Source organism: Yoonia sp. SDW83-1 (assembly GCF_046762885.1).
Lineage (GTDB): Bacteria > Pseudomonadota > Alphaproteobacteria > Rhodobacterales > Rhodobacteraceae > Yoonia.
Map to the genome: position 1 here is coordinate 391,726 of NZ_JBKQXO010000001.1, position 54,896 is coordinate 446,621.

Here is a 54,896-nt window from a genome sequence, read left to right on the forward strand (position 1 = left end):
GGATCAGCCGTTCCGCCTTGCGTGACAGATTGCCAGCCACATACATGCGGCTGGTATCGCCGAACCAGCCGTCAACGATGACTGTCACGTCAATGTTCAGGATATCCCCATCCTTCAGCTTCTTGTCACCCGGAATGCCGTGGCAGACGACATGGTTGACCGAAATGCAGCTGGCATGCTGATAGCCTTTGTAGCCGATTGTGGCCGAGGTTGCCCCGGCATCCTCGACCATCTGGGTGATCAGGCGGTCAATCTCTGCCGTGGTCTGGCCCGGAAACACATGGTCGGCGATGTCATCGAGAATCTGTGCGGCCAGCGCTCCGGCGGCATGCATCCCCGCAAAATCGCCAGCCTCGTAAATACGGATGCCATCCTTGGTAATCCGGCCGTTATTGGTCTGCACGTGTGTCTTCCTTTGTCGGTGTTGCAAACGCACATAGGCCAATTAATGCCCAAGTTCTAGGGTTGCATCGGGATCGGTTTGCCCAGCGCGATCTCCGCCGGGCTGATGGTGCAGGTCTGGGCGAGACATTGCACCCCCGTGGCCTTTGCTTCAGCGAAGGCTGCCGCATAGGCAGGATCGATATCCCCGGCCAGCGTCATGGCGGTGCAATCGGTGCGCTGCACCAGATAGAACATGATTGCCCGGTGGCCTTGCCGCACCATATCGGTCAATTCCGCCAGATGTTTGGCCCCGCGCGCGGTCACGCTGTCGGGGAACTCTGCCACCCCCTGCTTGCGGGACAGGGTGACACTTTTGACTTCGACATAGGTATCAGGCCCCTCACCGCTGAGCAGGAAATCGATGCGGCTGTTCTGGCCGTACTTCACCTCTGACCGCACCATATCATAGGGCGGCAGTCCGGGCACCTGATGCGCAATCAAGGCCACCTTCAGCGCCTTGTTCGGGATGGAGGTGTCGACACCGGTGAAATGTCCGTTTTCATGATCAACCAGCCGCCAGCCATATTTCAGCTTCTTCTTGGGATCGTCATTCGGTTCCAACCATATTTTCGTGCCCGGCTCCGCCAGACCCATCATGGAGCCGGGATTGGCGCAGTGGGCTGTTACCTCGCGCCCATCCTCCAGCCTGACATCGGCCAGAAACCGTTTATAGCGGCGGATCAGACGGGCGGGCACAAGGGGCGTGGAAAATTGCATGGGGCCACCCTATAACCAGTTCGGACCTGCAGGAGAACCAGAATGCCAAACCCCACCGCCGCCATGCTTGTTATCGGGGATGAGATCCTGTCAGGACGGACCCGTGACGCCAATATGCATTATCTGGCCGGGCAACTGACCGAAGCTGGCATTGATCTGAAAGAGGTGCGCGTGGTCAGCGACGACGCCCCGGCGATCATCGCCGCTGTCCGCGCATTGGCAGAAACCCATGACACCGTATTCACAAGCGGCGGGATTGGCCCGACCCATGATGATATCACCGCCGATTGTATCGCTGCGGCCTTCGATACGCCGATTGATGTGCGCGATGACGCCCGCGCCATTCTGCAGGCGCATTACGATCGTGCCGGGACAGAACTGAACGCCGCCCGGCTGCGCATGGCCCGCATTCCGGACGGCGCGGCCCTGATCGAAAATCCGGTCAGCGCGGCCCCCGGTTTTACCATTCGCAATGTGCATGTGATGGCGGGGGTTCCGGCGGTATTTCAGGCCATGGTCGCCAGTATCCTGCCGACCCTGACAGGGGGGGCACCACTGATTTCAAGAACCTTGCGCGTGTTGCGGGGTGAGGGTGACATCGCAGGCCCGTTGGGAGATTTCGCGCAGCAATTCTCTGATCTATCTGTCGGCTCTTATCCCTTTCAAAAAGACGGTATATACGGGTCAAACATTGTCGTGCGCGGCACTGACGCGGCGCAACTGGATACGGCGATGACAACATTGGAAAGCATTATTAACGCGTGACATTACCGAGTGCCCAGAAGTTATATGCCATCATAGATGGCACATGGCCGTCCTCTGCCAAACAGGCGCTGGGGCCTTGGACCGTGCGTCTGGATGACAGCGGCAGCAGCAGGGTCAGCGCGGCCACCGCCGAAGGGCCTGCCACCGATCACGAGATTGATCTGGCCGCAGCCGCGATGATGGAGGCCGGTCAAAACCCTCTTTTCATGATTCGTGAAGGCGACGAATGGCTGGATGCCAAGCTGGAAGAACAGGGATATGTGATCAAGGACCCGGTCAATATGTATGCCGCCCCGATTGACCTCTTCGCCACCGATCCGGTTCCGCCGGTCACAGCTTTCCGGGTTTGGCCCCCCCTGACCATCCAGACCGAGATTTGGGAGGCAGGCGGCATTGGCGCGGGCCGCATCGCCATTATGGATCGCGCCCGCCCGCCCAAGACCACATTGCTGGGCCGGATGAATGACAAGCCTGCTGGCACCGTCTATATCGGGATGGCTGCCGATTGCGTAATGATCCACGCGCTTGAGGTGGGCGAGGGTCACCGCAGGCAAGGGCTGGCCAAACATCTGACCCGCGCGGCGGCCTTTTGGGGCAAGGAACAGGGCGCCGCATTCCTCACACTTGTGGCCGCGCAGAACAATGAGCCCGCGAACACGCTCTACGCTTCCCTCGGGATGACGGTTGTGGGACAGTATCATTATCGCAGCCTGCCGGAGTGATCTTTTGACCAAACAGCCCACCGCCCTTGATTTGCCGATGGTTGATCCGCTGCCGGAAGCGACGCAAAAATACTTTGATATCTGCCAGGATAAGCTGGGGATGGTCCCCAATGTGCTGCAGGCCTACGCCTTTGATATCGACAAGCTCAATGCCTTCACCGCGCTTTATAACGATGTGATGCTGGCTGATTCCGGGCTGACAAAGCTGGAACGCGAGATGATCGCGGTCACCGTGTCGTCGATCAACAAATGCTATTATTGCCTTACCGCCCATGGTGCTGCCGTCCGGCAATTGTCGGGCGATCCGCAACTGGGTGAAATGCTGGTGATGAACTGGCGCGCCGCCCGGCTGGATGCCAGGCAGACCGCCATGCTGGAATTCGCCGAACTGGTGACGGTATCCAGCGCAAAGGTGACCGAGGCCGACCGCGATGCACTACGCCAGGTCGGATTTTCGGACCGCGACATCTGGGACATCGCCGCCGTCACCGGGTTTTATAACATGAGCAACCGGATGGCATCGGCCACCGATATGCGCCCCAATGATGCCTATCACGCCCAGGCACGATGATCGTCCGGCTGGTTGCTTTAGTCCTGTTGTCGGCCACCGCCGCTGCGGCACAAACCCTTGATTTTCCAAGTAATGCCAGCCTGCAGACTGAGGTTGTCAGCGATCTGGACAGTTATGCCATGCCGGTTGGCATCTGGGAAAACGGCACCTTGCCGACAGAGGTTGTGGAGGGGCAAAAAACGCAGCAAGCCTGGCGCGTCTCTGCCCAGTCGCTCACAACCTTGCAACTGCTGCGCCCGCTGCGCGAACAGCTACGCAACGCGCGTTTCCGCGTGATTTTCGAATGCCAGACCGAGGCTTGCGGCGGTTTCGATTTCCGCTTTGGCACCGAAACCCTGCCCCCGCCGGAGATGCAGATCAACATCGGCGATTTCCGTTTCCTGGCAGCGCGGCGTCGCGTCTCAGATGGAACCGAATATGTCAGCCTATTCGTCAGCCGGACCGCGCAGGCGGGGTTTATTCAAGTGACCCGCGTCGGTCCGGCGCCGGAAGAAGAAGATGAACCGCTCGTCACATCAAGCGCCCCCCCTGCCCGTGCCGCGACCCCACCCACCACCGGCAACCTGAACGAACAGTTGAGTACACTTGGCCATGTGGTGCTGGACGATCTGGCCTTCGCCACCGGTTCTTCTCAGCTTGGGGAAGGCCCATTTACGTCGTTGCAGACGCTGGCGGATTTTCTGTTGGCCGCACCAGAGATGACAGTGGCGCTGGTCGGGCACACCGATACCTCTGGTTCGCTGGATGCCAATATCGCCCTGTCCAAACGACGCGCGGCATCGGTCCTGGAACGGTTGGTCAGCGATTACGGCGTTAATCGCCGACAACTGGCTGCGGAGGGGATGGGATACCTGTCCCCCATTGCCACCAACGCGACCGAAGATGGGCGCGAGGCGAACCGCAGGGTCGAGGTCATCATCACCTCTATCCCGGAACGGTGATCACCCCGCCATCTTGATGTCTGATCGCTCCGTCATTTCGTTCCATACGACGACTCTCGCGCGCCCCTCCTCCTTAGCACGATAGAGGGCGCGATCGGCCAGATTGAACAGCTCATCCAGTTCATGGGTCTCATCCGCGATCACCACACCGACGGATAGCGTGACGGTCAGATGGGGATTGTCCGGTGGACCCTGAAACGCAATCGGCTTGGTCATCCGTTCCCCGATGGCGCGCGCCTGCACCAGTGTTGCATCGCATAGAAAGATCGCGAATTCTTCACCCCCGATGCGCCCCACAACGTCGTTTTCGCGCAGATTGCGGCGCAGGGCGTAGGCAATGGTTTCCAGACATGTATCGCCCGTCTGATGACCATAGGTATCGTTGATCTTCTTGAAATGGTCAGCATCAAGCAGAAACAGCGCCCCGATCGGCGACGTCTGGCGACGCCGATTTGTCATCTCGATAAAGGTGCGGCGATTGTTGATGCCGGTCAGCCCGTCCTTGCGCGACAGCGCTGACAGTTTTCTTTGCAGCCGGACCTGTTGCATCAGCATGAAGAAGAAAAATGCGGTGAACGGCCCGCCCACGATAACGGCGTGCGCGATGGCAAAGCGAGGCTCTGGCGCGACCTGTCCTGCGTAAAAGGCCATGAACGCCGCGTTCGCAAGACCGATCAATGATACGAATACCGCAAAACGGACGAAAACGCCCATGCCACTTCGCGGTTCGAGCATACGCAAAATTCTGTTCATCTTGACCCCTCAGAGGGATCAGAATGACAGCCAAAGCTTTTCAATCATTTAATCAGCAATAAAAGAGCGCGGCCAAACAACACGGGCCGCGCCAGTAGGGTGACATGCACCTTGGGAAAACTCCGTTCGGCCCTACCAGGTATCAGGGCCTTTCTCGGCAAATGCATGCACGAGGAAATCGATAAATGCCCGCACCTTGGGCTGTGTGAAGCGGCCTGGCGGATAGACGGCGTAGATGCCTTGCGTTTCCTGCGGGAGGTCAGGAATGGCTTCTTCCACCAGCCCGCTGCGCATTGCATCCGCGTAGAGAAAGCTGGGCAGGTAGGCGATGCCAAGACCGCCCACACAGGCATTCAGCAGGGACTGGCCATCATTGACGGTCAGCCAGCCTGCGGTCCGCACTTGTCGTTTTTCGCCCGAGGGTGCTGTCAGTTTCCAGACGGCGGAATTTGCCTGGTTGGAATAATGCAGCAGCTTATGTTCGTTGAGATCGTCGATCTTCTCGGGCCGTCCGTACTGCTCAAAATAGGCCGGGCTTGCGATCATGCGTTTTGTTGTTTCGGTCAGTTTGCGGGCGCGCAGGGTGCTGTCTTCCAACTCACCAATGCGCACGGCCATGTCGAAGCCTTCGGAGATCAATTCAACATAGCGGTTGTTCAGAACCATATTGACGGTGATGTCGGGAAACTCGCTCAGGAAATCGCCCAGCACGGGAGACAGATGATTAACCCCAAAATCAGTGGCAACACTGATGCGCAGCAGGCCCGAAGGGGCCGATTGCATGGATGTCACCAGCGCATCCGCTTCACCTGCGTCATTCAGCACGCGGCGGGCGCGGTCATAATAGGCCAGACCGATCTCGGTCGGGCTGACGCGGCGTGTTGTCCGGTTCAGAAGGCGTGCACCAAGCCGCGCCTCAAGCGAAGAAACATGCTTGGACACAGCGGATTTCGAGATCCCCATTTTCTTTGCAGCGTCTGTGAACCCGCCCTGGTCAACTACCGTGGCAAAGGCTTCCATTTCCGTCAGACGATCCATGCGCGCTTCCTAAAACTCTATCAACTTGAGTCCATTCTTGGGCGCGAAATCAGGCAGGAATGGGACCAATGCCTGACAATACCGGGGTAAATGCGGATTTGGTTCACCTGTGGAAACAGCTGATTCCCTTGACGAAATCGGCCTCAATGCTGCCAAGGTGCCTTATTTCATGGGGTTTGATTGACCTTAGGACAAGCTCGTCGGCCCATGATCGAAAGGCAAAAAGTTGCCTATAAACTGGCAGCTAACCGCGTACCCTGATCAATGGCCCGCTTGGCGTCCAACTCTGCCGCGACATCGGCACCGCCGATGACATGAACCTCGCGCCCTGCGGCGATCAATGCATCGGCCAGCGACCGTTCCGGCACCTGCCCTGCGCATAAGACAATCGTATCAGCCGCGATGACCTGCGGGTTTTCAAGGGCCTCTCCGCTGCTGACATGCAGGCCATCGGCTTCTATCTTTTCGTAGTTCACGCCGCCAATCATCTGCACATTTTTCATCTGCAAACCCGCGCGGTGGATCCAGCCGGTTGTCTTACCGAGCCGTTTGCCGAGCTTTTCAGACTTGCGTTGAAGAAGTGTGACTTGCCGGACCGGCGCCTCTGGCTGTGGGCCTTCGGGGCGCAGGCCGCCGCGCACATTTTCAGGATCGCCGACGCCCCATTCTTCCAGCCACTCATCCAGATTTTCTGTGGGACTGTCATCGGTTACCAGATATTCGGCCACGTCGAAGCCGATGCCCCCCGCCCCGACAATCGCAACGTTCTGGCCGACCTCGGCCTTGCCCCGCAGCACGTCGATATAGGAGAGCACGTTTGGCCCGTCCTGCCCGGGGATCGCCGGGTCGCGTGGGGCGACGCCGGTGGCGATAATGATTTCGTCATAGGGTGCAAGCATGTCAACATCCGCCGTCGTACCCAGTTGCAGGGTGATACCGGCCTTGGCGACCATGGTGCGGTAATATTCGACAAGACCCCAGAATTCCTCTTTCCCCGGGACCTGTTTGGCCATGTTCAGCTGGCCGCCGATCTCTTCCGATTTATCGAAGATGGTCACGTCATGGCCACGTTCGGCGGCGGTCAGGGCGGCGGACAGGCCTGCTGGCCCCGCACCCACAACGGCAATTTTCTTTTTGCTTTCAGCCGGTTCTATTGTCAGTTCGGTTTCGTGGCAGGCTCTTGGGTTCACAAGGCAGGACGACAGTTTGCCACTGAAGGTATGATCCAGACAGGCCTGGTTGCAGGCGATGCAGGGCGCGATTTCCGCAGCCTTTCCGGCTGCCGCCTTCGCCACAAAATCCGCATCGGCAAGGAACGGGCGCGCCATGCTGACCATGTCGGCACAGCCATCGGCCAGCACGTTTTCGGCCACGTCCGGCATGTTAATCCGGTTGGAGGTGATGATGGGGATCTGGACCTCACCCATCAGCTTTTTGGTGACCCATGTGAACGCCCGGCGAGGGACGGATGTGGCGATGGTGGGGATGCGTGCCTCGTGCCAGCCGATGCCGGTGTTGAGGATTGTCGCACCGGCTTTTTCGATGGCTTTGGCGAGTTGCACGACCTCTTCCCAGGTCGATCCGTTAGGCACCAGATCGATCATGGAAAGTCGATAAATCACAATGAAATCAGTGCCTACGGCCTCGCGGACTCGGCGGACGATCTCGATAGGCAGGCGCATCCGGTTCTCATACGATCCGCCCCAGCGATCCTCGCGTTTGTTGGTGTGGGTGACAAGGAACTGGTTGATGAAATACCCTTCGGACCCCATCACCTCGACCCCGTCATAGCCTGCTTCTTTGGCGCGGGTCGCTGCGGTCACGATGTCGCCGATCTGCTTTTCGATCCCGTCCTCGTCCAACTCTTGCGGCGGGAAGGGTGAGATGGGGGATTTGATGGCGGACGGGGCAACGCATTTGGGGCTGTAGGCATAGCGTCCTGCATGCAGGATCTGCATCGCGATCTTGCCATCGGCGTCGTGGACGCGGTCAGTGACGACCTTGTGGTTCGCAATGTCGTCATCGGTGTAAAGCCCTGCAGCACCGGGGAAAACCCCGCCCTCGGGGTTGGGAGCCATACCGCCGGTGACCATCAGGGCGACCCCGCCACGGGCGCGGGTGGCATAGAATTCGGCAACGCGGTTCCAGTCCTTAGTCTCTTCCAGACCGGTATGCATGGAGCCCATGAGCACGCGGTTTTTCAGCGTGGTAAAGCCAAGGTCCAGCGGAGCCAGAAGATGTGGATATTCGGTCATTGATGCGCCTCCCGTTTCGGGGCGAGTTTGGCCGAGCGTAACGCGCGCGTCACCCCCAAACGCGGCGTCATGATGCAACGTTCGGTGGGGTGCGCAACGGGCCGCGTGCGATGGTCCGGTGATTCGCCAGTTAACAAAGGGCTTTTGGTGATTTTGAGCTGTCGGCATCGCGTCGGATTTGCGTCGGCAAAGCGTCGGACCCTTTGGCGGATTTTGCCCGGTTTAATGCAGCGCACGGTCGAAATGTGAATGTCGCGTTAAGGATTGACGCATGGTGGGTTTGCACCCACCCTGCGGATCATGGAGCAGAGTTTTTCACGGCGGAAACTGCTGACACCGGCGGAGCTGCGCGCCCTGTCGGAACGGTCTGATCTGCGTGGTGCGTTGCAGATGACGAGCCATGTTGGCGCCATTGGCGTCGTGGCTATCCTGCATGCGCAAGTCATGGGGACGTGGTGGGTGCTGCTGACCGGGCTGGCGTTGGGCGTGTTGCTGAATTTCCTTTATGCCGCCCAGCATGAATTGTCCCATGCGACGGTGTTCAAGACCCGCAGGCTGAACGAGCATTTTGGCCGGATCATCGGGTTCATCCAGCTTTTCCCCCGCGATTTCGACCAGATCATGCATTTCGCCCATCACCAGTATACGCAGGACTGGGAGCGCGATGGTGAGCTGGTCCGTGAGCCTTATACGCTGACCACATACCTTATGTGGCTCAGCGGGATCACCTATTGGCGTAACCGCGTGGTGGGCATCATCCGCCGGGCAAGGGGCATCATCATTGAGCCTTACATCCGCGCCGAGGAAGAGGCCAAGGTGATCCGCGAAAGCCGGTTGCATCTGGCGGGGTATGCGGTGATTGCCCTGATTTCGGTCTGGCTGGGAAGCTGGGCGGCCCTGACATTCTGGCTGATCCCCATGGTGCTGACCAAGCCGATCCATCAGTTGCAGAACACGATTGAGCATCTGGGGCTGTCCCATGAAAACGACATCATGGAAAATACCCGCTCCACCCGTGCCAATGTCCTGCAGCGCTGGCTGTGCTGGCAGATGCCATACCATACCGCCCATCATACCTTTCCCGCCGTGCCGTTCTGGAAATTGCGTGACCTCAATGACCGGATCGAGACGAAGGCGGGCGCGGTGCATCGCATGGGCTGGATCGAGTTCCAGATCGAGGTGATCCGTAAACTGATGGCAAAGGATGAAAGCCAGTATCCCATGGATGAGGTCTGGGTTGTGCCGCGCGCTGGTGGTCGGGTCAGCCGGATCCCGGCGGAGTAAACAGGGAACCATTCGGCCCACATGCCGTTGATGACTGGCATTGCCACGATGGATTGATCTATGCCCGCATCAACCGAAGACGCGCTGTCCGCCCCCAGAATCGAGCCCCTGCTGCTGGCTTTTTGCGGGATCTTGGGCCTGATCGGCAGCGTTGCCCCGACCGGCGCGCTGATCTGGGCCAGCCTTGTGGCCGAGCATGATTTCCTTGCCGATACCGTTAGCGATCTGGGGCGCGGCCCGCACCGCTGGATCATGGATAGCGGATTTTTCATCAACGCCGCATCCCTGTTGGCGCTGTCGATTGGCGCGGCACATATCCATGCGGGGACCAAGCGCTGGACTGCCAGTATCCTGTGTTTTGCCTTGCTGGCCTTGGTGATTGTCGCGATTGGCTTGTGGGATGCATTTGGACGCACTGCTGAAACCGATGGGATGAGCGTACACACGCGGCTGACATTCCTGCTTGGTCCACTTTACCTGATCGGGCCGATTCTGATGTGGTATTCCTTTCGCGACACGGCCCCGTCGATGGCCCGTCTGTTTCTGGTCTCAGCGGTGTTATGGGCGGTTTTTGCCACCGCCTTTAAGCTTGCCCCCGACTGGATTGATGGCGGGCTGGAGAAGCTGGCCATCGCCGCCACATTGTTGTGGACCGTACCGTTTTCCAACTGGATGACCCGTCGGGCTTTGCAGGCGAGATCAGAGGTGAATTAGTTTTGCATTGCGTGCCTTGCGGCCCTGCGTGACAGTGCCTGTGGCACAATTGGGGGCAGCGCATGCGGCGATTACAGGTCTATACCTCGCTTTGGGCGATGCAGCCGCATGACCAGACGGGGGTGAAGCTGCCGCTGGATCAGGTCTGCGCAATGGTCGCCGAGGCCGGTTTTGACGGGATGGCCATTGATCTGGGTGCATCGGATGTGGCGGTGGCCCATGCGGCGCGTCCGCATATGGAGGCGCAGGGGCTGACGCCGCTGATCGTGGCCTTTCCCAAGACGATAGAAAGCCTTGAAGACACGCTGCACATGGCCGCCGATTTCGGCGCGCCGTTTGTGGATGTGATTGGGCAGGTGATGCCGATTGCGCTGGATGATATGGTGCCGGTGATCGAAACTTGGATCGCGATGGCGGAGCGAATTGGTGTGCCGGTGCAGTTTGAGACGCATCGCAACTGCATCACCAATGATCTGTATATGACCCTGCAATTGCTACATCGCATTCCGCAGATGCGGATGTGTGCGGACCTGTCGCATTATGTGGTGGATCGGGAGTTCTGGTTTCCCCTGTCTGACCACGACATGGGGCTGATCAGCCGGATATTGCAGCGATCCGACAGTTTTCAGGGGCGAGTGGCATCCCGTCAGCAGATTCAGTTGCAGTTGGACTTCCCGCAGCACCAGAAATGGGTGGACCTGTTCAAGGGCTGGTGGCGCGAGGGGCTGGCCGATTGGCGGGCGCGCAATGCGTCGGGCGACTGCATCTTTGTCTGCGAATTGGGTCCACCGGAATATGCCATCACTGATGCGCAGGGCCGCGAGATGTCGAACCGCTGGGAAGAGGCGCAGGTGATCATGCGGTGGGTGCGCGAGATCTGGGATGATCTGGGGGGCGACGGCTAACACGTCAGCAACTGTCGGGAGACCGAATTTCCGGGCTTGTATGACATCCGTTTCGCGTGTCGTGTGGCGCCATGAAACTCAACGGTCCTTTTCTGTTCATCCTTGCCACCCTGATGATCGACGCCATCGGGATCGGGATTGTGTTTCCGATCATGCCGGACCTGATGGATCGCGTGGGTGCTTCCAGTACGGCCGAGGGCGCGTTCTGGGGTGGCGTGATGATGTCGGCCTATGCCGCGGCAATGTTTCTGTTCGGGCCGATTGTGGGCAGCCTGTCGGATGCTTATGGGCGCAAACCCGTCTTGATCGCGGCGCTTGTCACGCTGACGATTGATTATGTGATCATGGCGATGGCGCAGACCTATTGGGTGCTGCTGGTGGGCCGGGTTGTGGCGGGGATGGCGGGGGCCACCTATATCACCGCGACCGCCTATATTGCGGACATCGCCAAGCCGGAAGAGCGCGGAGCGGCCTTTGGCATGATCGGGGCCGCGTTCGGGATCGGCTTTGTGCTGGGGCCTGCGATGGGCGGGATGGCGTCGGGCTGGCATGTCACGGCACCGTTCTGGATCGCGGCGGGCCTGTCGGCGCTGAACGTGGCGTTTGGGCTTTTCGTGTTGCCGGAATCGCTGAAGCCGGAAAACCGGCGCCCTTTCGGGCGGCGTGACCTGAACCCGTTTGGCACGATTATCCGGGCATTCGTGATCCCCGGCCTTGCCATTCCGTTGATCTGCATCTTTGTCTTTGAGTTCGCCAATATGGTCTATCCGACGCTTTGGGCGTTCTGGGGACGTGAGGTCTTTGGCTGGGACGGGTTCACCATTGGCCTGACATTGTCGGGCTATGGGGTGCTGATTGCTGGCGTGCAGGCCGGTATATTGCCGCAACTGACCAGGCGGTTGGACGATTTCAAGACGTTGAAAATCGCGACTGTTGCCGCAGTGATCGCAATGGTTGGCTTTGGTGGGACAAGCGCGGTGTGGGCCGTGGTCGTCTTTCTGCCTATCGCGGCTTTGTCCGACATGGCGCCGCCTTTGATGACGGCCTTTGCCGCCAATCGTGTGGGCGAAGATCAGCAGGGATTGGTGCAGGGGGTGATCGCGTCGCTGTCATCGGTGGCGGCTGTCGCGGCCCCGCTTGCGATGACCGGCGTGTTCGAGCGGTTTGTGAACGGTGAGGGGCTGTATCTGCCCGGCGCACCGTTTTTGTTCGGTGCCATCCTGATCGTGGCAATTGTTCCGTTGATCTGGCGGATGAATAGACACTGACACTAGGTGGCATTCGTGAAAAAAGACCCTGCCGCGCAGAAGCTGCTGTGCGGCAGGGTCAGTAGGATCAGGTATTGCGATACGAGCACCGACCGGGACAAGGGCCTGCCCGCATCGCTCACATTTTCGCCCTGATCCTTATTCCCCCGAGACCGCATTGATGGCGGCGCCAGTGCCGCGCACGGCCAGTTTGGTGGCCCCGACGGCGCCTTTCACGGCGGTGTTTGCGATGAAAAGGCCACCATCGACGCTGCGGTCAACAACCTTTTCGGCGGAACAGGCGCTCAGGAAGACGATACCGGTCAGGATCATGACGGCGCGTGCGAGTGTCGTTTTAATTGTCTTGTCCTTTCAGGGTTCGGACGATGCGTTTGGCGGGGTGCCTTTGCTTGAGGCCTAGATAGGGGCTGTCCATGCAGAAGAAAAACGAATAAGAAATATATATAAAACGATATTTGCTTATGGATCTGTTGTGATGGACATCACACTGCTGAAGACATTCCTCGAGGTGGCTGCGACCGGATCATTTGTGTCGGCCTCTGAACGGCTTTATGTGACCCAATCTGCCGTATCCCTGCGCATCCAAAGGCTGGAGGATGTTCTGGGCAAGCCAATGTTCACCCGGTCCAAGGCGGGGGCGGAACTGACCAATGCGGGCCGCGAGTTTGAACGCTATGCCTTGTCGATGATCCGGGTGTGGGAAGAAGCGCGTCAGCAGGTGGCGATCCCAGAGGGGTTTACCCGGTCCCTGACCATCGGCGCGCAATATTCGCTGTGGCCCCGGCTGGGGTTTCGCTGGATCGACGGGTTGCGCGCGGACATGCCTGATCTGAATATCCGGGCCGAACTGGGGATGCCGGATCGTCTGACCCGGTTCCTGATCGAAGGGATCATGCATGTCGGCTTGCTTTATATGCCGCAGCTGCGCCCCGGGTTGGTGGCAGAGGAGGTGTTGGAGGAGGAACTGGTGCTTGTCGCCTCTTGGCCTGACCCGACGATGGATCTGGATGATCGCTATGTCTTCGTGGACTGGGGCCCGGAATTTGTGAGCGCCCATGCGCTGGCCCTGCCGGACCTGACCAATCCCGGGCTAACCTTTGCACTGGGAGCGTTGGCCGCCGAATTCATCGTGAACCGGCAGGCGGCAGGATATTTGCCCGCCCGCTATGTGAAACGGTATCTGGATGCGGGGCAATTGCATCTGGTGCCGGACGCCCCACGCTTTCCCTATCCGGTCTGGGCGGTGTGGCGCGAGGACCTTGACCCCGCTATCCGCAGTGTGGCCGCGCAAGTATTGGCGCAGGTGGCCGGAGCCGCTGAAGCGGATGGAGAGGCGGTAATCGCGCAGCTACGTGATATCAGTGAGGATCACGCGGTAGACGTTATGGGCAAGACAATTGATCCATAATAAATAATCGCTTTAAGCATGATTATTTTGAATTTCCCTTGATGATGATCTGTCCCTAGATAGCGGGTCAGCAGAGATGCTCCCGTTCCCCTTAAAGGGCGGGTCACTTTCTTGGGAAAGGATAGACCCATGACAAAGAACGTCTTTATTATCGCCGCTATCAGCGGTTTCATCGCGACAGCCGGTGCTGCGCAAACCACAACATTCAGCAACGAAGATGCATCTGCCGATGCGGTCGAAGACCTGGAAGAGCAGATCGAGGAAGATCGCGAGCGTGACATCGGCCGCTTTGGCAATGAAGGCCGCGAAATCGGCTCTTACGGCTCGCTGGCTGTGCGCGGTACGTCCGTCAGCAGCGACGGTGACAACACGACCGATGTCGGCCTTGGCCTGCGTTATGGCACATTTGACGGCATCAACGGCCTCGATATCACCGCAAGCCTCGCTTACGGCGAATTTGATGGCGAAAAGACAAAGGACACGTTGCTGGCTGGCGTTGATTATCGCCGCGATCTGACCGCGACCTTCTTTGCTTATGGCAAACTGGAAGCCGCCTATGACAATCTGGCCGACAGTGAAGGTGAGTTCACGCAGGACATCTTTGCCGGTGCTGGTCTGGGTTACCGGATCTACAACACTGCCGACACGCAGTGGTCGGTTCAGGCTGGCCCCGGCTACCGTGCCGCAAAGCGTGTGACATCGATGGAAGGCGACCCGCGGGAGACCGAGGATATCTCTGAAGCCGCTGCTTCGGTATCGTCCAACGTGTTCCGCAGCCTGACCGAGACGACCTATGTCACCAACGACACCGACGTGATTTATTCGGAAACTGCGACCACCGTCACCAATGAGTTGGCGCTGAACGTGGCAATGACAGATACCCTGTCGCTGCGCACCAGCTACACCACCAACTTCAACAGTGAATCCGATGACGACCTGTCGGACGCTGTGAACACGCTGGGTGTGTCGGTGATCTATAACTTCAACTGATCATACGATCAGCGTTCCCAAGCACCTGAGAGCATGATCAGGGAAGAAGGGGGTGGCCGTGAAAACGGCCACCTTTTTTGTTTGCTTGGGGGAATGAATGGGGATCACACCCGAACGAAGCTGTTGCTTTCAGCCCGGTTGCAGCGTTGATACTGGATGCGTTGGATTGCGCGCGTTGTGTCAGCAGCAATCATGATTCTTTGAGCTGCAAACCGTCGGCTTAGCGAGACGGAACTGCCGTTAGATCTGAGCGCACGAATGACCGTTCTTTAGCCCTAAGATTTCATGGTATCTCAGCATATGAGGCTGTTTTCAGCATCTGAATTTTGCGCAATATAATACTGGATCGCGGTCAGCATTCTTGAGAGCCAACAATACTTGGAAATAGCTGGCCTGCTGACAACAGTTGTGCGCATAGTCCGTCCGTATTCAAAAGCGTCTTCGATACCAAGGCAGTGTTTTGTCTGCGAATGTGCTTGGGAACTGGTCCCGTTTCTCTTCCAAAACCGACCAGATGTGATCGGGGACGGAGAACGGAAATTCATAGGCCCCGTAAGAATGCCCGTTCTGCGCGTCAGTTTGAATAAATCCGCGCTTGTACAGCGAAGCCGCATGGCCGCCGTCCATCTCAGCTGTGAAGCTCTTCCGGTTATCCTTAAGCAAATAACCGTAAATCGCTAATTCGTTATCTGTCATATAAGGTATGTGTTCGGCGAATTTGCGCTGGTGCTTCGCGATTTTCTGGTCCTGTTCTTTTGCTTCTCGGCGTTTGGTCACCGCAGCCGTTGCCCATTTCGCGACCTGTTCGACTAACGATGCAAGACCAAGTCCGGCTGTAATTAGGATCGCTAGAGGCAGGCCGTAGACCACAAACGGCGAGTCCGAGGGAGGAAGGATCTCAGCCCTCAGCAAAAGCCAAAACACGCTTAAAGCAAGACTAAGTCCGAGCAGCTGCCATGCACTTGCTTTAAGAATCGCCAACCAACCTGAGTCCAATATCTTTACCTCCTGCTGCCTGAGAAATTTCGAAAGTGGTTTGTCATGTTGTCCATCGTATGCAGCGACGTGGGCGATGTCGATTACCGTGGACTTTGCATTGCAGGTGTTGGTCTGCTGCGCAGCATAAAGCTGTTTGGGCTCATTTCGAACAAAAAACCCCGCCGCGCCAAGTGAGTTTGCGCGGCAGGGCCGTTTGTCACTGCTCTTTCGCAGGACGCCGTGTTACGGCAGCAGGACGCTGTCGATTACGTGGATCACGCCGTTGGAGGCGATGATGTCCGCGGTGGTCACGTTGGCGTTTTCGACTTTTACGCCATTGCGACCATCGATATGTACGTCCGCCCCGTTCACGGTCGCGACGCTGAGCCGCTGACCGGCGAGTTGGTCGGATGTCACCGCACCCGGCACGACGTGATAGGTCAGGATCGCGACCAGCTGATCCTTGTTTTCAGGCAGCAGCAGGGTGTCGACGGTGCCGGCTGGCAATGCGGCAAAGGCAGCATCTGTAGGCGCGAAGACGGTGAAGGGGCCATCGCCCTTGAGTGTCTCAACCAGACCAGCGGCGGAAACGGCGGCGACCAGCGTGTTGAAGTTACCGTTGGAGGAGGCGATGTCGACGATGTCAGGTTCTTTTTCCATCATAGGCGTACAGGCGGCGACAACGGCGACACCTGCGGCAAGGATGGCTGACTTCAATGCAAAACGACGATTCATGGGGAAAATCCTTTCAAGTCCCTGTTAACGAGTTTGTTACGGGGCGCATGGCAGGATGGTTGTGCTTCTGACAATCTATTGATCTGGCGGAATATTTTGATCCGAAGCGGGCCGGGCGACGTAATGGCGCACCCGTCAGCCTTCGTTGCAGTGCCGCCGGAATGACTGTTTCAACATGTCCAGTTCATTGCGCAGCAACGCGACCTCGGCCCTGATATCTTCGGCCAGCGCCTCGCCCGAGAGCAGCATGAAACTGTCGAGCACATTGCCCTGCTTGTCGCTGATGATGAAAGTCTGCACCCCGTCACTGATCAGCCGCGCCGGGATCGGAATGCTGACATGCCAAATGTCCTGATCCGCATCATGGGTGAGCGTGACCCCGTCGATGGTTTCACCAAGATGGGTGACCTGCAGGTCGGGTTGATCCGCCCCTGCCCCGGTCAGTTCCCCTTCCCAAACCCCAGCGAAAAGGCGCGTTTTGGTCAGCGTCATTTTGGTCATCGGCGGGCCCTTTTTTGCTGCTTACATCTCGGCGCGGGGATATCTGCAGACGTTCAGGTCGCGCAGGGTGATCTTGTTCATCTGCGGATCTTCGAACATCAGGTCGATCCACATCCGCTCTGCCCGTTTTTCATTGAGCTGGCTATAGGCGAGGTCGAATTCGACGGCTGTTTCAGCGTCGTCATCGGGCAGTGTGAGCAGGATTTGTTCGGTGTTTGGTCCATTTTTTACGTTCAAGCGGGCCAGTATCCTGATGGGTTTTTCCCGGTCTATCGTGGCGGCCAGCTGGATCAGGTGCTGCTTTTTCAGACCGGCGCAAACCCCGGTAGGCAGGTCCAGAACAAGCGACAGGAAAGTCCCGTCAAAGCGAAACACCTCAAGCGTGACCCCAAAGGCTGCAAGATCGTGATCCCGCGCATTACGCACCTGCCGGAGCGAGATTTCACTGGTTCCGCAATCGTGGAAGATCGTCAGATCCGGCCCGAGGCGGGACTTGCTCAGGGCTGGTGCGATCCCTCGTTTGGGTAACGCACCCCGCCACAATTGCGGCCGCCAGGACCAGTCGGTGCCTGCAGGGCGCGCAAATGTATTCGATCCGATCCGGGGCAGCGCCAGCCGAGTATCAGCGATATAGGTCAGTTCCTGCAGTGGCGTCCGCAACTGCCGCGCCTGCTGGCGATGGGTCCGCAGTATCGCGATGTCAGCGGTAGGGGCAGACCGTGCCGCAGCCGTCCACCGCGCCAAGGCGCGCTGATGCAGGAACTTGCCGATAATCCCATTGGGGTTGAACGCCATGAATATCCTTTGTCCCGTCCCGATCTGGTGCCGATTGTGTCAAACACCTGTAAAGAATGAAACAATCTATAGCGTCGATGTTTCATCCGGCGCGCTACCACCGGTTGCAAGTAGCCCGTTGACTACAAGGTTAAGGAGCCAGTTCCCAGTCCCGTCCCGCAGCGGTGCCGTGGCCAGCCCACGCACAGCGACTGTCACCAGCCGCCCGTCAATATCGGTGAAGGCGCGCCATTCTTCGCCCTGCAAACCGGTCATTGGCGGTTCACCATTGTCACTGAAATGCACGGTCACGGTGTTTTCGCCTGTCACCGCTTCCAGTACCCTTACTCTGTCCTTATTCCCATCTGCGCTGAGAAGAACAGCCCCCGCGTCTGACTGTAGAAGAGCCAGCAACGCCTCTTCCGATCCGATGACGGTGCCGCTGTCCGGTGGGCCGACCTGAACCGTCGCCACCCCAAGCACGTCCGGCACCCTGTCCCCCGCCCCGAGCGATGCGCATGATGACATCACGGCGAACCCATCAGCGGGTTTGCTGGCTGACGGGTCCACGCAATAGCCTGCGGGTGCGTTTGCCGTGATCCCGCCTTCGACAAGCGCAAGCGACTTTACCGGTGTCACTGTTGGCGTGCAGGCGGTGATCGCCAGACCGCCTAGCGCGCCCAAAACAATAATCCGCAAGATCAGAGATCCATATAGATGTGTTTTTCGTGCTTGGCGCCGGGATGGGTCACCGCCCCCAGACGCGCACCGCCCACAAGCTGCGCATATTTCCAGAGCGCGCCGGAGGCATAGATCGTCTCGCGCGGCCCTTTCCAGTTGTCCTTGCGGGTGTTCAGTTCTTCGTCGGTCAGATCGACGGTCAGTTCCCCTGTGATGGCGTTGATGGTGATTACATCGCCATCTTGCAAAAGCCCGATGGGCCCGGCATGCGCCGCCTCTGGCCCGACATGGCCCACGCAGAAGCCGCGGGTCGCGCCGGAGAACCGGCCGTCAGTGATCAGCGCGACCTTCTTACCCATCCCCTGACCGGACAGGGCCGCTGTGGTTGCCAGCATTTCCCGCATCCCTGGTCCACCGGATGGCCCTTCGTTGCGGATGACCAGCACTTCGCCTTCCTTGTAGCCGCGCGCCTTGACCGCCTCGAACGCGTCTTCTTCGCATTCGAACACACGGGCGGGGCCGGTGAAGACCTGTTCACCCTCGGACATGCCCGCCACTTTCACGATGGCACCTTCGGGGGCGAGGTTGCCCTTGAGGCCCACAACGCCGCCGGTTTTGGTGATCGGGTTGGCGGCTGGGTAGATCACCTTGCCATCCGCCTCGCCTTCGATCAGGTCAAGCTCTTCGCCCATGGTCCGGCCAGAGGCTGTCATGCAATCCTCGTGAATAAGCCCTGCCTTGCGCAGTTCCTTCATCACGACAGGCACGCCGCCGACCTCATACAGGTCCTTGGCCACAAATTGTCCGCCCGGTTTCAGATCGACGAAATAGGGCGTGTCATGGAAGATGTCGCAGACGTCAAAGAGGTCGAAATCAATTCCAGCTTCATGCGCGATGGCAGGCAGGTGCAGGCCCGCATTGGTGGACCCGCCGGTGCAGGCCACGATGCGGGCGGCGTTTTCCAGCGATTTGCGGGTGACGATATCGCGAGCGCGGATGTTTTTCTCAAGCAGGTTCATGACCGCTTCACCGCTGGCCTGCGCGTACTGGTCGCGGCTTTCGTAGGGGGCCGGTGCACCGGCTGAGTTCATAAGTGCAAGGCCGATCGCCTCGGAAACGCAGGCCATGGTGTTGGCGGTAAACTGGCCACCGCAGGCCCCGGCAGAAGGGCAGGCCACTTTTTCCAAGGCGCGCAATTCTTCGTCAGAATTAGCGCCCGCCTGATGGCGGCCCACGGCCTCGAACACGTCCTGCACGGTCACGTCGCGCCCTTCAAACCGGCCCGGCATGATCGACCCGCCATACATGAACACCGATGGTGTGTTCAGACGGACCATGGCCATCATCATGCCCGGCAGGGATTTGTCGCAGCCCGCAAGGCCCACGATAGCGTCGTAGCAATGGCCGCGCATGGTCAGTTCAACGGTGTCCGCAATCGCGTCGCGCGAGGCGAGCGAGGAGCGCATCCCCTCGTGCCCCATGGCGATGCCATCGGTGACGGTGATGGTGGTGAATTCGCGCGGCGTGCCGCTGGCGGCCTTGACCCCCAGTTTGACCGCCTGCGCCTGACGGTTGAGCGAGATGTTACAGGGTGCGGCCTCATTCCAGCAGGTGGCGACGCCGATAAATGGCTGGGCGATGTCCTCTTCATCCAGACCCATGGCGTAGTAATAGGACCGGTGCGGTGCCCGCGCGGGCCCCTGGGTCACGTGGCGGCTGGGTAGATTTGTTTTGTCGGCCTTGCCTTTGAGCATCTGATCTTCTCCCGGAAACTGTTGGAAACGGGTCTAAATAGTGGCCCCTCGTGACGCAAGGCGGAACTGTGGTTGCCTGCGGCGCATCGGGGCCCCATGTTGGCCGTCATGTCTGACCCTTACGGCCCCTTGACCCAATTTGCCCGCCCCGCAGCCGGCGTGACCGATCTGCGATATGTCATTCTGGTCAGTGCCGTCTTTGTCGGCGCCTTTCTGGTCACGCCAGCCCTGATCATGACTGTCCTGCCGCTGTCCGGGCAGATCGCGTTTGAAGAAGGGCGCACTGCGTTTGGCACATGGTTACAGTTCGCCATGTTCGCCATCCCGGCGTTCGCCTTTCTGTGGACGCTGCGGCGGATGCATGGGCGCGGGTTCTGGTCCCTGATCGGTCCGACCGATGCCGCGTGGTTTGACCTGCGCCGCGTCGCGGTCGCCCTGATCGCCATCCTGTTTGTGATACAGATCGTGGTGCCATGGGGCGGCGCAGGTATGATTGTGGAAATACGGCCCCTGATCAGCTGGTTTCTTTTGCTGCCATTCGCCCTGATCGCATTGCTGATCCAGGTCACCACGGAAGAAATGGTGTTTCGGGGTTATCTGCAGCAGCAATTGGCCTGCCTGTCACTGAACCGCTGGGTATGGATGGGCATTCCGTCGCTTTTGTTTGGTATCTGGCATTACTGGAACGGCAATACCCCATTGGAAGGGTTTGTCTATGTCGTCTGGGCGACATTGCTGGGCGTCGTCTGCGCAGACCTGACCGCTCGCACCGGCACACTGGGCGCTGCGATTGGTCTGCATCTGACAACGAACTTCTTTGCGATCATGTTCTTCGGGATTGAGAACCGGCCGCATTCGGGCTTTGCCTTGGTCTTGTTCGAATATCGTGATCCTGAGGAAGTCAGCGCGTTTATTGCCGAATTTGCGGTGATCTGGGTTGTCTGCACCCTCATCATGATATTTTTGACGGTGCTGATCATGTGGCTTGCCGCCCGGATCGCGTTGCGTCGCTGAAGCGAAAGGGAAGAGCATGCGCCAGACGGTCTTTGCAGAGCCTTTCGAGCGGTTTATCGCCCCTGCGCGGCGTAAGCCTGCGGTGTGGCGTATTATCTTGGGTTTCGTGCTGATCGCGGCGGTTTACATAGGCGTTGTGGCGGCCGCGCTTGGAACGCTGAGCTTTCTGGACGAGTTTGACCCTGAAAGCGGGGCAGCGTCGCTGGGGTTTCTGCTGGCCACGTTCAGTGGTGCCACGCTGGGTGTCTGGGCCGCTGTCAAATGGCTGCATGGCCGCAGTTTCGGCACGGTTATTGGCCCCCTGCGCCCAGCCTTTCGCCATTTTGGCGTGGCGGTGGTTGTTGTTTTCGCCGTGCAGGCGGTTCTATTGGTGATCTGGTCCGTGCCGTTTGATGCCGTGTTTCAGCGCAGCCTTGGCAATGTGTTGATCCTGCTGCCTTTGGTGATCGTGCTGACCTTGATCCAGACAAGTGCCGAAGAATTCGTGTTTCGCGGCTATCTGATGCAGCAGATGGCCGCCCGTTTTCAGTCGCCCTGGGTCTGGCTGCTGGTTCCGCAGGCGGCATTTGCGCTGCTGCACTATGATCCCGCCACGATGGGTGCGCTGACATGGCCGGTGATTGCGATCATCTTTGTCTATGCGCTGATGTGGGCCGATCTGGTGCGGGTGACCGGTAATCTGGGCGCTGCCTGTGGCTGGCATTTTGCCAATAACCTGATCCTGTTTGCTTTCGTCAGCCCGCAGGATGCGATGTCGGATTTTGCCTGGGCCGTGGCCCCTTATGCGGCGGCGGATACGCCGGTTTTCCTGTTTGTTCTGGATTTTCTGGCCTCGGTTGTCTGTTGGCGGATACTGCGCCACCGCTTGCGTCCCTGATTGCAATTGCGCCCGTCGCGGCATATCTCAAACCCGTTAACGCAAAAGGCCGCCCCATGAACTGGATCACCAACTACGTTCGCCCCACGATCAACTCCCTGTTTTCGCGCCGCGAAGTGCCCGAGAACCTGTGGACCAAGTGTGACGCCTGCGGCACAATGCTGTTTCACCGCGAACTGGCCGACAATCTGAACGTCTGCACCAATTGCGATCACCATATGGCCATTGGCGCCCGCGACCGGCTGCGGTCAATCTTTGATGGCGGCGTTTTTGTTGAGGTCGAGGTGCCTGAGCCGGTAGTTGATCCGCTGCATTTCCGGGATCAGAAACGCTATACCGACCGGATCAAGGAGGCGCGCCGCAAGACGGGCGAAAAGGATGCTATGTTGGTCGCCGAAGGCGAGATGGGCCGCACACCTGTGGTCGTCGCCGTGCAGGACTTTTCCTTTATGGGCGGGTCGATGTCGATGTATGTCGGCAACGCCATTGTGGCCGCAGCCGAGCGGGCGATTAAGCTGAAGCGTCCGTTGATCCTGTTTTCCGCCGCCGGTGGCGCCCGCATGCAGGAGGGCATTCTGGGCCTGATGCAGATGCCGCGCACGACCATTGCCGTGCAAATGCTGAAAGAGGCAGGTCTGCCTTATGTGGTGGTGCTGACCCATCCAACGACGGGCGGTGTGACCGCATCCTATGCCATGCTGGGTGACGTGCAGATTGCCGAACCCAATGCCCTGATCGGTTTTGCCGGTGCCCGCGTCATCGAACAGACCATCGGTGAAAAGCTGCCTGAAGGGTTCCAGCGCGCTGAATACCTGCTGGATCACGGGATGCTGGACCGGGTGACCAAGCGCACCAACCTCAAGGACGAGTTGGTGACGATCGTCCGTTTGCTGATGAAGCAGGATGCCCCTGTGAAAGGTGATTTACCGCCGCCCGAGATTACATCGGAAGCGACCTTGCAACTGGAAGACCCGCTGCCGCCGGAAAAGGCCAAGTGACCGCACAATCGGACGTTATTCTTGAACGGATGATGGCCTTGCATCCCAAGGTCATGGATCTGGTGCTGGATCGGGTGTGGCGGCTGTTGGCAGCTGTTGGCAATCCGCAGGACCGCCTCCCCCCCGTCATCCATGTCGCGGGGACCAATGGCAAGGGATCGACACAGGCGATGATCCGCGCCGGGCTGGAACAGTCCGGCGCCAGGGTGCATGCATATACCTCCCCCCATCTGGCGCGGTTTCACGAGCGTATCCGACTGGCGGGTGAATTGATTTCCGAAGACGCCCTGACCGAGGTGCTGGACCGCTGTTATGCGGCCAATGGCGGGGAGCCGATCACCTATTTCGAGATCACCACGGTGGCAGGCTTGCTGGCCTTTGCCGAGGCACCGGCGGATTATACCCTGCTTGAGGTCGGATTGGGGGGCCGGTTGGACGCAACCAATGTGGTGGCCAAGCCAGCCCTGACGGTGATCACACCTGTTGATCTGGACCACCAGCAATATCTGGGCGAGACCTTGCCGGAGATTGCCGGTGAAAAGGCCGGGATCATCAAGCGCGGGGTGCCTTGCGTTGTTGGTCCGCAGCATGATGCAGCGCTTGACGTGATCGAACAGCAGGCGACGCGATTGGGTGCGCCGCTGCTGGCCTATGGGCAGCATTGGCATGTCACGACCGAGCGCGGGCGATTGGTTTATCAGGACGAGCGTGGATTGTTGGACCTTCCTTTGCCGAACCTGCCCGGCCCCCATCAGATCCTGAATGCAGGTGCTGCGATTGCCGCCTTACGCATCTTGGGCCAGGACGAGGTGGCATGCGAGGCCGCCGTCACCGGTGCCTATTGGCCCGCCCGGATGGAGCGGCTGACCAAGGGTCCGCTGGTCGATCTGGCCGCCCCGGCAGAGCTCTGGCTGGATGGTGGCCATAACCCGGCGGCGGGCCATGCGCTGGCCGCGACCCTGAAGGAGCAACCCAAACGCCCGATCCATCTGATCTGCGGTATGCTGAACACCAAGGATATCGCAGGCTATATGGCCCCGCTGGCCGCGATGGCCGACAGCCTGCACGCGGTATCCATCCCCGGTGAGGCAAATACGATCCCGGCGGAGAAGACGGCAGAGGTCGCGGCAAGCGTTGGCTTGGCGGCGACCACGGCCTCATCTGTGCAGGATGCCATCACGGCGATCACCAAAAAGTCGCCAAATGCCCGTATTCTGATCTGCGGATCGCTGTATCTTGCGGGGCATGTGATGCGAGAGAACACGACATGATACGCGGATTGACGACGGCACTGGCCCTTTTTGCCACCAACGCGCAGGCGGCGGATTTCTATTTCTGCTGGAAGGGGGCCAATGACTACACCATGACCGGTCAAATGACGATCGAGCCCAGCGCGCTGAACAAGCCTGTCGTGACAGAGGCTGATGTCACCCGGTTCAAGATCGCGGGCTATCAAGAGGGCACATTGCTCGGCAAATGGGATATGGCCACGCGGGATGCGACTGACAGCTGGACCTTGTTTTTCAACCCGGCCCGCAATGCGTTCATGACCCCCGGCGAAATTGGCCTGGGCGTCAGTCAGGCGTGGAATGCTAACGGCAATGCCGATGATTGTGGCAATCCCGGCTTTGGTTTCAATCTGGGGAACTTTGCGCAGGATTTCTGCCTGAACGGCGTCTGGATCGAGGAAAGCGGGATGCCCCCCGAAACCCCGTTTCTGGTCAGCCCGATCCCCGTTGATCCGCTGTGCCGGGTCTATGCCCCCGTCAGTTAGGAACATCTGATGCCAGACAGTAACCGCAAACTATCGCTGCATACCCGCATCGCGCAGGCGCTGCATTTTGTCGAAGATGGCACAGGTGCGGTGACCCCGGCGATCCAGCCTGCGGCCACCTATGCGCGGGATGAAGACTATCAAGTGCGCCGACCCTATTGGTATCGCCGCGATGGCAGCCAGACGACCGCACAGGCAGAAGCTGTGATTGCGGAACTGGAAGGGGCGAAAGAGTCCCTGCTGTTTTCATCGGGCATGTCGGCCTGTACGGCGGTGATCGACCATCTGCTGACCGGGGCCCATGTGGTGGCGCCCAAGGTGATGTATCACGGGGTGCTGGCCCAGCTGCAAAGTGCCGCCGCCAAAGGGCGCATCAGCCTGAGCGACTATACCGCCGGCAATCTGGATGAAATGGCCGCCGCTGTCCGCCCGGGTGAGACCGCGTTGGTTTGGGTCGAGACCCCAAACAACCCCAATTGGGAAGTGACGGATATTGCCGCCGCCGCCGAGATTGCCCATGCCGCTGGCGCCAAGCTGATGACAGATTGTACGGGCACACCCCCCTGCATGACCCGCGCCTTGGATTTCGGGGCGGACTTTTCGTTTCATTCCGCCACCAAATATCTGGGCGGGCATTCCGATGTCACCGCCGGTGTGCTGTCGGTGCGCCAGACAGGTAATTTCTGGGATGATATCGCGCTGATCCGCAAGCTGCAGGGCACGGTGCTGCAATCCTTTGATGCCTGGTTGCTGATCCGGGGGATGCGGACACTGTTTCTGCGGGTCGAGAAGGCCTGCAAAAACGCGATGGCTGTCGCGACCCATTTCGACGGGCATCCACAGATCGAGGCGGTGCTGTATCCGGGCCTGCCATCAGACCCTGGTCATGCGGTGGCCAAGAAACAGACCGATGGACAGTTCGGCGGCATGATGTCGATCATCGTGAAAGGGTCGGAACAGACCGCCATCGATGTCTGCCGGTATTGCGAAGTGTTTTACCCCGCCACATCGCTGGGCGGGGTGGAAAGCCTGATCGAACATCGCAAGACGGTATCAGGTGAGGGATTCCCCGTGCATCCGCGCCTATTGCGTCTGTCCATCGGGATCGAGGATGCGGATGATCTGATCTATGATCTGGAACAGGCGCTCAGCCGGACGAATGCGAGCTGATTACAACCTCGCCCTCGTGCAGAAAGCAGGCTTTTGTGAATAGCCCCATATCAATCGGATTGGGGAGGCGCACGTCACTGATATCCGGAACGGTTTTTGTCGATAAATCATAGGACCGGTCGATCTGCGAAATCATGATAATCATCAAACTCCGCGTCTGCGCATGATCGCGCAGGGTGGTGATCTGATCGGCCAATGGTGGGTTTTCGCGTCGCTGGTCCAGAAGTTGCAGGTAATCAACCACGATACAGGACCCGGTTGGTGCTCTTCGGGTCTGAGCGACAATGTGGGCCGCGCTGATGCCATCAGACGTGTCCAGAATAAACTGCGGCCCGACTTGCGTCGGGTTTGCACCGATCTGTCTGATACGTTCTAGGACCTGCGCTGATGTATATTCCAAGGTGAAGAAATAGCCGCGCTGCCCTGTTGCGATAGCGTCAAGCAATGTGCGCAGACCCAGCAGGGTTTTACCCTGCCCCGGTCGGGCGCCAAGCAGAACAAAATCGCCCGCCACCAATTGACCGAACAGACCGGCACAGAACTGGCCAGCGCGGGCGGAAAGCAGGCTCCAGCTTTGGAAACCTTCCTGGCGGGCGATCTGATCAAGCGCCTGATTGTGGGAAATGCCGATATCGCGAGCAAGTGCCTTAGCGCGGCGTTTGAGAACGGGGATCGGGGCAGAGAGCTTCATGTCAGAACCTTCCATCACGGGCGTTCGATCACAATCCCTTCTTATGTGCGATGCCCGAAAGGCTGATGCGATGAAACTGATCCTGCAGGTTGCGTGCTGCCCCGTGATGAAGGGGGTAGGCCGGGATCGGCGACCTGAGATTTAGTTTAAGCCAATGCGACGGCTAAGCAAGTCACGGCGGGGACGTCAGACTTTCGCGGAAAGTCTGTTTGCAAATCCTCATCGAGGATTTGGCTGGGGCCGATGGCCAGCCTTCTTTTTGCCGATTCGCGAATCATGGGATTGACGCCGAATCACTTACCGGGATAGATTCGCCGATAACGAAGCGCCGCGGGCAAAAAGGCGTAACAGAGCAGTCTTGGCAGGGCGAGTGGGCAGGCGTTACGCCTGTCTTCTTGTTTCTGGGGTATCGGTACACGCATATGGTGGACGGCCTTTAAATATATCTTCGTTGGCGCGCTGTTCCTGCTTGTCGGTTGGTTTCTGACCGCCTCGTCTTCCCGGTTTCTGGAAAATTCACAACCTGCGATGCTGATTGTTCTTCAGGTGGACGAACGCCGCGACACGGACGGCAAACGGTCCTATCGCCCCGTTTTCGGTCTGCAGACCACCGACCGTCCGCGCCCGGAATATACCGGATCGACCTGGTTCAGCCCCAAGCCGCATCAGCCCGGTGATATTGTGTCCGGTCGTTATGACCCCAAAAGCGGCGAAATGCGCAGCGATCAGATGATGGGCCGGTCCCGCTGGATGTGGCGCGTGCTGCAGGTTGTGGGCGCGTTGGCAGTGTTGCAGGGCATCCTGATGCTTTTCGGTGTTCCGGAGCTGCTTTTGCCGCTTCGGGTGCGGGGCGGTCGTTAGGTTGTTGCTGCCCGGTCTGCCGGCACAACCGCTTGCCGATACAGGTGCCATGTCGCGTGGCCCAGCACTGGCAAGGCGATGATCATGCCGACAAACAGTGTCAGAACACCCAATCCGAGCAGCGCCACAACGATCAGGCCCCAGACGGCCACGACAACGGGGTTTTTGCGGGTGATCTTGACCGATGTCACCACAGCCTTTGGAATACCCACCTGCCGATCGATCAGCATGGGAAACGACACCAAACTGATCGCCAGGACCACCAGTGCAAAAACTGCCCCGATCGCCACGCCTGCCACCAACATGGTCCAGCCGGGACCTGTGGTCAGCACATCGTTGAAGAACCCAAGCGCCGATTGCGGCGGCTCCGGCCCGAGCGTAACGCCGTAGAGCGTGAAGGCAACGATCATCCAGGTGATGAAAAGTGCAGCCAGATAAAAACCGAGCACCAGAATGGGCACGAATGATGGCGACTGCATCACGCTGAATGCATCGCGCCAGCTTGCCTGGCCGTCGCGTTCGCGTTTCCGGCTCATTTCATAAAGGCCGATGGCGGCGACCGGCCCGATCAGGGCGAAACCTGCGATGAGGGGGAACAAGAGCGGCAACATCTCGCGGTTGACGGCAAAAAGGGTCAGGACAAGACCCACAATCGGGTAGATGAGGACGATGAACATCACATCGGTCCGCAGGGCGACAAAATCCTCATAACCCTTGCGCAGGGCGATCTTCAGATCAGCGATTTGCAGATCCCTGAGTTCAATAGGTGCTGCGGCTTCGCCGCCAAGCTCTGCCGCGCCTTCCTTGAGATAGAGAGACCGCCGCCTGATCGCCTGCACAAACCATGATGCCGGATTTCCGATGGTATCAACCATGACGCTTACTCCTTTTCGACCAATACAAAGGTCCGTGAGTGGGAACAGCCGTATAGGTGTAGCGTATCAGAAAAACCGGTTTCTGTCGTCTCAGGTCAAGCTGATGTGAAGACGTGTGTCGGGACCGGCGTTATTTGCCCCAGCCATCAGACTGCATTTCGCGCAACCGGCTGGCGGTGCGTTCGAATTCAAACGTGCCTTCACCTTCGACGTAGAGCATCTCGGGCTTGGCGGCGGCACTGCAGATCAGTTGCACCTTGGCCTCGTAAAGCGCGTCGATCAAGGTGACAAAGCGTTTGGCTTCGTTGAAGTTATTGCGCGAGAGCGCGGGGATGTCTTCGAGGATCAGCACCCGCACCGCATCGGCCAGCGCAAGGTAATCCGCCGCCCCCAGCGGTTTGCCGCAAAGATCAAAGAACTTCGCCCGTGCCACCCCGTTATGGAATTGGGGCAGTTCGACCTGCCGCCCTTTGACATGCAGCACCAGTGGTTCGCATTGTCCGCCGCTAAGATCATGCCAGATTTGCGCGATGGCGGTGGCAGCCTCGCCGTCTATGGGCGTGAAATAGGTGGGCGTTCCTGCCAGCCGGTCCTGCCGGTAATCCGTATCGCTGGTCAGTTCATGCACGACCATATGGTGTTTCAGAAGGTCGATGAAAGGCAGGAACAGTTGCCGGTTCAGCCCGTCCTTGTAAAGGTCATCCGGGGGCCGGTTTGACGTTGTCACCACTGTCACACCTGCGTCGAACAGCGCCTCGAACAGGCGCCCGACGAGCATGGCGTCGGTGATATCGCTGATCTGCATTTCGTCGAAAGCCAGAAACCGGACCTCACCCGCCAGTTTGGCGGCAACAGGGGCGATGGCGTCATCGACCCCGCGCTTGCGCGCTTCGGTCATTTCGCTGTGGACCCATTGCATGAAGGCGTGGAAATGTCGGCGCTGTTTGGGGGCCGTGACGTGATCGTAAAGCAGGTCCATCAGCATGGATTTGCCGCGCCCCACCCCGCCCCACATGTAAAGGCCGGGCACCGGCGGCGGGGCCTTGCGGAACAGCCCCTTTTTGACCGGTTCTGCCAGACCGGACCGGACCCGCTCAAGCTCCGGCAGGACCGCGATCTGGGCGGGGTCACTGTTTAACGTGCCGTCTTTGACGGCGGCTTCATATGCCTCTTGCACTGTCATCACGCTTGGATAGCGTGGGGGAACTGCGTTGGAAAGTCAGGATGAATTGATGACACCGCGACCTGCAACCATCGACGACGTCAGTATGCTGGCGCGTGTCCATGTGCAGGCCTGGCAAGAGGCCTATCCCGATCTGCTGCCCGCAGCCGAGATTGCCGTGCGCACGTTTGAAAAACGTCAGTTCCTTTGGGCGCGTGTTTTGTCGAAAGAGCATGGCCGGGTCTGGCTGATTGAGGATAAGGGCTTTGCCCACATCGGGCCGCAGCGCGAGGATATGTGGCGTGAACGAGGATACCCCGAAGAGTTGTATGCGATGTATCTGATCCGCGACGGCTATGGTCTGGGCCGCCCATTGTTAGAAGCAGCGTTTGGCCCTGATGGACGCCCTTTCACCGCCTGTGTACTGGAGGGAAATGACCGCGCCTGCGCGTTTTATGAAAAGTCCGGCGGGCAGCTGCTGATGACCCGGGATGAGATGGTTGGCGCCTCACAGGTGGTCGAGCGGGTCTATGGCTGGACCGCGGCGCCATTCGCGGGCTGAGGCCGTTTCATCACACTTGGTGAAGAGGCGCATCACAACGGGCCAATTGACAATGTGCCTGCAGCGTTCCCAATTGTGCCCATGGAACATCGCGCCCCTTTGATCACCCCGGTTCTGATCGCCGGTTGTATTATCATCATGACCGGTTTTGCCATCCGGGCGTCGTTCGGGGTGTTCCAGATTCCGATTGCCGAGGAATTTGACTGGCTGCGCAGTGATTTCAGCCTGGCGATTGCGATCCAGAACCTGGCCTGGGGGATCGGCCAGCCGATATTCGGGGCGATTGCGGAAAAGATCGGGGACAGGAAGGCGATTATCATCGGGGCCGTCATGTATGCCGCCGGGCTGTTGTTGTCGGCCGGAGCCACAACGCCTCTGGCGCATCAGCTATACGAGGTTCTGGTCGGGTTCGGGATTGCGGGAACCGGGTTTGGCGTGATTTTGGCTGTTGTGGGCCGGGCCGCATCCGATGAAAACCGGTCGATGGCATTGGCCGTGGCTACCGCAGCCGGGTCTGCCGGGCAGGTGTTTGGTGCGCCCCTGGCGGAATATCTGCTGACCTTCATGACTTGGCAGATGACCTTTGTCGCCTTTGCCGGGCTGATCATGTCCACGCTGCTGGTCCTGCCAATGATGCGCAGCCCGGCGCAGGCCAGCAAGGCCGAGCTTGAGGAAAGCATGGGCACGATCCTGATCCGGGCCTTCAAGGATCCATCCTATACGCTGATTTTCCTTGGTTTCTTTTCCTGCGGCTATCAACTGGCGTTCATCACGGCCCATTTCCCGGCGCTGGTGACCGAGATGTGCGGGCCGATTGACCAGGGTGGCATTCTGGCAGGCATGGGTATTTCAACGACAAGTGCCTTGGGGGCCGTGGCGATTTCGCTGATCGGATTGGCCAATATCGGGGGCACGCTGGCTGCAGGTTGGGCGGGCAAACGATATTCTAAGAAGTATCTACTGGCCGGTATTTACACCGCGCGGACAATTGTTGCGGCGGCGTTTATTCTGACGCCGATCACGCCCGGCACGGTGATCCTGTTTTCGGTTGCGATGGGCAGCCTCTGGCTGGCGACCGTCCCACTGACATCCGGTCTGGTCGCACATCTTTACGGGTTGCGCTATATGGGCACGCTTTACGGCATCATCTTCTTTTCGCATCAGCTGGGGTCGTTTCTGGGTGTGTGGCTGGGCGGCGCACTCTACGATATCTATGGCACCTATACCCATGTCTGGTGGGTCGGTGTGGGTGTCGGCGCGTTCAGCGCAATCGTGCATTTGCCGATCCGGGAGCGGCGGGTGACGCCACAGGTAGCCTGACGTCACGGCTCCGGTTTCTGTAAAATTTTCGGCAAAGTTTTGGAACATCGGATGGAACAATTAAGGCGGTCGCTGGCGTTATAAACAATCCATTTACCGTGATGGTTTCTATTGGCACGCACAGGTTGTAGAGGATCCGACGCGATGCCATTTCTTGAAAAGATCATGCTGTTTGTTGAACCTTTGGGTCTGGCGTTGCTGATGGTCTATGCCTACAGCTTTTTCAGCCGGTCGGCGCGATCTGAAAGAACTGTCAATATCGTGATGGGCGGCATTTTTGGCATCTGCGCCATCGCCGCCATGTCCGCCCCGATTGAGATTGCGGATGGTGTCATTGTGGATATGCGCAATCTGTTTGTCGGGCTGGCTGCAGCTTATTTCGGCCTGATCGGCGGTGCGATTGCCTTGCTCGCCGCCGGAGTGACCCGGGTCATGATTGGTGGCGACGGGATGTATCTGGGGTTGCTCGCCCTGATGATCGCTGCTGGCATGGGGCTGATCTGGGCGCGCTGGATACGTATTCGCATCAAGAACGACATGGTGGCCTATGTCGCGCTTGGCCTTGCGATTTCAGCACATCTGGTCGCCGGATTACTCCTGCCGGCATCCGTTCGGGACGTGTTTTTTGGTGCCGTCGCACCAACACTGTTTATCGCTGATGTGCTCGGGGCATTCCTGCTCAGCACATTGATCGGCAGAGAGCGCGCCTTCATCACCGAACGGGACACGCTGCGGTCTGCTGCATCCACCGACTCGCTGACCGGGCTGATGAACCGCGACGCTGCGGTGAGCAACTATGGCAAGGTGCCGCGGGTGAAGGACCCGTCGCAAGGGGCGGCCATGTTGTGCATCGATGTCGATCATTTCAAGACGATCAACGACACCCACGGTCATTTGCGCGGCGACAAGGTGCTGGTGGAGATTTCGGCACGCATGTCGGCCTGCCTGCGCCCCGATGACATCTTTGCCCGGATGAGCGGTGATGAGTTCGTGATTGTCCTGAACCATCTGAGCGCGGAGCAGGCCCATGCGGTGGCCAGCCGTTGCCAGGAATCAGTAGCCGCCGAACCTGTGATGGCCGATGGTGTGGATATCGACGTGTCCGTCAGTGTGGGCTGCACCTGGGTGCCAGGTAAACCGGGGTTCAACGAATTGCGCTTTTCTGCGGACGAGGCGCTGTACCGCGCCAAGGAACACGGCCGCAACTGTCTGGCCTTTGAAAAGAAACAGGGTCCGCTGACCAAACCGCGGATCCGCACACAGGTCGCCGCGTGAGATGGCGGCGGTGGCAGCCAACACAGCGTACGCCCACCTATGGGCGACGCCCCCGTTTCGCGGGGAAGCCTGTATCAGGGCGTTCCATGAAAGGACGAACGACACTGAAGCGATGTGAGCGGTCAACCAATTTCTGATATATGACAGGTAAACCGCCCTAGTCACGCAATGCGGTTTTCAGTGCGGTGATCAACTGTTCATCATGGCTGTAAGGCAGTGCGTGTTCGGCCTCGTCCACGACTTCCTGTCGTGCTGCCCGGTTCCATTGCGCCAGCACCCCAAGGGCCGAGATCGGGATCACCTGATCCCGCTCTGCCCAGATCGCCACAACCGGCACGTCCTCACGCCCCAGCTTGCGGTGTTCGGCCTCGTGATTTTCGGCCAGCATGCCCCGCCGGCTTGACAGGATCGCGGGCAGATAACCGCGCCTGTGCAATTCCTGCCGCTGGGCCATCAGCACCTTTTGTACTGACGGGCGGCGGGTATTTTTGGGAATGGCATTCATGATCCGTCGTTTGGCGAACATCGCATGCACCCAGTCACCGAGGATCGGGGTGGTGCGGCAAAACCGGGCAAACCCGCTTTCCTTGGTCTGGACCCCGGCACTGGCCAGCAGGATCAGCCGCTTGACCTGATGCGTGTTTTCGGCGGCAAAGGCCGTGGCGATAGAGCCGCCCATGGAATAGCCGACCAAGGTCAGTTCCTCATCCGCGTTCTGATGCACCAGAAGGTCGGTCAACTGCCGCAGGAAAAACGCCCGATCCTGCGCGCCGGGCACCGCATCGGACAAACCGCGCCCATAAAGATCATACATCAGGACACGATAGCCCATCGTAGCCAAGCCTTCGGCCACCTCTTCCATCGCGACAGAGGGCGAGGCGAGCCCGTGGATCAACACAGCCACGGGGCCGCGGACGGGACCCACCCAGCGATAATGGGTCACCCCCTGCGATAGCTGGGCAAAATCACCATCTGCCCCATGCCGTGCGGTTGCCCCCACAGCAGGCCGTAACCTTTCGATTACAAAGGGCAACGCTGCGACAACGACAATTGCTGCAATGATAACCACATACCAGATCAACTGTTTTTCCTTCCCGGGTCGCTCCCCTGCCCTTGCCAGGCGTCGAGTATGTACCGGCTGGTCATCAAATCAAGATGCGCGCCGCCACCGTTCTTGAACAGTGTGATGTCTGTGTCATTTTTCCGACGGAACCGATCGGGCTGATAGTAGTCAGCGATCACATCATTTGCGGCAAACGCCCCTGATGCAATGGGGATTTTCAGCTCTCCGATATGATCGATGGTCGTCCCGCGGCTATCGACAAAAACCTGTGCCTTTTGCAGGGCGGCATCGTCGACTTCGCGCATATCAGGGCGATAGGCGCCGATCAGGTCAATATGCTGGCCTGGCTGCAGCCACGCCCCCTTGATCAGCGGTTCGGTCGACATGGTAGCGGCCGTCACAATATCCGCCCCGCGCACGGCTGTTTCCAGATTATCGGCTGCAGTTACATCCGGATGGGTGTCGCAAAATGCCCTGGCCCCTTCGACGGACCGGTTCCAGATGGTGAAACGCGACTCCGGGAAAGCCGCGCTGTAAGCCGCGTGGAGCGAATGGCCGACGGTGCCGGCACCCACGATCAGGATGTTGCGACTGTCAGGCCGGGCCAGACGGCGGGCAGCCAGCAGGCTGTCACCCGCAGTTTTCCACTTGGTCACCAGATGAAAATCAAGGATCGCCTCGAGCGTGCCATCAACACCCGAAAACAGGTTCACCGCGCCCCCGATCGCCGGTTTGCCCTGCGCCTTGTTGCCGGGAAAGATTGTCGCGCATTTCACCAAAAGCCCCATGCCCGCGATCCAGGCAGAGCGGTTGAGCAGAGTATTGTCGCCCTCATAAAGGAACACGTCCGCTACATCCGCTTTTGGTCCGTCATGCCCGACGGCCAGCGCATCGGTCAGGGCGATCCAGTCCAGATTGGCCTCGCCCTCAGCAAAGGGGATCATCACGGTCATTGTGCTGCCTCTTTCGTCAAAAGACCGGCATCGACAAGCCGGTTCGCCCAACCTTGCGGGCCATCGAAGAGATGGGTTTGCCAACCGCGATCAGCGGCAACATTGATGTTGTTGATCCGGTCATCGGTGAAAAGAAGCGTTTGGGGGTCAAGCCCGCAATCGTCCTCAAGCATCTGGTAGATTGCAACTTCCGGTTTCATCACCTTCAAATGACCCGAGATGTAGCGGCGGTCGAATTCAGTGAAGAACGGATAGTGGCGCGCCGCGATCTCAAATGTCTCAACCCCGAAATTCGACAGGGCAAAGACAGGCACACCTGCCTGACGTAGTGTCCGCAACAGCCGAACCGAATGATCAATGGCCGGGCTGGCAATTTCGATCCAGCGGTCATGCCACATCAGGATTTCGGCGCGCCAGTCCGGGTGCTGATCGGCAAGCGCATGGAAGACGGTGTGAAAATCATCGCCCCGGTCCACACCATCATTCACGCCCAGCAGGTCAACGGCGTCAAACAGCGCCTTACGGCGGTCAGACCCGATGACACGGTCATAAAACCCTTCGGGCTGCCATTTGATCAGCACATTGCCGATATCGAAAACGACGGCATTGACTTGCTGCATGGGTGTCTCCTGCTCGGCCATCAGCTTAGCGGCGCAAAGGCCGCTGTAAACCGGGGGATTTTGTCTGCGCCCCGCGCCAGATGGTGAACAGGCCAGCCCCGAGGATCAGCGCCATGCCGATATAGTCGAGCGCCACGGGATATTCGTCAAAGAACAACATCCCCCAGATCACCGACATGGGCAGGGCGAGATATTCAAACGGCGCGACAAAGGACGCCTCGGTCACCCGATAAGCCTGGCTGATCAGGTAGCCCCCGATGGCGATCCCGGTGCCGATGATCAGAAAGACGGGGTAGTCGGCGGGCAGCGGCCAGTCCCACGCCCGCAAAAGAAACGCCAGCGACGGGTCAGACTGATCCCCAAACCGACCGTCACCGACGGCCAGCCCCATGGCAAGACAGACGATGATGAACATGATCTGGATGTAGAACGCCATCGTCGCCGCACTTTCCGTGCCGCCGATCCGGCGGGTGATGACGTGGATGCCAGCATAACAGAAGGCCGCCGCCAATGGCAGCAGCGACGCCAGTTGAAACGCGTCTGTGCCGGGACGCATCATGATCAGAACGCCAATAAATCCGACGGCGATCGCTGCCCAGCGCCGGGAACCGACCGTTTCGCCGAGAAAGATCACAGAAAAGACGGTGATGACCAGCGGGCTGATGAAAAAGATCGCGACCGCATCGGCCAGTTCCATCGCCGCCAGCCCCAGAAAGAAAGTCATATTGGCGAAAACCACGCAGAGCCCGCGCAGCATATGCATTTTCAGCCGCTTCGTGCGGGCGATGGCCCAGCCGTCGGTCAGCGGGGCGATCAACACCATGATCAGGATCAGTCCGATAACCGACCGGATCAGCACGACCTGATGCAGGGCATAGCCGCCGCTGAGAAACTTGATCGCCACATCGTTGATGGAAAAGAAAATGACCGAGATCGCCGCGCATAACGCGCCGAGTTTCGCCGGGGATATGTTGGCCGTGCGGATCATATCGCCAGTGGTCGCAGCAAGGGCGACCGGTGTCCATGCTGTTTCGCACAGATCGCGGCAGATCAGGCGGGTCGCGCGGCCTGCCGCACCATCCGTTCCAGCGCATCAAGGAACCGCGCCCGGTCGGCCTTGCTGAACGGCTTGCCCCCACCTTGCCGGAACGGGTCGGCGGCGCGCATATCGGTCATCAGATCACGGGTGGCCAGCACGTTGCCGATATTTTTCTCGGTCAGTGCCTCACCATTATGTTTCAGCACCAGCGCTCCGTTTTCGATACAGCGCGCGGCGAGGGGGATATCGCCGGTAATTACCACGTCACCCTTGGTGGCCCGGTCGGCGATCCACATATCGGCCACGTCCGGGCCGTCGGGGACAACAACCGTTTCGACAAACGGGTTTTGCGATGGGCGGATGCCCCCATTTGAGACGACAAACATCTTGAGTTTATGCCGGGTGCCGACCCGTTCGACCTCGGCCTTGACCGGGCAGGCATCGGCATCGACATAGATCATGTGCGCTCCTTCGGTGCGACGATCACTGATAAAGCGCCTCTGCATGGAAGGCGACGTGATCTTCCATGAAGGTCGAGATGAAGAAATAAGAATGGTCATACCCGTCCTGCAGCCGGATATGAGCGTATTGGCGGCGGGTGGCGATGGCGGTGGCCAGATGTTCCGTGCCCAGCAGATCGCCAAACTGATCATCCGTGCCGGTGTCGATCAGCATCGGCCCGGCGAACCCTTTGTCGCGCATCAGCAGGGTGGCGTCATGGGGTTTCCAGGCCTCTTCGTCCGCCCCCAGATAGGCGGTGAACTGTTTGCGGCCCCAATCGCTGGCTGTCGGATGGCAGATGGGCGCCAAAGCAGACACAGACCGGAAACGTCCGGGCAGTGACATGGCCATGGTCAGCGCCCCATGTCCGCCCATGGAATGCCCCATGATCGACTGGCTTTCCATATCGAGTGCGAAGTTCTCTCCCAGCACCTTGGGCAATTCGGCGGTGATATAGTCCCACATCTGGAAATGCGGCGCCCAGGGGTCCTGCGTCGCGTTGACATAGAACCCCGCCCCTTGGCCCAGATCATAAGCGTCATCATCGGCCACGCCATCACCGCGCGGCGAGGTGTCAGGAAAGACCAATGCGATCCCCTGTTCGGCGGCCCAGTTCTGCGCACCGGCCTTGGTCATCGCGTTTTCATGCGTACAGGTCAGCCCGGACAGAAACCACAGGACCGGCACCGGGCCATGCGCCGCCTCGGCGGGTAGGAACACAGCAAAGGTCATGTCGCATTTGCAGGTGGTCGAGGCGTGTTTGTAAACGCCCTGCGTGCCGCCAAAGCACCGGTTTTCAGAAATCGTTTCCATCTCAAATCCTACTCGTTTGCTGTCAGGCCTATCGCAGCTTCAGAAACTTGTCACCCAGGCAATGACCGCCGAAACCGTCAGCACGCTGGCCATGGTCGAAAACAGGATGGCGGCGGAGACGCGGGCGGGGGCGACCCCGTAATGCTGGGCGATGATATAGACGTTGCCTGCCACTGGCAGAGCCGCGGCGGCAATCATCACGCCCGCTGCATAGGGATCAATGTCAAAGACAAAAAGCGCCGCGATGGCGACCGCAGCCGGGTGCAGGACCAGTTTGCAGACCGAAAGCCAGCCTGCAACGATCACCCGTTCGGCCGATTTGCTGGCAAGTGATGCGCCAATGGCGAAGAGCGCGCCGGGTGTCGCCGCCCCGCCAAGGATGGTCAGGAATTCGTTGATAGGAACCGGGATCGGGATGGCATTGGCCGATACGATCAGCCCCAGCACGATGGATACGATCATCGGGTTCTTGATCAGCCCGAGGGCAACAGTCACCAGAATTTTCGGTGACATCCGCCCGTCACGCGACCCGGTGATCAGGATCACGATCAGGCTGCCAAAGACGATCAGGTCCACCGCCAGCACCAGCATGATCGGCCCGACGGCCCGTTCGCCAAGAAGCAGCGCCAGCATCGGGATACCCAGAAAACCCACATTGCCGATGACAGCGCATTGCGCCTCGACCGCGGCTTCGGCCACACGCGCACCACGCCGCATCGCGACGATGGTGGCAACGATATAGACCGCGCCGGTCCCCGCCAGATAGGCGAAGACAAAGGGCCAGTTCAGTATGTCCGCCAGCGACAGGTTGGCCGAAAACCGGAACAGCATCGCCGACAGGGCAAAGTAAAAGACGAATTTGGTCAGATAGGCCGTAGCCTCTGGCGTAAAGAACCGGGTGCGCCCGGCCCCGTAACCAACCCCGATCAGCATGAAGAATGGCAGTGTCTTAAGAAAGATGTCCCACATCTAGTCGAACGTGCCCGTCGCCCGCCCGAGCAGCATGAAGGCGCGCGCGGTTCGCGTTTCGGCCAGTTCGAGCATGTCGGTATCAGTGGCGCGGTCTTCGAAGGTGACCAGCATCTGATCGAATTTGCGCAGGAAATGGTGAACTGTATCCCGGAAAATCGCGTCTTCGCGCATCCGGCCGGTGGTCAGCGCGATGGCCGCCCGATCCCGGATTGCGCCCAGCGTTTCCATTGTCGGCCCGCGCTCACCCTTGGCAAAGCGGCGCCAAAGGCTGGCGCTGGCCGGATCGGGGCGCATGTCATCCATATAGATGCCGTCCTGCGACAAGAGCGTCAGCACGTCCTGGCTGGCCTGCACCAGTTTGCGCGCGTTGCGGTCGCGCAAGGCCCGGCGCAGGGCGGCAAACCCGTCACGGTCGTTTTCGTCGTCGGGAAAGTTCAACGCGCGGATCAGGTCGGGCCGTTCCAGCGGCGGGTCCATATCCTCGGCCGAAGTGCCAAGCGGCAGGTTTTGCTGGTCCGCAGGTTGTGGTGCAGGTTGCGGCACGATCATCCGCGACACCTCGCGCCGCGATGCGAAACGCGACATGGCGCTTTCGGTCTTTTTGGTCGCTTCGGCGATTTCGTCCAGCTTCTTTTCCATCACCGGTTCTGGTGTGGCCTTGGCCCGTTCCGCAAGATAGGTCTGGCGCATCCCATCGATGGCAGACTGCACGCGAAACGATTCCTCGCGCATGATCCGGGCAGAGCGGGCGGCGGCGGCAGCCACCCAGATCATCGCCACAGGCATGAAAATCGCGATGAGTATCAGCACGAAACGCAGGCTGTCAAAGCTTGCACCGGGTTGCCGTGCCGGTGGCAGGAGCCAGAAAAACAAGCCCACAGCAATAATCCAGCCCAACGCCAGCCCCGCCGCAATCCGTTCCGTGCGGGTGATCCCGTCAGCAGGGTCTCTGGTGGGCGGTTGCGTCATGACACGCGCGCTTTCTAGATATAGCTGATCTTGAGGATCTCGTAACTGCGCGTGCCGCCGGGTGTCGTCACCTCGACGCTATCGCCTTCATCCTTGCCGATCAGGGCCCGGGACAGCGGCGATTTCATGTTCAGCTTGCCGTTTTCGATGTCGGCCTCGTATTCGCCGACGATCTGATAGGTCTTTTCCTCATCCGTGTCTTCATCGACCAATGCGACGGTCGCGCCGAATTTGATGGTGCCGGACAGTTTGGACACGTCGATGACATCGGCCAGCGAAATCACGCCTTCCAGTTCCTTCACACGCCCTTCGATAAAGGACTGCTTTTCCTTGGCGGAATGATATTCCGCATTTTCAGACAGATCGCCGTGTTCGCGCGCCTCGGAAATCGCACGGATAATGGCCGGGCGCTCCACCGATTTCAGGTGCTTGAGTTCTGCATCCAGTTTGTCAAACCCGGCACGGGTCAGTGGTATCTTTTCCATATTGCCCCCAAGGCAAAACCTATCAATCGGACGTTCATAGCCTATTTGGGCGTATCAAAGTCAAGGCCCGGCCCGCGATTTGGTGTCGCGCCGGGGCATTTTGACGTTGTGTCTTGATTGCCCCTTAATCTGTCATCAGGTAACGCTTGCTGCGACTGAATAAAAGGGGTTCTACCCCCGCTTTGTAAAGGATGTGTCGATGGCCGAGATTGAACGCGAAGCAATGGAATATGATGTGGTCATCGTGGGCGCAGGCCCCGCTGGCCTGTCAGCGGCGATCCGCCTGAAACAGCTGGATGCCGATCTGAATGTCGTGGTTCTTGAAAAAGGGTCCGAAGTTGGCGCGCATATCCTGTCGGGCGCGGTGCTGGACCCCGTTGGCCTGAACAAGCTGATCCCGGAGTGGAAGGCAAAAGGCGCGCCGCTGAACGTGCCGGTCAAGGAAGACAATTTCTACATGCTGGGCGAGGCTGGCAAGCTGCGCATCCCGAATTTCGTGATGCCGCCCCTGATGAACAATCACGGTAACTATATCGTTTCTATGGGAAATGTCTGCCGCTGGATGGCAGAACAGGCCGAGGAAATGGGTGTTGAGATTTTCCCCGGCATGTCCTGTTCCGAGCTGGTCTATGGCGACAATGGTGAGGTCAAAGGCGTGGTCGCCGGTGAGTTCGGCAAGAACGCCGATGGTACCCCCGGCCCGTCCTATGAGCCGGGCATGGAACTGCACGGCAAGTATGTGTTCCTGGGTGAAGGTGTCCGCGGATCGCTGTCAAAGCAGGTGATTGCAAAGTACGAACTGGACGCGAAATCCGATGTTCAGAAATACGGCCTGGGCATGAAGGAAATCTGGGAAATCGACCCCGAGAAGCACAAAGAAGGCACCGTGACCCACACGATGGGCTGGCCTTTGGGTGGTAATGCCGGCGGTGGATCGTTTATCTATCACCTTGAAAACAATCAGGTTTACGTGGGCTTCGTGGTTCATCTGAACTACAAGAACCCGCATGTGTTCCCTTACATGGAATTCCAGCGCTTCAAACATCACCCGATGGTGGCGGAGCTGTTGAAAGGCGGCAAACGCGTGGCCTATGGCGCGCGGGCGATTTCCGAAGGCGGGTTCCAGTCGATGCCGCAGCTTGAGTTCCCGGGCGGTGCCCTGCTGGGCTGTTCTGCGGGCATGGTCAACGTGCCGCGCATCAAGGGCAACCATAATGCAATGCTGTCCGGCATTGCGGCGGCCGAAGCCGCGGTCGAGGCGATCAAGGCGGGCCGCAGCGGCGATCTCGTGGGCGGTTATGACAAGGCCGTGCGCAAGGGCGAGATTGGTGAGGACCTGAAAAAAGTACGCAATGTCAAACCCTTGTGGTCCAAGTACGGGCTTGTCGCCTCGCTGGGTATCGGCGGTATGGACATGTGGACCAACACGCTGGGCTTTTCGATCATCGGCACAATGGGCCATGGCAAAAACGACGCGGATGCGACCGAGGACGCCAGCAAGCACAAGAAAATCGACTATCCAAAACCTGATGGCACGCTGTCCTTTGACCGGCTGACGAACGTGTCCTTCAGCTTTACCAATCACGAGGAAAGCCAGCCTGCCCATCTGCAGCTGGCTGATCCATCCATTCCAGTTGACGTCAATCTGCCGAAATATGCAGGTCCGTCAGCACGTTACTGCCCGGCGGGGGTGTATGAATTCGTTGAGGAAGAGGGCAAGGACACGCGCTTTGTCATCAACTTCCAGAACTGCGTGCACTGCAAGACCTGCGATATCAAGGACCCGAGCCAGAACATCACCTGGGCGGTCCCGCAGGGCGGCGACGGGCCGAATTACCCGAATATGTGATCGGTCCCGTTGAGCATTCGCGAGGATATCCTGGCGCTTGTGGTCGAATACAGCGATGTGGACCTGAGGCATTTCGATCCTTCGGACGTGTTCATCGGCAATGGTATTGAAGGCGATGATGCTGACGAACTGCTGAAGGCCTTCGCCGAGACGTTCGAAGTGGATCTGTCGCAATTCATTGATTACTTTCACTTTGTTGGCGATGAACCTCCGATGGGTCGGCGTGAATTTCCGGTAGATGCCGATGGTAAGGTCATACCATTCTGGCCCGTCACGCTGGATATGCTGGTGGATGCCGCCGAGGCAGGCCACTGGACACTTGTCTATCCGGAGCACGAAGTGCGGACCAGTTTATGGTGGCGGGTTTTCGAGTATGGCGCGCTGGCATTATTGCTTGTCGCTGCCCCCATGTTCATTGCTTATGAAATCGTGAAATGGGTGAGGTCGTAGCACCGTTGAACGGCGCGGCCAAGCAACGTTCGGTGGGGTGTGCAACGGTGGTGATCAGCAAATTTGCCGAATCATGGTTAATTTCCTGCTTTTGCGGGGTTTGGGCCGGTCGGCATTGCGTCGGCAAAGCGTCGGACCCCAAAGCGGGTTTTGGCGGGATTAATGATGCGCGCGGTTTAAGTGTGAATGCCGTGTTAACGATTTGACCTAAACCCGGCCTTTGCCGCTGGTTTGCATGAGGGCCGGCAACGCTGGTTCAATTGCCGTTTGCCGTAAAAGGTGCGCCGTCACATCACCGGGTCCAAATTTGCAAGTTGAGCGACGACGAAGACAGGCCCCGTCGTCGCTCCGAACGGCTAGCGTTTTGCGATGAAGATGCCGGTTTCGGTGAGATCCAAGGTGCCGACACCACCATGTTCCATGATAACGGCGCCGATAATCTCATCTGCGGCGGCGCCGCCAGACACATATCCACCATAGCGGCTTGCGCCGGTGGTAGTACCGTCCAGGATTTCGCCACCTGTGGCATTGCCCGCAAATTGGCCGTTCCCATCAATCGCCGTTGGTTCCAGCGTGATATTTTCGAGGGTGAGAATGGTGTCAAGGCTATTGTCATCGGTGAAACGTAACTCACGATTGAGAATAGCGCCGTAGGTTTCGTTGGCCGCGAATTGAGCGACGACTACTGCCGTCCCATTCACAAAACGTACAACCTGATCGGTTTCGTTATTGCGAAGAAAGCCAGCGTAGTCGCCCTGAAAATTGATGTTACCGGTTTCTGGCATGACGACTTCGGCGTAACGACCGACGACTGAACCGACGTAGGCTTGTCCGGTCGGGTCCCGCCCGACCGCAACTATGGCGCTTGAGTCGTCAGTGCGGATAACAAACGCCAAAGATGAATCATCGATCGTACTTAGGGATTCGATCTGTCCCTTATCGAAGCTTCGGTCGGACAGCAGTGTGATATCCCCGTTTTTGTTCGGGGTGATGACTATTCTCTCGCCCCTATCCCTAAAGAAGGTTGTCGTGTTCAGCGACGTGCCATCGTCGTCAGGGTTGAAGGCGAAGGCAATATTATTGGGGTCAGTCGTCAGCGCGTCGCACGCTGAGAGTGAAACTGCCGCTAGTGCCGCGAGGGTGAAAGAGGTGAAGCGCATGAATTATCTCTGTGTTTTTGCGTATACGTCAGCTTCTGCTGTGTTCCAGACTAGCTGTCAATTCAAGAGAAAATCGGCTTGTTGATAACGCCCTTTCATTGCTACTTGTCGTATAATGGTCACACAAACCATTCAGATCAGATGCTTTCGGATACTCCGCGTTATCAAAGTGTATGCGGCGGTCCAGACCGTCGGGTGTTCCTCAGCAAAACAAGGCATCAACCCAAGCTTAACGCACGCGGACCCCGGTTACGGAATCATCGGGCTTCTGCAAATTCTGGTACCGCTTAGCCGTTATTCATGGGTGATGCAGCCATCGTCGAACCGGGCGGCGACAACGCAATGCGAAAGCCAAAGGACGTCATGAGAAGAAGATGTCCCCAAGGGCGGAGGATGAGCAGGTCTTGCGTACGCTCGATGATCTTCATGTCCCTTGGATATGACGGTTTTGTAACAAAGTGATGACGCAAAGACTGGTTTTGGCTGGCTAGACTTTTTTGAAATCTTAACGAAATTCGCGCATCGTCGCCTTAATTACTGGCATCAACGTGCGGTTTTCGGCCCAATCGAAAAAATGCGACCACCGCAACAATTTGCCGCCCTGACAATGTCGCAATTGCATGCCAGCGTCCGTCACCATAGGCTGACATAAACCGAAAAAGGGTTCTTTGTGACTGTGCTTAAACGTTCAATTTCCGCCATTGCGCTGGCGTGCCTGCTTTCCCCCGCAACCCAAGTGATCGCCGACCCCGATGCAGGGGCCTATCTGGCTGGTCGACATGCCGGGGCCGCGAATGATTTTGCAGCTGGCGCGCGCTATTTCACCAAATCGCTGGCGTCGGATCCGGCGAACGGGTTTCTGCTGGAAAATGCGATGACGTCGTTCATCGCGCTCGGTCAGGTGGATCGCGCCATTCCCGTTGCCGAAGCGATTGTTGATACCGGTGCGCAAAGCCAGATTGCCAACCTGATCCTGAGCGCGCGGGCCGCCAAAACAGGTGAATGGGGTGAGATTTTTGCAGCCCTCGAGCAGGGGCGCGGTGTTGCCCCGTTAGTCGACGGCCTGTCCCAAGGCTGGGCCCATCTGGGCGAAGGCGACATGACCAAGGCGCTGGCCAGTTTCGATCAGGTGATCGAAACCGAAGGCATGACAGTTTATGGCCTGACCCATAAGGCCTATGCCCTTGCCTCTGTCGGGGATTTTGAAGGGGCGGAGGCCGTGTTTGCCGACGGCATCAGCGGCGGCACCTTGCGTTACAGCATCCGCAGTGCTGTTGCCCATGCCCAGGTGCTGAGCCAGCTGGGCCGCAATGATGATGCGATTGCCATTCTGGATGCTGTCTTTGGCGGCCGTATGGATGCCACAACTGCCGCCTTGCGTGCTGAGCTGGCATCCGGCACTGCTGTTCCCTTTGACGCGATCACAAGCCCGATGGAAGGGATCGCCGATATCTTTCAGGCTGTCGCCGGTGCGATCAAGGATGACGCCCCCGACGCCTATACCCTGCTTTATGTCCGGGCCGCGACCTATCTGAAGCCTTCCGATACTGATGCGGTGCTGATGACCGCCGAGCTTTTGGAAAGTCTGGGCCAGTTCGATCTGGCCAATGACACCTATGCGACCATCGGTCGTGATGACCCGGCCTTTCATGCCGCCGAAATTGGCCGCGCCGATGTTCTGAACGCCGCTGGCCGCGAAGAGGCCGCGATTGAGGTGCTTGAGGCGCTGGCCCGCAGCCATCCCGAATTGCCGCAAGTTCATGCCAGCAAGGGCGACACTCTGCGCCGCGCCCAGCGCTTTGCCGAGGCTGCCGCCGCCTATTCCCGTGCGCTGGAGTTTTATGACGAGGCGAACCCGGTCAAGTGGTTCGTCCATTACACCCGGGGCATTGCCTATCATAAGGTGGACAACTGGACCCTGGCAGAGGCGGATTTCCGTGCTGCGTTGGAACTGCGCCCGGATCATCCGCAGGTGCTGAACTATCTGGGTTATTCGCTGGTCGAACGTGGTGAAAAGCTGGATGAAGCGCTCGCCATGATCGAAACCGCCGCTGCCGCCCGCCCCGATAGTGGGGCCATTATCGACAGTCTGGGCTGGGTCCTGTTCCAGCTGGGCCGCTATGACGAGGCCGTCGGCCATATGGAGCGTGCCGCGTCGCTGTTGCCCGTTGATCCGGTGATCAACGACCATCTGGGCGATGTATATTGGGCCGTGGGCCGCCATACGGAGGCCCATTTCCAGTGGAACCGCGCCTTGTCCTTTGACCCCGAAGCCGAAGCAGCCGCCCGTATTCGCGACAAGCTGGACCGTGGTCTGGATCTGGTTTTGCGCGACGAAGGGCTGCAGCCCATTCGTGTCGCCAGTGGCGACGATTAAGCGGGATGCCCCTGCCAAGGTGAACCTCACCTTGCATGTGACCGGCCAGCGCGACGATGGCTATCACATGCTGGACAGTCTGGTGGTTTTTGCTGGCGTGGCCGATCAACTGGCGGCCAGTATTGCCCCCGATCTGCGTCTTTCGGTCAGTGGTCCGTTTTCGACGGGCGTTCCGACCGGCCCCGATAACCTGATGATCCGCGCTGCAGAGGCGCTGCGCCAGACGCGCGGTGTGACCAAGGGCGCCGCCCTGACGCTGGAAAAGCACCTGCCCCATGCTGCGGGTATTGGTAGCGGGTCTTCTGATGCTGCCGCGACGCTGGCTATGCTGGCCGAATTGTGGGGCGTACCCCCCGTGCCCGCGACCGCCGCCGAAGTCACTGCCCTTGGCGCTGATGTGCCGGTCTGCCTGCGCGCCCCGGCCCCGACCCGGATGTCGGGGATCGGGGATGTGCTGTCCCCCGTCGCCCCCTTGCCCGACTGCGCGCTTGTGCTGGTCCGCCCCCCGGTTGACGTGCCGACCGCAGATGTGTTCAAGGCGCTCGCCCAAAAAGAAGGCGGGCCGATGAACCCGCTGCCGCCGGGTCTGGATTTTGATGCCTTTGCCCGCTGGCTGACCGCCCAGCGCAATGATCTGCTGGCCCCCGCCTGCAAGATCGCCCCGTCCATCAAGGAGGCGATTGCCAAGCTGAAGGCCCTGCCGGCCGTTGCGGCCGCCGGTATGTCCGGGTCTGGCGGCACTTGCTATGGTCTGGTCAAGGACATGGCCAGCGCCCGCCAGGTCGCCCGCATCGTCCAGGTGTCAGAGATGAGCTGGTGGGTCGCGCCGGCTGAGGTGCTTTAGGCGGTTCACATCCTATCACCGTATACGTTATAGACGAGCTACCACCATTGGTGTCTTATGCAGTCACAAGGTTATTGAGCAGAAATCGACAATTTGACCACCGTCACGGATCCGCAGCACGTCCATGCCCGGTCCGGTTCGGCAGGGTGGTCCGTACGACAAAGAAAGAGAAGTTCATGACATATATTCGCATAGTTGCAGTCACCGGCTCTGTCCTCGTCCTTGCGGCCTGCGATCCGGTTGAGGGCTTTGATGGGATCAGTGCCGGTAGCGTGCCGGATTCAGAACTTGTTACGCTGAACATGGACGGCACCCTGCCTGACCAGAATTTTTCGGGGATCGGTGTGTCGGGTAGTGGGGAGTCATTTGCTGGATCAGGTTCTACATTAAGCGGGTATAGCTTTGCCTATGGCCGTGTGACGGGGACAAACACGTTCCTGGGTGTGGCCGGGTTTGCGCCGACATCGGTTCCCGGCGCTGAAGTGGACACGGGCACAGTCGGTTACACAGGCACCTATCAGCTGGCCTATATCGGCAACACCGAACAGACCCAGAGTGGCGATATCACTCTGACCGCGACCTTTACCGGCCGTACATTCACGGGCGAGGCCGATGGTCTGATTGTCAACGGCACATATGGCGGTGCCGGGGGTACTGAACTGGGAGGAGAGGTCAGTTTTGGCGGTGTGACTGCAACGCTTGATGGAGTGGTTGGTCAGGACCGCGTCGTCGGCGCGTTTGCCGGGAACACAACGGGTGCCGTGCTGGTCGGTGGTATTCTGGCGGAGGCTGACGAATAAGTCGTCTGACTGACGACGCCGCTGCGTGACCCTTCTGGACCATCAATGGTTGTTTTGAGGGTCCCCTTATTCCAGAGTTAAGTGGGGCAAACTTTCCGCCGTCATTCGCAAGCATGAGGTCAATATGACGACATTTATTATCAAGACAAACATGGGTCCAAAGACCTGCTAAAGCTGTTCGGATCAAAGGATACCGAATTTGGCCCTTGTGATTTCTGACCTGTCCCGGCGGCGGTCAGGTTGGCAGTGTCAGCCCCGAGGTCAGCACAGCCGTCACCACAATGATCCCGCCAATCACGGCCCATTCGCGTGATATGGAGCGTGCCAGGCTCTCGGCCGCTTCGCGGTTGCCGAGCCTGACCTGCGGCACGAAGCGCAGTTTGTTCATGGCGGCAAAGAACAGCAGCACGGCGACCAGGGCCACCTTGATCACGATCGCCTGCCCATAGGCTGTTGTGGTCAGTGCCTCGACCGTTCCGACCAATGTGTAACCCATGTACCCACCTGCCGCGATCAGGACCGGCACGGTCATCAGGGCGGTCTTGCCGAACTTGTCCCCGACCTCGGCCGCGCGCCACAGGTTGCCTTTGGTCAATGCCAATCGCCTGAGCGGGATCAGAACCCCGATCCAGAACGCAACACCGACAAGGTGGATCGCGAGGAGCACGCTGAGCCACCATGTGTCATAGCGCGATATGTGTCCGACCTGGGTGAATGACCCGACAGCCACCAGCCCGCCAATGGCCGCCAGCGTGACAAACCCACCCGGCAGAACCAGCCCCAGGATCAGTATGCCAAGCCCGGCCAGACGCAGCATCAAGGCCGTACCGGCCGCACTGCCCCAGAGCAGGCCAAGGATTTCGGGATCGGTCATGCCGGATACATCCCCGGTCAGGGTTACCCCCCGCAGACAAAAAATCAGCACCGATGCCAGAAGTCCAAGGATGGCAAAGGACAGCGCGATCCGCCTGTAAGGCCCCAGATCCGGCCCGATCATATAGGCCGCAAATGCCGTGCCGCAGGAGGTCAGAACCCCAAGATAGAGCGCCGCCTTTGTGATGATCTCAATGATGCCCCATAGATCCGGCATGGGTCATTCCACGGTGAATGTGAATTCGCCCGTTTGCGCGTGCCCATCATCCCCCAGTCCGCGCCAGACAATCACATAAACACCTGCGCCCTGATCGGGAAAAATCAGACTGTAATCCGACACGAAACCGGTCTGCCCAGCCAGGTCGAGGTCAAAGGCCTCGCCATCATCATGGGTCGCTGTCACCCGGGTGAGCCGCATCCCCCCGCGAAAATTGAGCTGCAGCTCTTCAGGGGCCACCGCGATGCTGGATTGATCCAACGGATTGGTGTTTTCCAGCGGAGAATGGGCCAAAGCGCCCGAGGCGAAAATGCCGAGAAACGCGGCAAGTAGAAAGTATTTCATGTAATCCGTTCTACCACATAGTCTGCCAGATCGATCAACATGGTTTTTAGGGGGTGGTCGGAAATCCCCGATAGCGACTTTTTTGCCTTATCTGCCCAGGCAATCGCATCCTGCCGCGTCGTTTCCATAGTGCCGTGTTTGCCCAGAAGGCTGATGGCATGATCAAGATCGCCATCTTCCTGCCGTCCTTTCTGGATGGTCCGCACCCAGAAGTCCCGTTCGGTCGCGTCCGCCTTGGCCACCGCCCGGATCACCGGCAGGGTCAGTTTGCGTTCGCGGAAATCATCGCCGACGTTTTTGCCCGTGGCCGTGGTGCCGCCGTAATCAAGCAGGTCATCCACGATCTGAAACGCGATGCCCAGCGCATCGCCATAGTCGTAAAGCGCCTGTTTGGTGGCCGCGTCCTGCCCGGCGATCTCGCCCCCCACCTCCATCGCGGCAGAGAAGAGCGCTGCGGTCTTGCCACGCACAACCTTGATGTAAATCTCTTCCGTTGTTGCCAGATCGCTGGCGGCGGTCAGTTGCAGTACCTCGCCTTCGGCAATGGTGGCCGCCGCATTGGCGAGGATATCAAGCACGCGCATCGACCCGGTTTCGACCATCAACTGGAACGACCGGGCGAACAGGTAATCGCCGACCAGCACGCTGGAGGTATTGTCCCAAAGCAGGTTGGCCGTCGGTCGCCCGCGCCGCTGTTTGCTTTCATCCACCACATCGTCGTGTAGCAGTGTGGCGGTGTGGATGAATTCGACCGTGGCGGCCAGATGCACATGGTATGGCCCGTCATAGCCGCACATGCGCGCGGCCGCGAGGGTCAGCATGGGCCGCAGCCGTTTGCCCCCGGCCTCGACCAAGTGGGCCGTGACCTCTGGAATACGGGGGGCGTGTTCGGACGACATGCGGGCGCGGATCATGTCATTGACCGCGCTCAGGTCGTCGGACAGTGCCGCGGCCAGTTGTTCATGCGGTTTGGTGGCGGCGATATCGAGGCTCATTAACGGTTCCGTCATGTGGATAGACAAGGGCCGCGCCCCGTCTTAGGTCTGCTATATGAAAGAGCTTTTGCGCACCAACGACCCCACCGTCATCGCCTTTGCAACCGCCCTGCTGGACGCGGAAGGTATAGACTGGTTCACCTTCGACGTAAACATGAGCGTCCTTGAAGGCAGCATAGGCATAATGCCGCGTCGGCTGATGGTGATGGACCGCGATTTGTTCATGGCAGAGGCCGTGATGCGCGATGGTGAGATTGACCTGGGCCGTGACTGAGGCGCTGACCTGCGACGACTTTCTGGGGGGCAAGCTGCGTGCCTGGCAGCCGCGCCGGGGATATCGCGCGGGGGTTGATCCGGTGTTGTTGGCCGCATCGGTGCCTGCAAAGCCCGGACAGTGTGTGCTGGAGTTGGGGTGCGGGGTTGGTGTGGCATCGCTGTGTCTGGCGGCACGCGTGCCGGGGCTGGCGCTGACAGGGGTAGAAGTGCAGGCCGATTATGCGGCCCTCGCACGGCGCAACGCGGCTGAGAATGGAGCCGCGTTTGACGTTGTCGAGGCTGATTTATGTGCTTTGCCAGCTGATCTGCGTCAGAAGCGGTTTGACCATGTGATCATGAACCCGCCCTATTTTGATCGAGGGGCGGGCACGGCATCTGATGACGGGGGCCGCAATCTGGCGCTCGGCGGCAATACCCCGCTGGCCGATTGGCTGGATGTCGGTGCGCGCCGGGTCGGGCCGAAAAGCTATCTGACGATCATTCAGCGGATCGAACGGTTGCCAGAGGTTCTGGCGGCGCTGGAGGGGCGTTTGGGCTCTGTCGTGGTGCTGCCGATTGTGGGGCGCGAAGGGCGCGCGCCGGAACTTTTTTTGCTGCGCGCCCGGCAGGAAGGGAGGGCTGCGTTCCGGATGGCGCCAGCGCTGGTGATGCATGAAGGTGCCGTGCATCAGGGTGATCAGGAAAGCTATACCCCGCTGGTACGCGACATTTTGCGGAATGGTGCAGCGCTTCCTTTTGGTGATTAATGTTCTGGCAACCTTTCTGATCCAGCCTGTTATCACGTCGAATTGCTGCCTTGCAGCGTGACTCGGCGGTTTAGATATGGTGCAATAAACTTGTTAACCAACCCAGAGGAGGACGACCATGAGCTTGAGTTCGCATTTGCAGGAACTGAAGAAGAAGCACCAACACCTCTCGGAACATGTCGAAGCTCTTCAACGCAGTCCGGCCACTGACGATCTCGAGATTGCGAAGCTGAAGAAGCAGAAGCTGCAACTCAAGGAAGAAATCACGCGGCTGAGCGCTCACTAAAGCTGCGACATCTGGCGCTGGCGTATTCCGCCAGTGCCTAATCAGACAAATCGCTGGCCATGACAAGCCGACGACCCTCCTCGTATTTGCGAGAGGCCTTGATCTCATCCATCATCCAGTCGTGGAACGCCTTGATATGCGGGCGTGTCTCGTTGCCTTTTGGGCAGACGAAACGGAATTGTGCGTCGGCGACGATGCCCAGATCAAACGGAGCGACCAGGCGCCCTGTCTCCAATGCGCGGGTCGCCAGAGAGACGCGGGCCAACACGACCCCTGCCCCGGTCATCGCGACATCAAGTGCGTGATCGGCTTGTGAAAACCGGGGGCCATGGTCTGTGTGGATGTTGATCTCTGCGGCCTTGCACCACGCCGCCCAGTCGCAAGGCGGTTCTAGAAACGCAATCGAGTCGTCATGGATCAGCGTGGCGCTTGCCAGATCGGCGGGCGCGGTGATGTCGCGCGCCAGTTCCGGGCTCATCATCGGTGTCATCCATTCCTGTATCAGCGGTTCGGCAAAGACATCGCCGGTCGTGCCCAGGCCAAACCGGATTGCCACATCAACCTCGTCCCGATCAAAATCGGCGATGCGCAGGCTGGCGTGAAAACGCAATTCGATTTCGGGATGCGCCTGTGCAAAATCGTAAAGTCGGGGGGCCAGCCATTTTGATGTAAAGGCCGGACCCGCCGTCACGGTCAGGACACTGCTATCATTCAATCGTTTTGCATTGCGCCAGGCCGCAGACAAGGTGCCAAAGGCGTCGGACGTGCCCGGGGCAAGGGTGCGCCCGGCCTCGGTCAGTTCCACGGCGCGGTTCAGGCGGCGAAAGACAGGGGTGCCCAAATCCGCCTCTAATGCCTTGATCTGGTAGGATAATGCGGCAGGCGTGACGTTCAATTCCTCCGCCGCCTTGGCGAATGACATGTGGCGCGCGGCAGCTTCGAACGCACGCAGAGCAGTGAGTGGTGGTAATCTTTCCTTCATAATTCAGTTTAATACAGCTTAACTGAACCTATAGGAAGTCTCGTTTGTCGCGGCGTGTTTCAAGGCGCATATTGGGTGCAGATCAAAAGACACCTCAAAAGGATTTGACCCATGTTCGAGACAACCCCAAACGCCCGCGTTCGCCACGGTTTTGAACGCGCCCATGAAGAACGCAGTGCGGTTCTGCGCCACGCCTGGCAGTGGCTGACACGCCGCGCCAAATAATTCGCTCCGGCTGGGTGCACACAGCCGAACGGAAAAGGGCCACGCCATGGCGGCGTGGCCCTTGCTGTTGTTCGGGATGCCCCGCTAGCTCATGTACTGGCCGCCATTGGCGGAAATGGTCGAACCAGTGATGAACCCGGCATCGTCAGACACAAGGAACGCCACAGTGCGTGCGATTTCAGATGCTTCACCCAGACGCCCGACTGGGATCTGCGGCAGGATCACTTCGTTCATGACCTTTTCGGGGATCGTGCTCATCATCTCGGTGTTGATGTAGCCGGGCGCGACGACGTTCACGGTGATGCCCGCACGCGCGCCTTCCTGAGCCAGCGCCTTGGTAAAGCCGATATCGCCTGCCTTTGTGGCGGCATAGTTGGCCTGGGCGAATTGCCCCTTTTGCCCGTTGATCGAGCTGATCGTGACAATCCGCCCGAATTTGCGTTCGCGCATTCCGCCCCAGACATTATGGGTCATGTTGAAGACCCCGTTCAGGTTGGTGTCGATACATTCATGCCACTGCTGCGGTGTCATTTTATGGAATGGCGCGTCGCGGGTGATGCCCGCGTTGTTGACGAGGATTTCGACCGGGCCCAGATCACTTTCGATCTGTTTGATACCCTCGGCGCAGGCCTCGTAATTGCCGACATCCCATTTATAGGTCTTGATGCCGGTTTCGGATGTGAAGGCCGAGGCCTTTTCATCGTTCCCGGCATAAGTGGCGGCCACGGTATAGCCTGCATCCTTGAGCGCGGTTGAAATTGCTGCGCCAATTCCGCGCGATCCTCCGGTGACGAGTGCGACACGGGACATATGATTCTCCTCCTTGGGTTAGTTGATCTGATGTTCTTGCAAAAACTGCCTGCCGTCCACCACGCCGCAGTCCCAGGTTTTCTGGATCTTGTCGGGGTCGGTAAAGTCGATCTTGTCGGCGGGGGTTTCGTTTTCTGGTGCGATATAATGCAGGTCGGGATGATCAGGCACATTGCGATAGTGCCGGGTCAGCAGCACAAGAGTGCGCCCACGGTCAGGATCAGGCATCGGCGCCTGATCGGCCATGCCCCCGTCGATGACCGGTTTGCCATCCCAAAGCGGCATGTCGAAAATGGGTGGGATCGTCGCTGCAGCGCAGACCAGATCGGCCAGCCGTCCGTCGCGCGCTGCCGCGTTGGCATCGACCAGCGTCGATGTCACGCCGATCTTTTCGGCCCAGTTGAAATGCGGCGCGTTGATCAGGTGCAATTCAGCCTCGTAGGCAAGGGTGGCGGCGGTAGCGCTGAACGTGCTGTCGCTTGGCGGATGCCCAAGCAGGATTTGGTAGGCTGGTCCATTGGCCACGTCAGATGCGACGTTGGTTGTGACAACCTCTTCGATGACGTCCCGATAGACCCGCTGGTGCAGTGTCAGCCCGTCGGTATCGTCCGGTTCGTTCCAGGGGATGTTGCTGTCTTGTGCCGCGAAAGCGGATTTCATTGTTTCAAGAACGCGAGGCCCGCAATGGGCGATGAAACCGACCCCGGTCAGCGCACCACCGCTGACCCCGGCGATCCTTGTGGGATCCAGGGCAAGTTTGCCCCGGACCACATCAAGAAATCCGCCCTGCCAGAAACAGCGCGTGCCGCCGCCCGAGAACACCAACTGATCATAGTGGTGTTGACCAGTGTTCATCAGGCGGCATGCCTATCGCGGCTGATCGCCACGCTTACGGGCGTTCGACGCAAAGTGCGACACCCATGCCGCCGCCGATGCACAGCGTGGCTAGGCCTTTCTTGGCGTCGCGCCGTTTCATTTCGAACAGAAGCGTGTTCAGAACCCGGCAACCGGACGCTCCGATGGGGTGACCGATGGCGATGGCCCCGCCATTGACGTTCACGATTGAAGGGTCCCAGCCCATATCTTTGTTGACCGCACAGGCTTGGGCCGCGAAGGCTTCGTTGGCTTCGACAAGGTCGAGGTCGTCAACGGACCAGCCTGCCTTTTCCAGCGCCTTGCGGGATGCGTGGATCGGCCCGACGCCCATGATCGACGGGTCAAGCCCAGCGGTGGCGTAGGATGCGATGCGCGCCAGCGGCTCGATCCCCCGCTTTTCAGCGTTGTCAGCAGACATCAGCAGCGTGGCCGCGGCCCCGTCATTCAGGCCTGAGGCGTTGGCCGCGGTGACCGAACCATCCTTGGTAAAGGCGGGGCGCAGTTTTTGCATCGCTTCGATGGTGGCGCCGTGGCGGATATATTCATCCTGATCGACCACAATGTCGCCCTTGCGGGTCTTGACGGTGAAGGCA

At 59.0% G+C, this 54,896-nt stretch carries 61 protein-coding genes (2 of these 61 only partly in view); 29 read left to right on the forward strand and 32 right to left on the reverse strand.

What is annotated here, in order from left to right; all coding sequences use genetic code 11:
- Positions 1-403 carry the 5' end (the start) of a type I methionyl aminopeptidase gene (gene map, locus ACFWW4_RS02020; protein ID WP_411889328.1) on the reverse strand. 413 nt of this gene lie to the left of the window's left edge, so only the first 403 of its 816 coding nucleotides appear in the window; the start codon lies at positions 401-403; its stop codon lies off the left edge, out of view.
- Positions 404-459: 56 nt separating this feature from the next.
- Positions 460-1,161 carry a DNA/RNA nuclease SfsA gene (sfsA, locus tag ACFWW4_RS02025; protein WP_411889329.1) on the reverse strand — a complete coding sequence of 234 codons (702 nt, stop codon included), beginning with the start codon at positions 1,159-1,161 and terminating at the stop codon, positions 460-462.
- A 42-nt stretch (positions 1,162-1,203) separates the two neighbouring features.
- Here sfsA and ACFWW4_RS02030 point away from each other — a divergent pair, with 42 nt between their 5' ends.
- From ACFWW4_RS02030 to ACFWW4_RS02045, 4 genes are read left to right on the forward strand one after another with little or no spacing between them, the layout of a single operon-like run.
- On the forward strand, positions 1,204-1,926 hold the full coding sequence (locus ACFWW4_RS02030; RefSeq protein WP_411889330.1) for a competence/damage-inducible protein A: 723 nt from the start codon (positions 1,204-1,206) through the stop codon (positions 1,924-1,926).
- Positions 1,923-2,648 carry a GNAT family N-acetyltransferase gene (locus ACFWW4_RS02035; protein ID WP_411889331.1) on the forward strand — a complete coding sequence of 242 codons (726 nt, stop codon included), beginning with the start codon at positions 1,923-1,925 and terminating at the stop codon, positions 2,646-2,648. Before ACFWW4_RS02030 ends, ACFWW4_RS02035 begins: the two co-directional genes overlap by 4 nt.
- 4 nt (positions 2,649-2,652) lie before the next feature.
- Positions 2,653-3,219, forward strand: coding sequence for a peroxidase-related enzyme (locus ACFWW4_RS02040; protein ID WP_411889332.1), 567 nt, complete (start codon positions 2,653-2,655; stop codon positions 3,217-3,219).
- Complete coding sequence (locus ACFWW4_RS02045; RefSeq protein WP_411889333.1) at positions 3,216-4,160, forward strand: OmpA family protein; 945 nt, start codon at positions 3,216-3,218, stop codon at positions 4,158-4,160. Before ACFWW4_RS02040 ends, ACFWW4_RS02045 begins: the two co-directional genes overlap by 4 nt.
- Here the strand turns inward: ACFWW4_RS02045 and ACFWW4_RS02050 are convergent, their stop codons facing one another.
- From ACFWW4_RS02050 to ACFWW4_RS02060, 3 genes are all read right to left on the reverse strand, one after another.
- Positions 4,161-4,913 (reverse strand): GGDEF domain-containing protein, encoded by a 753-nt coding sequence (locus tag ACFWW4_RS02050; RefSeq protein ID WP_411889334.1) that lies wholly within the window; start codon positions 4,911-4,913, stop codon positions 4,161-4,163. It abuts the gene before it with no gap.
- Between the two features lie 132 nt (positions 4,914-5,045).
- A complete protein-coding gene (locus tag ACFWW4_RS02055) occupies positions 5,046-5,951 on the reverse strand; it encodes a LysR family transcriptional regulator (protein ID WP_393927959.1) in 906 nt (301 codons plus the stop codon).
- 230 nt (positions 5,952-6,181) lie between these two features.
- Entirely contained in the window at positions 6,182-8,206 is a 2,025-nt protein-coding gene (locus ACFWW4_RS02060; protein ID WP_411889335.1) for an FAD-dependent oxidoreductase, read from the reverse strand.
- A gap of 264 nt (positions 8,207-8,470) precedes the next feature.
- Here ACFWW4_RS02060 and ACFWW4_RS02065 point away from each other — a divergent pair, with 264 nt between their 5' ends.
- From ACFWW4_RS02065 to ACFWW4_RS02080, 4 genes are all read left to right on the forward strand, one after another.
- The gene (locus ACFWW4_RS02065) at positions 8,471-9,490 is read left to right on the forward strand and encodes a fatty acid desaturase (protein WP_411889336.1); all 1,020 of its coding nucleotides are present in this window, start codon (positions 8,471-8,473) and stop codon (positions 9,488-9,490) included.
- A 60-nt stretch (positions 9,491-9,550) separates the two neighbouring features.
- Entirely contained in the window at positions 9,551-10,204 is a 654-nt protein-coding gene (locus ACFWW4_RS02070) for a DUF998 domain-containing protein (protein WP_411889337.1), read from the forward strand.
- A 62-nt stretch (positions 10,205-10,266) separates the two neighbouring features.
- Positions 10,267-11,109 (forward strand): sugar phosphate isomerase/epimerase family protein, encoded by an 843-nt coding sequence (locus ACFWW4_RS02075; protein ID WP_411889338.1) that lies wholly within the window; start codon positions 10,267-10,269, stop codon positions 11,107-11,109.
- Between the two features lie 71 nt (positions 11,110-11,180).
- On the forward strand, positions 11,181-12,377 hold the full coding sequence (locus ACFWW4_RS02080) for an MFS transporter (RefSeq protein WP_411889339.1): 1,197 nt from the start codon (positions 11,181-11,183) through the stop codon (positions 12,375-12,377).
- 138 nt (positions 12,378-12,515) lie between these two features.
- Here ACFWW4_RS02080 and ACFWW4_RS02085 read toward each other — a convergent pair whose 3' ends face one another.
- On the reverse strand, positions 12,516-12,689 hold the full coding sequence (locus tag ACFWW4_RS02085; RefSeq protein WP_411889340.1) for a hypothetical protein: 174 nt from the start codon (positions 12,687-12,689) through the stop codon (positions 12,516-12,518).
- A 163-nt stretch (positions 12,690-12,852) separates the two neighbouring features.
- On the opposite strand from ACFWW4_RS02085, the gene ACFWW4_RS02090 reads away from it, so the two are divergent.
- Positions 12,853-13,785 carry a LysR family transcriptional regulator gene (locus ACFWW4_RS02090; RefSeq protein WP_411889341.1) on the forward strand — a complete coding sequence of 311 codons (933 nt, stop codon included), beginning with the start codon at positions 12,853-12,855 and terminating at the stop codon, positions 13,783-13,785.
- 129 nt (positions 13,786-13,914) lie between these two features.
- The gene (locus ACFWW4_RS02095) at positions 13,915-14,775 is read left to right on the forward strand and encodes a YdiY family protein (protein ID WP_411889342.1); all 861 of its coding nucleotides are present in this window, start codon (positions 13,915-13,917) and stop codon (positions 14,773-14,775) included.
- A gap of 429 nt (positions 14,776-15,204) precedes the next feature.
- Here ACFWW4_RS02095 and ACFWW4_RS02100 read toward each other — a convergent pair whose 3' ends face one another.
- From ACFWW4_RS02100 to ilvD, 6 genes are all read right to left on the reverse strand, one after another.
- Positions 15,205-15,756 (reverse strand): hypothetical protein, encoded by a 552-nt coding sequence (locus ACFWW4_RS02100; RefSeq protein ID WP_411889343.1) that lies wholly within the window; start codon positions 15,754-15,756, stop codon positions 15,205-15,207.
- Positions 15,757-15,996: 240 nt separating this feature from the next.
- Entirely contained in the window at positions 15,997-16,488 is a 492-nt protein-coding gene (locus ACFWW4_RS02105) for a fasciclin domain-containing protein (protein ID WP_411889344.1), read from the reverse strand.
- A gap of 135 nt (positions 16,489-16,623) precedes the next feature.
- A complete protein-coding gene (locus tag ACFWW4_RS02110) occupies positions 16,624-16,989 on the reverse strand; it encodes a hypothetical protein (protein WP_411889345.1) in 366 nt (121 codons plus the stop codon).
- Positions 16,990-17,010: 21 nt separating this feature from the next.
- On the reverse strand, positions 17,011-17,784 hold the full coding sequence (locus ACFWW4_RS02115) for a DUF6478 family protein (RefSeq protein WP_411889346.1): 774 nt from the start codon (positions 17,782-17,784) through the stop codon (positions 17,011-17,013).
- A gap of 66 nt (positions 17,785-17,850) precedes the next feature.
- On the reverse strand, positions 17,851-18,462 hold the full coding sequence (locus ACFWW4_RS02120; RefSeq protein WP_411889347.1) for a dihydroxy-acid dehydratase: 612 nt from the start codon (positions 18,460-18,462) through the stop codon (positions 17,851-17,853).
- 2 nt (positions 18,463-18,464) lie between these two features.
- The gene (gene ilvD, locus ACFWW4_RS02125; protein ID WP_411889348.1) at positions 18,465-20,198 is read right to left on the reverse strand and encodes a dihydroxy-acid dehydratase; all 1,734 of its coding nucleotides are present in this window, start codon (positions 20,196-20,198) and stop codon (positions 18,465-18,467) included.
- A gap of 108 nt (positions 20,199-20,306) precedes the next feature.
- On the opposite strand from ilvD, the gene ACFWW4_RS02130 reads away from it, so the two are divergent.
- The 6 genes from ACFWW4_RS02130 to ACFWW4_RS02155 are packed head-to-tail and all read left to right on the forward strand — an operon-like array spanning position 20,307 to position 26,031.
- The gene (locus ACFWW4_RS02130) at positions 20,307-21,212 is read left to right on the forward strand and encodes a type II CAAX prenyl endopeptidase Rce1 family protein (protein ID WP_411889349.1); all 906 of its coding nucleotides are present in this window, start codon (positions 20,307-20,309) and stop codon (positions 21,210-21,212) included.
- 16 nt (positions 21,213-21,228) lie between these two features.
- On the forward strand, positions 21,229-22,089 hold the full coding sequence (locus ACFWW4_RS02135; protein WP_411889350.1) for a lysostaphin resistance A-like protein: 861 nt from the start codon (positions 21,229-21,231) through the stop codon (positions 22,087-22,089).
- A 56-nt stretch (positions 22,090-22,145) separates the two neighbouring features.
- The gene (accD, locus tag ACFWW4_RS02140) at positions 22,146-23,087 is read left to right on the forward strand and encodes an acetyl-CoA carboxylase, carboxyltransferase subunit beta (protein WP_393927975.1); all 942 of its coding nucleotides are present in this window, start codon (positions 22,146-22,148) and stop codon (positions 23,085-23,087) included.
- Positions 23,084-24,358: a bifunctional folylpolyglutamate synthase/dihydrofolate synthase gene (locus tag ACFWW4_RS02145; RefSeq protein ID WP_411889351.1), complete on the forward strand. Its 1,275-nt coding sequence runs from the start codon at positions 23,084-23,086 to the stop codon at positions 24,356-24,358. The genes accD and ACFWW4_RS02145 overlap by 4 nt, the downstream gene beginning before the upstream one ends.
- Positions 24,355-24,861: a hypothetical protein gene (locus ACFWW4_RS02150; protein ID WP_411889352.1), complete on the forward strand. Its 507-nt coding sequence runs from the start codon at positions 24,355-24,357 to the stop codon at positions 24,859-24,861. Before ACFWW4_RS02145 ends, ACFWW4_RS02150 begins: the two co-directional genes overlap by 4 nt.
- A 9-nt stretch (positions 24,862-24,870) precedes the next feature.
- Complete coding sequence (locus ACFWW4_RS02155) at positions 24,871-26,031, forward strand: trans-sulfuration enzyme family protein (protein WP_411889353.1); 1,161 nt, start codon at positions 24,871-24,873, stop codon at positions 26,029-26,031.
- On the opposite strand, the gene ACFWW4_RS02160 is transcribed toward ACFWW4_RS02155, so the two are convergent.
- The gene (locus tag ACFWW4_RS02160) at positions 26,009-26,722 is read right to left on the reverse strand and encodes a DNA helicase (protein ID WP_411889354.1); all 714 of its coding nucleotides are present in this window, start codon (positions 26,720-26,722) and stop codon (positions 26,009-26,011) included. The two genes, ACFWW4_RS02155 and ACFWW4_RS02160, sit on opposite strands and share 23 nt — an antisense overlap.
- Before the next feature lie 528 nt (positions 26,723-27,250).
- Here ACFWW4_RS02160 and ACFWW4_RS02165 point away from each other — a divergent pair.
- A complete protein-coding gene (locus ACFWW4_RS02165; RefSeq protein ID WP_411889355.1) occupies positions 27,251-27,583 on the forward strand; it encodes a hypothetical protein in 333 nt (110 codons plus the stop codon).
- On the opposite strand, the gene ACFWW4_RS02170 is transcribed toward ACFWW4_RS02165, so the two are convergent.
- Together ACFWW4_RS02170 and zapE are read right to left on the reverse strand one after the other, a co-directional pair.
- Complete coding sequence (locus tag ACFWW4_RS02170; protein ID WP_411889356.1) at positions 27,580-28,458, reverse strand: DUF2189 domain-containing protein; 879 nt, start codon at positions 28,456-28,458, stop codon at positions 27,580-27,582. The two genes, ACFWW4_RS02165 and ACFWW4_RS02170, sit on opposite strands and share 4 nt — an antisense overlap.
- 130 nt (positions 28,459-28,588) lie before the next feature.
- Complete coding sequence (gene zapE / locus ACFWW4_RS02175) at positions 28,589-29,641, reverse strand: cell division protein ZapE (protein ID WP_411889357.1); 1,053 nt, start codon at positions 29,639-29,641, stop codon at positions 28,589-28,591.
- 49 nt (positions 29,642-29,690) lie between these two features.
- On the opposite strand from zapE, the gene ACFWW4_RS02180 reads away from it, so the two are divergent.
- The 3 genes from ACFWW4_RS02180 to ACFWW4_RS02190 all read left to right on the forward strand — a co-directional run bounded on the left by ACFWW4_RS02180 (position 29,691) and on the right by ACFWW4_RS02190 (position 32,777).
- Entirely contained in the window at positions 29,691-30,182 is a 492-nt protein-coding gene (locus ACFWW4_RS02180) for a hypothetical protein (RefSeq protein WP_411889358.1), read from the forward strand.
- Positions 30,183-30,263: 81 nt separating this feature from the next.
- Positions 30,264-31,502: an MFS transporter gene (locus ACFWW4_RS02185; RefSeq protein ID WP_411889359.1), complete on the forward strand. Its 1,239-nt coding sequence runs from the start codon at positions 30,264-30,266 to the stop codon at positions 31,500-31,502.
- A gap of 144 nt (positions 31,503-31,646) precedes the next feature.
- On the forward strand, positions 31,647-32,777 hold the full coding sequence (locus ACFWW4_RS02190) for a GGDEF domain-containing protein (RefSeq protein WP_411889360.1): 1,131 nt from the start codon (positions 31,647-31,649) through the stop codon (positions 32,775-32,777).
- 157 nt (positions 32,778-32,934) lie between these two features.
- Here ACFWW4_RS02190 and ACFWW4_RS02195 read toward each other — a convergent pair whose 3' ends face one another.
- The 9 genes from ACFWW4_RS02195 to greA all read right to left on the reverse strand — a co-directional run bounded on the left by ACFWW4_RS02195 (position 32,935) and on the right by greA (position 40,192).
- Positions 32,935-33,858 carry an alpha/beta fold hydrolase gene (locus ACFWW4_RS02195; protein WP_411889361.1) on the reverse strand — a complete coding sequence of 308 codons (924 nt, stop codon included), beginning with the start codon at positions 33,856-33,858 and terminating at the stop codon, positions 32,935-32,937.
- Positions 33,855-34,793, reverse strand: coding sequence for an ornithine cyclodeaminase family protein (locus ACFWW4_RS02200; protein ID WP_411889362.1), 939 nt, complete (start codon positions 34,791-34,793; stop codon positions 33,855-33,857). Before ACFWW4_RS02200 ends, ACFWW4_RS02195 begins: the two co-directional genes overlap by 4 nt.
- Positions 34,790-35,413: an HAD family hydrolase gene (locus tag ACFWW4_RS02205; RefSeq protein WP_411889363.1), complete on the reverse strand. Its 624-nt coding sequence runs from the start codon at positions 35,411-35,413 to the stop codon at positions 34,790-34,792. Before ACFWW4_RS02205 ends, ACFWW4_RS02200 begins: the two co-directional genes overlap by 4 nt.
- Before the next feature lie 25 nt (positions 35,414-35,438).
- Positions 35,439-36,401: a DMT family transporter gene (locus ACFWW4_RS02210; protein WP_411889364.1), complete on the reverse strand. Its 963-nt coding sequence runs from the start codon at positions 36,399-36,401 to the stop codon at positions 35,439-35,441.
- A gap of 62 nt (positions 36,402-36,463) precedes the next feature.
- Complete coding sequence (locus tag ACFWW4_RS02215; protein ID WP_411889365.1) at positions 36,464-36,913, reverse strand: YaiI/YqxD family protein; 450 nt, start codon at positions 36,911-36,913, stop codon at positions 36,464-36,466.
- Positions 36,914-36,935: 22 nt separating this feature from the next.
- Entirely contained in the window at positions 36,936-37,766 is an 831-nt protein-coding gene (gene fghA, locus ACFWW4_RS02220; protein WP_411889366.1) for an S-formylglutathione hydrolase, read from the reverse strand.
- 39 nt (positions 37,767-37,805) lie between these two features.
- Positions 37,806-38,735, reverse strand: coding sequence for an AEC family transporter (locus ACFWW4_RS02225; RefSeq protein WP_411889367.1), 930 nt, complete (start codon positions 38,733-38,735; stop codon positions 37,806-37,808).
- Positions 38,736-39,707 (reverse strand): hypothetical protein, encoded by a 972-nt coding sequence (locus tag ACFWW4_RS02230; RefSeq protein WP_411889368.1) that lies wholly within the window; start codon positions 39,705-39,707, stop codon positions 38,736-38,738.
- A gap of 14 nt (positions 39,708-39,721) precedes the next feature.
- Positions 39,722-40,192 carry a transcription elongation factor GreA gene (greA, locus tag ACFWW4_RS02235; RefSeq protein ID WP_393927994.1) on the reverse strand — a complete coding sequence of 157 codons (471 nt, stop codon included), beginning with the start codon at positions 40,190-40,192 and terminating at the stop codon, positions 39,722-39,724.
- Positions 40,193-40,391: 199 nt separating this feature from the next.
- Here greA and ACFWW4_RS02240 point away from each other — a divergent pair, with 199 nt between their 5' ends.
- Genes ACFWW4_RS02240 through ACFWW4_RS02250 form a run of 3 tightly spaced genes read left to right on the forward strand, consistent with a single transcriptional unit; the run spans position 40,392 to position 42,697 of the window.
- A complete protein-coding gene (locus tag ACFWW4_RS02240; protein WP_411889369.1) occupies positions 40,392-42,041 on the forward strand; it encodes an electron transfer flavoprotein-ubiquinone oxidoreductase in 1,650 nt (549 codons plus the stop codon).
- Positions 42,042-42,050: 9 nt separating this feature from the next.
- Positions 42,051-42,491 (forward strand): DUF1493 family protein, encoded by a 441-nt coding sequence (locus tag ACFWW4_RS02245; RefSeq protein WP_411889370.1) that lies wholly within the window; start codon positions 42,051-42,053, stop codon positions 42,489-42,491.
- Complete coding sequence (locus ACFWW4_RS02250) at positions 42,476-42,697, forward strand: hypothetical protein (protein ID WP_411889371.1); 222 nt, start codon at positions 42,476-42,478, stop codon at positions 42,695-42,697. Before ACFWW4_RS02245 ends, ACFWW4_RS02250 begins: the two co-directional genes overlap by 16 nt.
- Before the next feature lie 150 nt (positions 42,698-42,847).
- Here the strand turns inward: ACFWW4_RS02250 and ACFWW4_RS02255 are convergent, their stop codons facing one another.
- Positions 42,848-43,651: a hypothetical protein gene (locus ACFWW4_RS02255; protein ID WP_411889372.1), complete on the reverse strand. Its 804-nt coding sequence runs from the start codon at positions 43,649-43,651 to the stop codon at positions 42,848-42,850.
- A 670-nt stretch (positions 43,652-44,321) separates the two neighbouring features.
- Between ACFWW4_RS02255 and ACFWW4_RS02260 the strand changes: the two genes are divergently transcribed.
- The 3 genes from ACFWW4_RS02260 (at position 44,322) to ACFWW4_RS02270 (ending at position 47,672) form a co-directional block, all read left to right on the forward strand.
- On the forward strand, positions 44,322-46,028 hold the full coding sequence (locus ACFWW4_RS02260; protein ID WP_411889373.1) for a tetratricopeptide repeat protein: 1,707 nt from the start codon (positions 44,322-44,324) through the stop codon (positions 46,026-46,028).
- Positions 46,015-46,872, forward strand: coding sequence for a 4-(cytidine 5'-diphospho)-2-C-methyl-D-erythritol kinase (locus ACFWW4_RS02265; RefSeq protein WP_411889374.1), 858 nt, complete (start codon positions 46,015-46,017; stop codon positions 46,870-46,872). The genes ACFWW4_RS02260 and ACFWW4_RS02265 overlap by 14 nt, the downstream gene beginning before the upstream one ends.
- 176 nt (positions 46,873-47,048) lie before the next feature.
- Complete coding sequence (locus ACFWW4_RS02270; RefSeq protein WP_411889375.1) at positions 47,049-47,672, forward strand: hypothetical protein; 624 nt, start codon at positions 47,049-47,051, stop codon at positions 47,670-47,672.
- 235 nt (positions 47,673-47,907) lie between these two features.
- Here ACFWW4_RS02270 and ACFWW4_RS02275 read toward each other — a convergent pair whose 3' ends face one another.
- Genes ACFWW4_RS02275 through ACFWW4_RS02285 form a run of 3 tightly spaced genes read right to left on the reverse strand, consistent with a single transcriptional unit; the run spans position 47,908 to position 50,102 of the window.
- The gene (locus ACFWW4_RS02275) at positions 47,908-48,762 is read right to left on the reverse strand and encodes a copper resistance D family protein (protein WP_411889376.1); all 855 of its coding nucleotides are present in this window, start codon (positions 48,760-48,762) and stop codon (positions 47,908-47,910) included.
- Positions 48,763-48,765: 3 nt separating this feature from the next.
- Positions 48,766-49,107 (reverse strand): copper resistance protein CopC, encoded by a 342-nt coding sequence (locus ACFWW4_RS02280; protein WP_411889377.1) that lies wholly within the window; start codon positions 49,105-49,107, stop codon positions 48,766-48,768.
- Positions 49,104-50,102: a polyprenyl synthetase family protein gene (locus tag ACFWW4_RS02285; RefSeq protein WP_411889378.1), complete on the reverse strand. Its 999-nt coding sequence runs from the start codon at positions 50,100-50,102 to the stop codon at positions 49,104-49,106. Before ACFWW4_RS02285 ends, ACFWW4_RS02280 begins: the two co-directional genes overlap by 4 nt.
- A gap of 55 nt (positions 50,103-50,157) precedes the next feature.
- Between ACFWW4_RS02285 and ACFWW4_RS02290 the strand changes: the two genes are divergently transcribed.
- The 3 genes from ACFWW4_RS02290 to ACFWW4_RS02300 all read left to right on the forward strand — a co-directional run bounded on the left by ACFWW4_RS02290 (position 50,158) and on the right by ACFWW4_RS02300 (position 51,410).
- Positions 50,158-50,376, forward strand: a complete 219-nt coding sequence (locus tag ACFWW4_RS02290; protein ID WP_108386257.1) for a DUF2007 domain-containing protein — start codon at positions 50,158-50,160, stop codon at positions 50,374-50,376.
- Positions 50,348-51,124 carry a tRNA1(Val) (adenine(37)-N6)-methyltransferase gene (locus ACFWW4_RS02295; RefSeq protein ID WP_411889379.1) on the forward strand — a complete coding sequence of 259 codons (777 nt, stop codon included), beginning with the start codon at positions 50,348-50,350 and terminating at the stop codon, positions 51,122-51,124. The genes ACFWW4_RS02290 and ACFWW4_RS02295 overlap by 29 nt, the downstream gene beginning before the upstream one ends.
- Positions 51,125-51,242: 118 nt before the next feature.
- The gene (locus ACFWW4_RS02300; RefSeq protein ID WP_393928003.1) at positions 51,243-51,410 is read left to right on the forward strand and encodes a YdcH family protein; all 168 of its coding nucleotides are present in this window, start codon (positions 51,243-51,245) and stop codon (positions 51,408-51,410) included.
- Between the two features lie 37 nt (positions 51,411-51,447).
- Here the strand turns inward: ACFWW4_RS02300 and ACFWW4_RS02305 are convergent, their stop codons facing one another.
- The 4 genes from ACFWW4_RS02305 to ACFWW4_RS02320 all read right to left on the reverse strand — a co-directional run.
- Positions 51,448-52,392 carry a transcriptional regulator GcvA gene (locus tag ACFWW4_RS02305; RefSeq protein ID WP_411889380.1) on the reverse strand — a complete coding sequence of 315 codons (945 nt, stop codon included), beginning with the start codon at positions 52,390-52,392 and terminating at the stop codon, positions 51,448-51,450.
- Positions 52,393-52,701: 309 nt separating this feature from the next.
- Positions 52,702-53,427, reverse strand: coding sequence for an acetoacetyl-CoA reductase (phbB, locus tag ACFWW4_RS02310; protein WP_411889381.1), 726 nt, complete (start codon positions 53,425-53,427; stop codon positions 52,702-52,704).
- Positions 53,428-53,445: 18 nt separating this feature from the next.
- Positions 53,446-54,282 carry a patatin-like phospholipase family protein gene (locus tag ACFWW4_RS02315; RefSeq protein ID WP_411889382.1) on the reverse strand — a complete coding sequence of 279 codons (837 nt, stop codon included), beginning with the start codon at positions 54,280-54,282 and terminating at the stop codon, positions 53,446-53,448.
- Positions 54,283-54,316: 34 nt separating this feature from the next.
- On the reverse strand, positions 54,317-54,896 hold the final stretch of the coding sequence (locus tag ACFWW4_RS02320) for an acetyl-CoA C-acetyltransferase (RefSeq protein WP_411889383.1). 596 nt of this gene lie beyond the right edge of the window; 580 of the gene's 1,176 nt are visible here — the last part of the coding sequence; its start codon lies beyond the right edge, outside the window — the gene reads right to left on this strand; it ends in the stop codon at positions 54,317-54,319.

Coding starts and splice junctions, on each gene's coding strand:
- sfsA (WP_411889329.1), bottom strand. CDS start 1,161: ATGCAATTTTCCACGCCCCTTGTGCCCGCCCGTCTGATCCGCCGCTAT.
- ACFWW4_RS02030 (WP_411889330.1), top strand. CDS start 1,204: ATGCCAAACCCCACCGCCGCCATGCTTGTTATCGGGGATGAGATCCTG.
- ACFWW4_RS02045 (WP_411889333.1), top strand. CDS start 3,216: ATGATCGTCCGGCTGGTTGCTTTAGTCCTGTTGTCGGCCACCGCCGCT.
- ACFWW4_RS02050 (WP_411889334.1), bottom strand. CDS start 4,913: ATGAACAGAATTTTGCGTATGCTCGAACCGCGAAGTGGCATGGGCGTT.
- ACFWW4_RS02055 (WP_393927959.1), bottom strand. CDS start 5,951: ATGGATCGTCTGACGGAAATGGAAGCCTTTGCCACGGTAGTTGACCAG.
- ACFWW4_RS02060 (WP_411889335.1), bottom strand. CDS start 8,206: ATGACCGAATATCCACATCTTCTGGCTCCGCTGGACCTTGGCTTTACC.
- ACFWW4_RS02070 (WP_411889337.1), top strand. CDS start 9,551: ATGCCCGCATCAACCGAAGACGCGCTGTCCGCCCCCAGAATCGAGCCC.
- ACFWW4_RS02075 (WP_411889338.1), top strand. CDS start 10,267: ATGCGGCGATTACAGGTCTATACCTCGCTTTGGGCGATGCAGCCGCAT.
- ACFWW4_RS02080 (WP_411889339.1), top strand. CDS start 11,181: ATGAAACTCAACGGTCCTTTTCTGTTCATCCTTGCCACCCTGATGATC.
- ACFWW4_RS02085 (WP_411889340.1), bottom strand. CDS start 12,689: ATGATCCTGACCGGTATCGTCTTCCTGAGCGCCTGTTCCGCCGAAAAG.
- ACFWW4_RS02090 (WP_411889341.1), top strand. CDS start 12,853: ATGGACATCACACTGCTGAAGACATTCCTCGAGGTGGCTGCGACCGGA.
- ACFWW4_RS02095 (WP_411889342.1), top strand. CDS start 13,915: ATGACAAAGAACGTCTTTATTATCGCCGCTATCAGCGGTTTCATCGCG.
- ACFWW4_RS02105 (WP_411889344.1), bottom strand. CDS start 16,488: ATGAATCGTCGTTTTGCATTGAAGTCAGCCATCCTTGCCGCAGGTGTC.
- ACFWW4_RS02110 (WP_411889345.1), bottom strand. CDS start 16,989: ATGACCAAAATGACGCTGACCAAAACGCGCCTTTTCGCTGGGGTTTGG.
- ACFWW4_RS02115 (WP_411889346.1), bottom strand. CDS start 17,784: ATGGCGTTCAACCCCAATGGGATTATCGGCAAGTTCCTGCATCAGCGC.
- ilvD (WP_411889348.1), bottom strand. CDS start 20,198: ATGCTCAAAGGCAAGGCCGACAAAACAAATCTACCCAGCCGCCACGTG.
- ACFWW4_RS02130 (WP_411889349.1), top strand. CDS start 20,307: ATGTCTGACCCTTACGGCCCCTTGACCCAATTTGCCCGCCCCGCAGCC.
- ACFWW4_RS02135 (WP_411889350.1), top strand. CDS start 21,229: ATGCGCCAGACGGTCTTTGCAGAGCCTTTCGAGCGGTTTATCGCCCCT.
- accD (WP_393927975.1), top strand. CDS start 22,146: ATGAACTGGATCACCAACTACGTTCGCCCCACGATCAACTCCCTGTTT.
- ACFWW4_RS02150 (WP_411889352.1), top strand. CDS start 24,355: ATGATACGCGGATTGACGACGGCACTGGCCCTTTTTGCCACCAACGCG.
- ACFWW4_RS02155 (WP_411889353.1), top strand. CDS start 24,871: ATGCCAGACAGTAACCGCAAACTATCGCTGCATACCCGCATCGCGCAG.
- ACFWW4_RS02160 (WP_411889354.1), bottom strand. CDS start 26,722: ATGAAGCTCTCTGCCCCGATCCCCGTTCTCAAACGCCGCGCTAAGGCA.
- ACFWW4_RS02165 (WP_411889355.1), top strand. CDS start 27,251: ATGCTGATTGTTCTTCAGGTGGACGAACGCCGCGACACGGACGGCAAA.
- ACFWW4_RS02170 (WP_411889356.1), bottom strand. CDS start 28,458: ATGGTTGATACCATCGGAAATCCGGCATCATGGTTTGTGCAGGCGATC.
- zapE (WP_411889357.1), bottom strand. CDS start 29,641: ATGACAGTGCAAGAGGCATATGAAGCCGCCGTCAAAGACGGCACGTTA.
- ACFWW4_RS02180 (WP_411889358.1), top strand. CDS start 29,691: ATGACACCGCGACCTGCAACCATCGACGACGTCAGTATGCTGGCGCGT.
- ACFWW4_RS02185 (WP_411889359.1), top strand. CDS start 30,264: ATGGAACATCGCGCCCCTTTGATCACCCCGGTTCTGATCGCCGGTTGT.
- ACFWW4_RS02190 (WP_411889360.1), top strand. CDS start 31,647: ATGCCATTTCTTGAAAAGATCATGCTGTTTGTTGAACCTTTGGGTCTG.
- ACFWW4_RS02200 (WP_411889362.1), bottom strand. CDS start 34,793: ATGACCGTGATGATCCCCTTTGCTGAGGGCGAGGCCAATCTGGACTGG.
- ACFWW4_RS02205 (WP_411889363.1), bottom strand. CDS start 35,413: ATGCAGCAAGTCAATGCCGTCGTTTTCGATATCGGCAATGTGCTGATC.
- ACFWW4_RS02210 (WP_411889364.1), bottom strand. CDS start 36,401: ATGATCCGCACGGCCAACATATCCCCGGCGAAACTCGGCGCGTTATGC.
- ACFWW4_RS02215 (WP_411889365.1), bottom strand. CDS start 36,913: ATGATCTATGTCGATGCCGATGCCTGCCCGGTCAAGGCCGAGGTCGAA.
- fghA (WP_411889366.1), bottom strand. CDS start 37,766: ATGGAAACGATTTCTGAAAACCGGTGCTTTGGCGGCACGCAGGGCGTT.
- ACFWW4_RS02225 (WP_411889367.1), bottom strand. CDS start 38,735: ATGTGGGACATCTTTCTTAAGACACTGCCATTCTTCATGCTGATCGGG.
- ACFWW4_RS02230 (WP_411889368.1), bottom strand. CDS start 39,707: ATGACGCAACCGCCCACCAGAGACCCTGCTGACGGGATCACCCGCACG.
- greA (WP_393927994.1), bottom strand. CDS start 40,192: ATGGAAAAGATACCACTGACCCGTGCCGGGTTTGACAAACTGGATGCA.
- ACFWW4_RS02240 (WP_411889369.1), top strand. CDS start 40,392: ATGGCCGAGATTGAACGCGAAGCAATGGAATATGATGTGGTCATCGTG.
- ACFWW4_RS02250 (WP_411889371.1), top strand. CDS start 42,476: ATGGGTGAGGTCGTAGCACCGTTGAACGGCGCGGCCAAGCAACGTTCG.
- ACFWW4_RS02255 (WP_411889372.1), bottom strand. CDS start 43,651: ATGCGCTTCACCTCTTTCACCCTCGCGGCACTAGCGGCAGTTTCACTC.
- ACFWW4_RS02270 (WP_411889375.1), top strand. CDS start 47,049: ATGACATATATTCGCATAGTTGCAGTCACCGGCTCTGTCCTCGTCCTT.
- ACFWW4_RS02275 (WP_411889376.1), bottom strand. CDS start 48,762: ATGCCGGATCTATGGGGCATCATTGAGATCATCACAAAGGCGGCGCTC.
- ACFWW4_RS02280 (WP_411889377.1), bottom strand. CDS start 49,107: ATGAAATACTTTCTACTTGCCGCGTTTCTCGGCATTTTCGCCTCGGGC.
- ACFWW4_RS02285 (WP_411889378.1), bottom strand. CDS start 50,102: ATGAGCCTCGATATCGCCGCCACCAAACCGCATGAACAACTGGCCGCG.
- ACFWW4_RS02290 (WP_108386257.1), top strand. CDS start 50,158: ATGAAAGAGCTTTTGCGCACCAACGACCCCACCGTCATCGCCTTTGCA.
- ACFWW4_RS02295 (WP_411889379.1), top strand. CDS start 50,348: ATGGTGAGATTGACCTGGGCCGTGACTGAGGCGCTGACCTGCGACGAC.
- ACFWW4_RS02300 (WP_393928003.1), top strand. CDS start 51,243: ATGAGCTTGAGTTCGCATTTGCAGGAACTGAAGAAGAAGCACCAACAC.
- ACFWW4_RS02305 (WP_411889380.1), bottom strand. CDS start 52,392: ATGAAGGAAAGATTACCACCACTCACTGCTCTGCGTGCGTTCGAAGCT.
- phbB (WP_411889381.1), bottom strand. CDS start 53,427: ATGTCCCGTGTCGCACTCGTCACCGGAGGATCGCGCGGAATTGGCGCA.
- ACFWW4_RS02315 (WP_411889382.1), bottom strand. CDS start 54,282: ATGAACACTGGTCAACACCACTATGATCAGTTGGTGTTCTCGGGCGGC.